The sequence below is a fragment of the Bacillus sp. B25(2016b) genome, from assembly GCF_001679765.1.
Taxonomy (GTDB): domain Bacteria; phylum Bacillota; class Bacilli; order Bacillales; family Bacillaceae_G; genus Bacillus_A; species Bacillus_A thuringiensis_K.
Map to the genome: position 1 here is coordinate 4110250 of NZ_CP016285.1, position 57671 is coordinate 4167920.

The window sequence follows — 57671 nt, forward strand, 5'->3', positions numbered from 1 at the left end:
AGACTTCTTCGTCTCGCACTGTATAAGAAATGGAATACCATTTATTGTTTTGGGTCGCAAGCCAATTCTGTAGTTCTTCTACACTCGTTAGCTTACCACGAAAATCAAAAAAGAAACGAGCATTATCCGCGTCACATTCAATTGTGATACAAACATAATTTTCAACATATACGTCTAAACTATGCTGAAGCATCGAGAAAAATTGGTTCGTCCATGTACATACAGTCTCATCTAAGTGAGATAAGTTATGTAATTTCCCTAATACTTCGTACTCCAATAAGCACGGCTGCTGTTTCCAATTATATGTTAAAATCCACTCTGAAAATAAAGGCATTGATAGCCCCATCAGATTGGATTCTTGTCTCGCTTCTTGGACAAAACGATCGATGAGACTATGAATTTCTTCCACTTTTCCAAGGGAAAGGTTTCCTTTCACCATCTGCATACGATTGAGCCAATCATGTCTTGAATGGCGCAATGCATCTATAATTGTCCATTTTTCATTCATTTAGATACCCCTTAATATAGAAAAACTCTAACCTGCACTCAGGTTAGAGTTTTCCGTGAGTTCTTATGCTTCTTGAGCAACAGGATATACGCTCACTTGTTTGCGGTCACGGCCAAGACGCTCAAAGCGTACTACGCCGTCAACTTTCGCGTATAAAGTGTCATCGCCACCACGACCAACGTTAACACCTGGATAAATTTTTGTACCGCGTTGACGGTAAAGAATTGAACCACCTGTAACCGTTTGACCATCTGCGCGTTTAGCACCAAGACGTTTTGACTGAGAGTCACGACCGTTCTTTGTACTACCTACACCTTTCTTAGATGCGAAAAACTGAAGATCTAATCTTAACATACGTTACACCTCCTGCACTTTTTCTATTAAACGGATATACTTTCCGTAATCAAGTTCGATCGTCTTAAGCGAAACAACTAATCCTTCTAAAAGCGTTTGTGCTTTTTCTGCTGCATGAACGTCTAAATCATTAGGCAATTCATACGTTAAGAATCCGCCATCACTTCCGAGTTCAATAGTTGCTTGCACATTACAAAGTTGTTCCACTGCATTTATAGAACCAAACACAACCGCTGTAGTTCCAGCACAGACAAGGTCTTGTCCATGTGGCGCATAATCGGCATGTCCAGTCATTTTAAATGATTGGATACTTCCTAATTTCGTGCGACTTATCGTAATTTTAATCATGTTAACCAGAATTAAGCGTTGATAGCTTCAACAACTAGCTTAGTGTAAGGTTGACGATGACCTTGTTTCTTACGATTGTTCTTTTTCGCTTTGTATTTGAAAACGATAATTTTCTTAGCGCGACCTTGTTTTTCAACTTTCGCAGTAACTGTTGCACCTTCTACAACTGGGCTACCAACTTTAACGTTTTCGCCACCAACGAAAAGAACTTTGTCAAAAGTAACAGTTTCACCAGCTTCAACATCTAATTTTTCAATGTAGATTGCTTGACCAGCTTCAACTTTAATTTGTTTTCCACCTGTTTCGATAATTGCGTACATACTTGCACCTCCTCTTAATTACTAAGACTCGCCAAAAACGAGGTAGACATAAATGCCTTTAGGGAACCTGTCTTGTGCGGTTGTAGCATATAGCCGTTTAGGTGCTATAAACTATAACATAAAGATGTTATCATGAATCATAGACAGTTGTCAATAAATGTTCTGCTAACTATTTTTTCCGTTCTACAATTTCTTTTTTACTTCCAAAACGAACGATAGCATACTTTTCGATATTATCATCTTTGAAATAAATTTCAAATGGAATATTTTTTTGTAATTCTTTTTGCAAAAACTGTTTTTGCAGTTCTTTAGGCGCAGCGATTAATACTGCTTCATCTTCTATATTGCCATATGTGATTAGTTCTCTCTCTAACTCATATGCAATTGTTTCATACGACATCACATAACCCGTCGCTTTGCAAGGTACACACTCTTTTAATAATACGTCCCGTAAAGAATGCTTTTTACGTTTACGTGTCATTTCCAAAATCCCTAGCTCCGTAAAGCCGAGCACCCTTGTATATGTGCGGTCATCTTGCATAGCAGCTATGAGACATTCTCTTACCTTTTCTTTATCTTCTCTTTTTTTCATATTAATAAAATCAATTAATATCATACCACCAATATCACGAAGTCTTAATTGGCGTGCAATTTCTTCAGCTGCCATCTCATTTGTGCGAAGTACTGTATCTTGTAAATTTTGTTTTCCCGTAAACTTGCCCGTATTCACATCAATTACAGTCATCGTCTCCATTTGTTCTACAATTAAATAAGCACCATTTGGAAGCCAAACAATTTTTTGGAGTGCTTTCTCAATTTCACGCTCTATTCCAAAATGGTTAAACATCGAAGACTTTTCATTATAAAAAGATACTTTCTCTTTACCGACCTTTTCTTCTAATTCTTTTACTATACTCCTTGTATCTACAACTACTTTTTCAATCGTCTCAATCGGATTTTCTTGAAATACACGATCTAAAAAAGTTGCCGGTCGATGAAGTAGTAACGGTGCCTTTCCTTGGCTCTCTTTTCTTTTTAACTCTTCATATAACTGCTGTAACCTTTGCATTTCAGCTTGTATTTCTTCAATTTCTCCTTTTTCAGAAGCAGAGCGGAAAATGTATCCCCCCGTTCCCTCTATTTCAATTTGGAGTAACTGTTGTCTTCTTTTATTATTTTTTATTTTTCGAGAAACAGCGCGCATCTCATCAAACGGCATATAAACGACATATTTCCCGGTAAATTCTATATTCGCTGTCAATTTAGGCCCTTTCGTATCAATTGCCTCTTTCACAACTTGTACGAGTATCACTTGCCCTTCATGTATACGATAAGAAGATGGTACATCATCGTACGAAAGGTAAGCATGCTTTTCTAAACCGATGTTTACAAAAGCTGCATTCATTCCAGCAATTGTTCTTACGACACGCCCAACATAAATATGCCCAACAATCTCTTGCTCTTCATTACGTTTCCATAAAAATTCAGCAATCTTTTTCTTCTCTTCAATTGCAACGCGCTTTTCCGAACCAGCGTAATTTACATATAACGTTTTCAAAATTATTTCCTCACTTTATAATCTTCTTTGCTTTTACAATAATAAAAGGTTAGTGCTATCGTCAACACTAACCGATTAATTCTTCAACTGATGAAGTTGTTCGTTTTTCAGTAAAATATGCATAGAGCAATTCATTTTCATCCAATGTGTAATGCTCTTTATATTTTCCACGGACGATAATAGAATGCTTATATCCTCTACGAAATTTTGTGAATATCGTATATAAACGATCTTCCGTTTGCACTTCAATAGGTGCAATCTTTTCGATTCCTCTTTTGTTTCCATAATAACGTTCTAATAAAAAACGCATAAATGCATACCGTCTTTGTTTCCACTCTCGATATAATGACACTGCTAAAAATACGAGTAGTACCCACATCATAATATTGTTACTATTCCAGAGTAACTGCCATCCTAATATTACACCAAAAAAAACACATGACAATTTCATCATCTTTTCATGTGCTTGTAAATAAGGGAAACGATATGATAATACATTAAACAATACTTTCCCGCCATCTAACGGCCAAATAGGGAGTAAATTAAATGCTAAAATAATTATATTATTCCACATAAAGAAATAATATAAATCTGCATTCAGCCAACCAGCTTCGAACAACATATAACCTACCAGCATCATCCAAACATGTTGAATCGGTCCTGCAATTACGACAACAAGTTCCTCTTTCAATGACTTATTACCATGTTCCTCAAGCTCGGCAACGCCACCAAACGGCAAAAGCTGAATTCTTTTTATACGCCAATTATAGTGTGCTGCTGCAAAAGCATGCCCAAGTTCATGAATAAGAACAATACAAAATAACAGTAGTAACTCTTTAAAACGCGCAGTAAAAATACCAATGACAATAATAACCCAAAATAATGGATGCACGGAAATTTTCGTTAAAACGTCCCTATATTTAATCAAATGAGATCACCTGGATCGGATCAATAAATTTTTCATTCTTTTTTATCGCGAAATAAAACTTTCCATTTTTATCATTTGTATCATTACTCACCGTTCCAATTTTTTGTTTCTTTGAAACGTAATCATATAATTTCACTGACATATCATTTAAGTTTGCATACCATGACTCCGTACCATCTGCATGTTGAATTTGAACTGTATTTCCAAGTTCCTCTTTCTTGCCTGCAAAAACAACTAACCCTTCATTCACTGATTCCACTTTTGCATTTGTAGCTGTTTGGACAAATACACCTTGGCCATTTTTTTGAAACCCTTGCATTACCTTTCCAGAAGCAGGAATTGCATAATCTTTTTGCTGAATACTTCCTTCTTTTTTCTCGTTCGGCGAATAGAATACAAGCGGTTTTCCAAATTGCTTTTCGTACCATTTCGCTACAGTAGCAAACTGAAATTCCTCTTTCATCACTTTTTCCGTAACAGCTTTAGCTCCATTAAATGAAGAAGGAGCATTCTTATATAAAATAGCAACCGAAAGAACTAATATTGCTGATAATAAAACTTTGAAGAAAAAGACTTCCTTTCGAAATAAAGGATGCATTTCCTTTTCTCCATCTTCAATAAATACCGCTTCACTATCAAAATTCCCTCCGTTAAAATACTGCTCTTCCTCCATCCTTTCTTGCTCGGCCTTCCTTTTTGCAATCCGCTTTTTAATTTCTTCTACGCGTCTATTCTTCATACTGTCTCCTTTCTTTCGTTAAGCTAATTTCAATAGAAACAGTTGTATACAGTTTGTACATATGTATGAGCTAAGAAAGAAAGATATTCGTGTGAAGAAAAAAGAAAGCACTTCGCATATGTGCGAAGTGCTCTTAACGGATTCCAAAGAAGTTTTTCACCTTTGCAAATACCGATACCTTTTCTTGTTCAAATGCTTGTAATGGTACATTCTCACCTAACAAGCGTCTTGCAATATTACGATAAGCCAACGCTGCTTTTCCGCTTGGTTGCAACGCCACAGGTTCACCTGTATTTGTAGCTCGAATAACTTCATCGTCATCTTCGACAACACCAAGAAGCTCGATTGACAATGTACGTACAATTTCATCAACATCTAACATATCCTGTTCATGAAGCATATGACTACGTACACGGTTAATAACAAGTTTCGGTGGTTCAATATCCTCTTTTTCTAAAAGCCCAATAATACGATCCGCATCGCGCATTGAGGATACTTCTGGAGTCGTAACAACGATTGCTTTATCCGCACCAGCTACCGCATTTTTAAATCCCTGCTCAATCCCCGCAGGACAATCGATTAATATGTAATCATAATCTTGACGTAATACTTGTATTAATTCATCCATTTGTTCAGGTGTTACCGCTGATTTATCACTCGTTTGTGCTGCAGGTAATAAATAAAGATCATCAAAACGTTTGTCTTTAATTAGAGCCTGAGGTAAACGGCAACGCCCTTCAACGACATCAACAAGATCAAATACAATACGATTTTCCAGCCCCATTACTACGTCTAAATTTCGAAGACCGATATCTGTGTCAATTAAGCACACTTTCTTTCCAGATAACGCTAGGGCCGTACCAATGTTCGCAGATGTAGTAGTTTTACCTACTCCGCCTTTTCCAGATGTAATTACTATTGCCTCTCCCACAGCTATACAATTCCCCTTTCTAACTTTGTTAAATTAGGTCTAAGATGAGTGAGAAGTTGCAGGCGATCGACAACAATGTGATTGTTCTCATTAATATACGCACATTCTGCCGCCTCCGCTCCGTCTTCTTTCTCTTCCGGAGCCCGCATTGCCACATCACTAATTCGAAGTTGCATCGGGTTCATAACAGATGCAGCGATTACAGCATCCGAATCCCCATAATACCCAGCATGTGCAATTCCTCTTAATGATCCTACGACAAAAATATTCCCCCCAGCGATAACCGTTCCGCCTGGATTAACATCACCAATTAACAACAAATTTCCTTTTACATGTAAAACTTGTCCAGAGCGAACAATTTTGGAAATAGGGACAATTTCTGTTTCTTCTTTCCAAGCTATTGCTTCTGCTTTAGTGATAACATCACTTTCAATTGAATCCACAACAAGATTCTTTTTATTACGAATTAACGTACGAATCTCTTCTTGTTGGACTTCTGTTAAATAACGATTTCCTACTTTCACATGCACTTCAATTAAAGAGCGCCCATCACCATCGTAGTAATGTGTAGAAAGTTTTTCTTCTAATTCCATCAATAATTCTGAGAATGAACAACAATCATCTAAATGAAGCGTTATCCCATCTTTTGTCCCTTTTATCGTTACATTTTGTTGCTTTTTTTCTTCCACTAAAGTTCACCCCACCGATTCAATTCGACATAAAATTAGAAAATCCTTTTTTCTTTTTCTTCCATCGCTTTTGAAAGACGCACTATATATCGTCTCAGTGGGAAACAAACTATCAATAAGAAAATAGCATTTAACAATAAAGTAGAAAGGAGACGATCTGTGAAAAAGACATACGCTGGCATATGAGTACGTCCTAACAAAGTTAAGAATCCATACACATAATACTCTAGTGCTACAACGCTAGCTAATATGATAGAAACAACAATAAATAAATTCAATTGTAGTACTTTCATCACACTATAAACTAAATAGGCTAAAATCGGATAAGCAAAAATATATATCCCGACAAGCTCTGTGTATACGGTATCAAATAAGAAGCCAAATAATAGTCCGTAATAAATCCCTTGAACCGGACTATAATACACTGTAATAAAACATAAGACGATTATAAAGAAATGCGGTGCTACTATGCTGTCTTTCCAAAACACATCCGTTGGAACAAAAGTAGCAAACATATTTTCAAATAGAAACACAAAAAGGAGCAAAAGAGGAAGAGCTGCTCTTTTTAATATCTTCATCATCTCTTCTTCTCCTCCTATTCTAATGGCGCTGAAGGTGTTGCACGTTTAGCAACCGTAATATGCTCTACGTCATTTAAATCAGCGGAAGGTTTTACATAAGCTGTTTTTGTTAAGCCATATGCATCCGGCTGAACTTCAACGATTTTTCCAATTACAAGACCTTTCGGGAAAATATCACCCAGTCCAGATGTTACAACTAGTTGATCTTTCTCTACCGGTGCATCAGAGCCAATCTTTGTGAAAAGAAGTAATTGCTTTTCTTTGTCATAACCTTCAATCAATCCAAAGATTTTCTCTTGCCCTTGTACAATAGCAGAAACGCGATTTGTTCGGCTCATAGAACTTAGTAATTCTACTGATGATGTAAACTGAGATACACTTTTCACTCTTCCAACTAACCCTTGTGAAGTTACTACCGCCATATCTTTCTTAATTCCTTGCTGTGCCCCTTTATCAATTCCAATTAAATCGTACCATTTATCTGGATTACGAGAAACAACAGTAGCTGGAATTTCAGTATACCCACTATTTAACTCTTTTTTACCAGTTAGCTCTTGTAGCTTCTTGTTATCATCTTCTAATTGTTTTACTTTCCCTGATAGACCTGCATAATTATCTAATTTTGCTTTTAATTCTTTATTCTCTTCATACGTGCGCTTTACATCCTCTACATTTTCGAAGAATCCAGCTACGTATTTCGCTGGCTTTTGGAATACACGTTCTACAACACCGACAGTATCTTTAACAAACTGCTCTGGCCATGTTAAACTGTTCCGTTCTTTCAATGAGATTCCAATCAATGCCACGAGAAGAATAATACTAACCAACAAAACAATTAATCTTTTGTTTAAGAAAAACTGTGGCACGTTCACACCCTCTTAATTTCACTGATTTTTATTTTGCAATATTATCGAGCAGCAGTTTTGAAAAGATCGATATTGTCTAATGCTTTACCTGTTCCAATTGCTACGCAATCTAATGGATCTTCTGCAACAAGAACTGGCATTTTCGTTTCTTCACTAATTACTTTATCTAAATTACGTAGTAATGCCCCGCCACCTGTTAATACGATACCGCGGTCCATAATATCAGCCGCTAATTCAGGTGGAGTTTTTTCTAACGTATTTTTAACTGATTCTACAATCGCATCTACTGTATCTTTTAATGCATCTGCAATTTCTTCTGGCTGAATTAGTACTGTTTTTGGTAAACCACTTACTAAATCACGACCGCGAATTTCCATAGGCTCGATACCTTCTGGCTCGCCTGCAGAACCAATTTCTAATTTTAATGCTTCAGCTGTTCTTTCACCGATCATTAAGTTATAGCTTTTCTTAATGTACTGAATGATTGAATCGTCCATATCATCACCAGCAACACGGACTGACTGGCTTGTTACAATACCACCTAGAGAAATAATTGCAACTTCTGTTGTACCACCACCGATATCAACAACCATACTACCAGTTGGTTCCCAAACAGGTAAGTTTGCACCAATTGCTGCTGCAAATGGCTCTTCGATAGGATAAGCATCACGAGCACCCGCTTGACGAGTCGCATCGATTACTGCACGTCTTTCTACAGCTGTAATACCAGATGGTACACATACCATTACATACGGCTTACGTGAGAAGAAACCGTTTGATTTTTGAGCTTGTTGAATGTAATATTTCATCATTGTTGCAGTTGTTTCATAATCAGCAATTACACCGTCTTTCATCGGGCGAAGTGCCACAACGTTCCCTGGTGTACGACCAATCATTTGTTTTGCATCGCTACCTACAGCAACGATTTGTTTCGTATCAGTTTGTAACGCAACTACTGAAGGTTCACGTAAAACTACACCTTTTCCTTTTACATATACAAGCGTGTTCGCAGTTCCTAAGTCTATTCCAAGATCGCGAGTAAATCCACCAAATCCAAACATATTATTTATCTTCCTTTCTTGTTTTCACGGACTCATTTTTTCTTACTTTATATTATAAAAACAGTACGTTTTTTATATCTTTATCCTTTTTGTAGATAAATTTCTACAAAAAACTCATAAATCACATTATAAAACAAAATAAGTAAAAAGCATAGTCTTAAATATGACCTTTTTCCTTTAAACTCACGAATTTATGGTCACCTATTATAATATGATCAAGCACTTCAATTCCGATAATCTGGCCGCATTCTACTAAGCGTTTTGTTACTGCAATATCTTCACGGCTCGGCGTGGGATCTCCTGAGGGATGGTTATGAAGACATATGATAGAGGCTGCTGCACGACGGAAGGCTTCTTTAAAAACTTCCCTCGGGTGTACAATTGACGTGTTTAAACTTCCAATAAAGATCGTTTGCCTATGTATAACTTGATTTTTTGTATTTAAATATAAACAAACAAAATGCTCTTGTTGTAAAAAACGCATTTCTTCCATCATGTATTTCGCACAATCTTCTGGACTTCGAATACTATATCTATTTTGATATTCTAAACGTACCATTCTTCTGCCTAGTTCAAAGGCTGCCATAAGTTGCGATGCCTTTGAAATCCCAATACCATGTATACTAATTAGCTCTTCTAATGTTGCATCTTTCAACATACGTAAGCCATCAAATTGATGTAAAATTTTATCTGACAACTTTAAAACTGTTTCTTCTTTAGAACCTGTTCTGAGTAACACTGCGAGAAGCTCTCGATTTGATAAACTTCCAGCACCTTCTAACAATAAACGCTCCCGTGGCTGTTCTTCTCTTACAACATCACGAATACCGTTCATCTCTCCACCCCTTTATTTGTTCTCTCAAAGAAAACCCCATGCAATTTTACGCATGGGTTACATCAATATCAAATTGTTTTAATTCCCGAACGAGACGTGCAATTGGTAAGCCAACTACACTATAGTAGTCCCCTTGAATATTTTGAACGAAAATAGATCCTTTACCTTGAATCCCATAACTACCGGCTTTATCAAGAGGTTCTTTCGACGCGACGTATGTATCAATTTCCTCTTCTGTTAACTCCCAAAATGTAACTTCTGTACGCTCATAAAAAGTAACCGTTTTTTCTTTTGCTATAATTGCAACACCTGTATACACTTCATGTGTTTTCCCTGATAGTAATTGCAACATCTCTTTCGCCTCATCCTCATTAGAAGGCTTACCAAGAATACGCGACTCATATGTAACAATTGTATCTGCACCTAACACAATGTGATCACTATTATTTTCTGCCACCGCTGATGCTTTTTGCAAGGCAAGCGACATTACAATATCAGAAGGCGATGAATATGCACCAATTGTTTCCTCTACTTCACTTACAACGATTTCAAATGGCACACTAGCTAACTCAAGCAATTCCTTCCTCCGAGGTGACCCTGAAGCTAAAATTATTTTTCTCATATTTTCTCCTTCCTTTCTCACATGAAGCAGAACAATTTATATTAATCGTATCAAAGGAATAGTTTGTCCACAAATGAAAGAAATATTAATTTCTCTAACTAAAATAACACTTCTTTATTGCATACGATTATATTCCTGTCATAGAGAAAGCACTTTGCTCTAAATTCAAAAGAAAAGAAAGAAGTACATGTACTTCTTTCTTACTCATTTTATTATCCTATCATTTCACTTTCTACGAAACAATTTTTTCATACGAGAGTAAACCATCAATAATAACTTGATTTAATTTCGCCAAAGATTCCTTATCCATCTTCCCATCTTTTACTGTTTGTACAGCTACCGACGTATACATATACAGTTTCTTTGCTTCTTCTTGTTTCATACTTTTTCCTTCTTTTTCAACCTTTTTCCATTCTTTTTCAATTACTTCTATATCTTTTGCGCTGCTTTTTCCACCAACTTGTACGCTAGAAGCATATTTTGCTAAATGATTGTATAATGGCTGCACTTTTGTTAAAAATGTTCCTACTTCTTTATCATCTTTCAGCAATGCTTTATCTGTTATATCCCAGTTCTTTTTTAAAACGGAGACACCATCATTTTTATACTTAGTCATTAATTGATTTATAGACTGTTCATCGCTAGCAATACCAAAAACTATTGCATACTTATCACCGCTCGGTCTCAAAGCACCAATACCCCCATTGCCTTTCCATTCTTCAAGAGCTGCCTGTCCCTTTTCTTCAGAAGAATAAAGCCCCCCTTGAACAAAAAATAATTTCATCGGATCCAATGACGTTCCTGCCTGCGCCTTTTGTTTTTCTTCTTTCGGTGCTGGTGTTTGTTCTGCCGTTCCACCCACCTTTGATTCTCCATTTCCAGTCGGCCTTGAAGCAGTTACTTCACTTCCTCCTGTCGTTCCTTGTCCAGTAAGTAAATGAAGCATCCCCATTCCAAACGCCGTACCGATAATAATTGCGGTTGCAACGATTACAATTAATGTATTACTCCACTTCTTTCTGTATTTTTCCACAGACATTGATTTCGCTTTTTGAAACGGAACAACATTTTTCGGTCGTTCACTTTCTACTACCATCCATTCAAATTCATCTTTCTTCTTTTCCTCATACTTCGCTTCTGTTCCATTCACTTTCACTGAGATCGTTCGTGATTGCTTGTCCATACACTCACACCTCACCTCTTATCGTTGTCCGCATCATATCATATTCATTTCACAAAAAAACGAGATATTTGTCAGAGGAATTCGCCAAATAACCCTATATATTTATCTTATATGTATGCATTTGACTTCATTTGTAGAACAAAAAACTAGATAGCAAAGACTATCTAGTTTTTCTCGCAAATATATTTTCGTACTTCAGAAATGAAATAAAGAGAACCTGTTATGATAAAAACATCATTTTCTGCTATCATTTCAACTTTTGTATCAATTGCCTCTTTCCAATTTTCAAAAACTAATTTTGATTCTTTCTGTGAATATGATCCAAGCTTATCAGCAGAAATAGCACGATCAAAGGCGAATGTTGTAAAAATAATTTCATCTGCAATGGTTTCTAATTGGCCTACCATGTTATGTAATTGTTTATCACCAAGGGCAGTAAATAACACTATTACATTTTTATCTTTGTAATGCGCTTCTACTGTTTTCACAAGGCTTTCGATACCTTCTGGATTATGAGCACCATCTATAATAATATCTGGATTACTTTGCAGTTTTTCAAAGCGCCCCACCCAATACGCTTCCTGTAATCCAGTTCTTATTTCTTCTTCCTCAATTAAAAATGATACATATGTTTTTACATACATGACTGCCATAAGCGCAAGTGCTGCGTTTCCTACTTGGTGGCTGCCTTTCATTGTGATTCGCACATCTTCAAAAGAGGCGAAAGGACAAGTGAAATCGAACTGTTCTCCATCTTCACTAGACTGTTTATGTAATGCTGTAAAATGGTTGCCCATCTCGTATAAGTTTGCATGATTTTCCTTTGCAACATTTTGAATGACTTGCAAAGCTTCTTCATCTTGTACACCAGTAATTACCGGCACGCCAGACTTAATAATCCCCGCCTTTTCATATGCAATTTCTCCTAGTGTATTTCCTAAAATATGCATATGATCGTGACCGATATTCGTAATAATCGTGAGAACAGGGTGTATAACATTGGTAGAATCAAAACGTCCACCAAGCCCTGTTTCAAATAAAACAACATCACAGAAATTGAATTTGCCGAAATAGCAAATCGCCATAACAGTAATAATTTCAAACTCTGTCGCTTCCCCTAAATCCGTTTCATCTAGTTTTTCCACGACTGGTTTTACCAGCTTTACAAGTTCAGTAATCTCTTCGTCTGCAATTGGTGTTCCATTCACACTAATGCGTTCATTAAATGATTCGATGTAAGGAGAGGTAAACGTTCCTACCTTATATTTCGCGCCTTCTAACATGTAACGCATATATGTTAACGTTGAACCTTTTCCATTTGTACCAGCAAGATGAACACATTTGATATGACGCTCTGGATTTCCAAGTTCTTCTAACATCCATCTCATTCTTTCTAATCCTGGCTTCATTCCAAATTTCAATCGGCTATGGATCCACCCTATCGCTTCTTCGTATGTATGTATCACGTATATTTTTCCCCTTTCAAAAGACAACTTTCATAGTTCTATTATACGCAAAGAAAAGAGACTCACCAATATAGTGAGTCTCTAAAAACATTTTTACTTTTCAAGATCTGCTAGACGTTGACGAACTGCTTCGCGTTTTTCTAGGTAATCTTGCTCTTTCGCACGCTCTCCTTCAATAACCGCTGCAGGAGCTTTCGCTACGAAACCTTGGTTAGAAAGTTTCTTCTGTACACGTTCTACTTCTTTATCGAACTTCTCAAGTTCTTTCTCAAGACGAGCTCTCTCTTCATCAAGATTGATAAGATCAGCTAACGGTAAGAATAACTCTGCACCTGATACGATTGCAGTCATTGCCTTTTCTGGCGCTTGTAAGTCTGTTTGAATTGTTAATTCGCTTGGGTTACAGAAACGCTCAATGTAAGAGCTGTTTTTCGTAAGTTGAGCAAGTACAGCCTCATCTTTTGCTTTAATTTGCATTTGAACTTTTTTGCTCATTGGCGTATTTACTTCTGCACGGATGTTACGAACAGAGCGAATGATATCAACTAGAAGGTGCATTTCTGCCGCAGCCTCCGTATCTTGTAAATCTTCGCGAACTGTTGGCCACGCAGCTACTGTAATAGACTCGCCTTCATGCGGTAAATGTTGCCAAATTTTCTCTGTTACGAATGGCATGAATGGGTGTAATAGACGCATTGTTTGATCTAATACGTAAGCTAAAATAGAACGAGTTGTTTTCTTAGCTGCTTCATCTTCACCGTATAGTGGAAGTTTCGCCATTTCAATATACCAATCACAGAAATCGTCCCAAATGAAGTTGTATAATGAACGACCAGCTTCACCGAACTCATATTTATCCATGTTACGTGTTACGCTTTCGATTGTTTCGTTTAAGCGAGTTAAGATCCACTTATCCGCAACTGATTTTTCACCAGTTAAATCGATTTCTTCATACTTCATATCATCCATGTTCATTAATACGAAACGTGATGCGTTCCAAATTTTATTAATGAAGTTCCAAGTAGATTCTACTTTTTCCATGCTGAAACGTAAATCTTGACCTGGTGCACTTCCTGTTGATAAGAAGAAACGCATTGCATCTGCACCGTACTTCTCGATAACATCCATTGGATCAATACCGTTACCAAGAGATTTACTCATTTTACGACCTTGCTCGTCACGAACTAAACCGTGAATTAATACATCTTTAAATGGACGCTCGCCTGTAAACTCTAAACCTTGGAAAATCATACGAGATACCCAGAAGAAGATGATATCATAACCCGTTACTAGTGCATCTGTTGAATAGTAACGTTTGAAGTCTGCTGAATCTTCATTTGGCCAACCAAGTGTGGAGAATGGCCATAATGCTGAACTGAACCATGTATCAAGTACATCGTTATCTTGATTCCAGTTTTCAATATCTGCTGGTGCTTCTGTACCTACGTATACTTCACCAGTTTCTTTATGGTACCAAGCTGGAATACGGTGTCCCCACCATAATTGACGAGAAATACACCAGTCATGAATATTTTCCATCCAACGTAAATATGTGTTTTCAAAACGCTCTGGTACGAACGTTACTTTTTCTTCTTCTTTTTGTTGAAGCGCTACTGCTTTTTCAGCAAGTGGAGCCATTTTTACGAACCACTGTGTTGATAAATAAGGCTCAACAACTGCACCGCTACGCTCACTATGACCTACTGAATGCATATGTGGCTCGATTTCTACTAATACGCCAGCTTCTTGTAAGTCTTTTACTAATTCTTTACGGCATTCGAAACGATCCATACCGTCATACTTACCAGCTTTTTCGTTCATTGTTCCATCTTCGTTCATTACTAAAATGCGTGGTAAGTCATGACGGTTACCTACTTCAAAGTCATTCGGGTCATGAGCTGGTGTAATTTTTACAACGCCCGTTCCGAAATCTTTTTCTACGTACTCATCAGCAATAATCGGAATCTCACGGCCTACGATTGGAAGTGTAACTGTTTTTCCGATTAAATGTTTGTAACGATCGTCTTCTGGATGAACTGCTACTGCTGTATCACCAAGCATCGTTTCTGGACGAGTTGTCGCAAGACGAATGTGACTAGAACCATCTGTTAACGGATAGTTCATATGGTAGAATGCACCTTGAACTTCTTTATGAATTACTTCAATATCAGAAAGAGCTGTACGTGTTGCTGGATCCCAGTTGATGATATATTCACCACGATAAATTAAGCCTTTTTCGTATAATTGAACGAATACTTTATTAACCGCATCTGATAAACCTTTGTCTAATGTGAAACGTTCACGAGAATAGTCTAGTCCTAAACCAACTTTCCCCCATTGTTGACGAATGTGAGAAGCGTACTCTTCTTTCCACTCCCAAGCTTTTTCAAGGAATTTTTCACGGCCAAGATCGTAACGTGAAATACCTTCTTCACGAAGTTTTCCTTCTACTTTCGCTTGTGTTGCGATACCAGCATGGTCCATTCCTGGAAGCCATAGTACATCGTATCCTTGCATACGCTTCGTACGAGTTAAAATATCTTGAAGAGTTGTATCCCAAGCATGACCTAAGTGTAACTTACCAGTTACGTTCGGAGGTGGAATTACAATTGTATACGGTTGTTTCTTCTCGTCTCCTGTTGCTTCAAAATATTTGCCTTCAAGCCACCATTGATAAAGGCCTTCTTCAACGGACATATGATCATATTTAGTTGGTAAATTCTTTTCCGTGTTTGACATTATTTTCCCTCCTTAAAATAAAAAATGTCCCTCATCCAAAAAGGACGAGGGACATCGCGGTACCACCTTTATTTACAAACAAATTCATAATTTGCTTATACTCTTAATTTGATAACGGACAAATCCGTCTTTTCCTAATGAGAACTATTCCGTTCAGAAAAGATGCTCCAGGGCTACCTTCTAACATAACTATCTAGAGAATCTCCCAGCTAATGATTCTCCTCTCTGAAGACGTTTCTTGTTATACTCTTCCCCTTCAAGGCATTTATATGATTGTTAATTATTATATACAATAGTGTAAAAAACGAAACCTTATTCGTCAAGATAAATTTAAGACTATAGCTTTTGGAATGAAAAAAAGAAGATAAGTAGTACCCTCTACTTATCTTCTTTATCCGTTCCCTTGCTGGGCAGCTTGTAATTGCGAAAGGAAATATTCTATATTACTAACGAGCCAATGCGATTGTTGCAAACTCTTTACTCCGAGAAGTTCATTTTCCTCATTACGACGCTCTCTTCTTTTCTTATAAGACTGGATTTGCCGAATAAATTGCGATGGATACGTCATATACGCAAACATAAGTAGTTGCTCTTCTTTCGTAAAAGGGAAATTTTTTTGATACATTTGAAACCATTCAAACCGATCACTTCTTGCGATTGGATATGTGTTTAAAGACCGTGAATAAAAACCTACTATATCTTGCACAGGCGTTGCAAACTTCGATTTTTCTAAACTAATAAAATAGCCATTCCGCTCATAGTCAAATAAAAAATGATTAAGTGACACATTACCATGCACAAAAGTAATACGCGTTTTCTCTTTTTCTTTCATCGCATCGTTCCACTCATTTAATTGCTTCGTTGCAAATTCACGCGCTCTCATTACATGATGATAGTACGTACAATATTGCAATTCAAACGGGGACATATACCATTTTGATTCAGATTCTACGAGAAACTCTTCTAACATCTCACCATCATTTTCCCAACGATCGGATATAGTTGTATAATGTTTTTCTAAATCTTCTTCCGTATACGTTTCTTCCTTCACAGTTTTTTGATGCAACATTCCAAGTGTCTGAAACATTTTATGGTATTGATCATTGTCCTCACCGTTTCCTTCTGCACGTTCTAACCAAGGCATTAAATAATAATTATACGTCCCGTCACTTAAAATATAACTTCCATCCGTCGCATGATATATAGGTACATAATTTGAAAAACCTTTCTCCTTCAAATATTGAATATGATGCAGAAAGTTATTCCGCTCTAACTTTCTGCCTTCTATTTTCTTGAGTGCATATGGACCTTGATTCGTATAAATTTTCATTACATTTCCGTGCTCTTCCATATGCTGCGTATCCAATCTATATTGCCTCACGATAGGTTCATAGTGATTTCGCAACTCAATATCCATACGAATAACCCTTTCTATTCAAAACATAGCCTCTAAGAAAGGAAGTGAGTGAAAACACTCACTTCCTTATTTCGCCTTTACCCTTGAAACAGGAATATAAATAATTTGCCCCGTATTTAAAAATATATCTTCTGTTTGATTGACACGGTATAAATTTTGTACAGACGTTTCATAACGGTCTGCAATAGATTCAATTGTATCTCCTTCTTGCACGAAATAAATTCTTAACTTTGTAAATTCTTCTTCCGGTTCTTTCGTAAATAGTTTTGTTAAATAAAGCGCATTTTCATCTCGCTGTGAGTACTCTTCTTCTTGTTCTTCCTGCTTTTTCGCTTTTTCTTTCTTGAAATCTTTTCGTCCGAACAGTTCAAATTGCGGCGTTGTTTCTTGCTCCTCTTCACGTTCCACAAATTCATGTTCTTCTATTTTCTCTTCTTCTAATTCCTGCTCTTTTCTTTCCTCTAATTGGAACGGTTCAAATGCGTAATCTTCCCACTCATCTGATTCCTTATATGCTGTTTCTTCTACATGCGGCGCCGGTCTATTTTCATCCTCTTGCGCTGAATCTTCTTCTAACTCAGCATACACCGTTTCTTCCTCTTCAACTTCATCCTCGCTTCTCTCTTCATCACACAAACCGGTAATAGATATATCCGCTAATAATTGTAAGCAACCATTTTCCTTTAATTCATAATCAAATTCCTCGATTGATACATATAGCTCTTCAATTACTTTCACTCGATTTCTCGGAATTGATATTTCAAGTGGAAAGGAATGAACAAGTTCATTAACCCCATCTTCTCTTGTTTCTACATAATCAATTGACTTTGCTGGCGATAGTTCTCTTAATGAATACGCGGAATCATCTTTTCGTGCAACATACTCTCCCGTTAAATCTAATTGTCCTCTCACGATTACTTCATGATCAAGCTCTTCTATCTCAACGTCTGGATCTAACGAAATTGACAAAAGTTCTTCGACTTCCTGTCCTTTTTGGAACCACACAGATTCTTTTAATGAAAATCGTAATGAATGATCTGCAGCCACTTCTTTTCCCCCTCCCAAACTATATGTCATTACAGATTTATGTGTGGAAAGCTTACTTTATGAATAAAAAAAATCGCTCCCCTTATGGAGAGCGATTTTCTCTAATACATTACGCTTTTAATTTTGACATTGCAATTTCAGCTGCTGCAATCGTCGCTTCAATATCTGCATCACTATGTGCTGTCGATAAGAATAAACCTTCGAATTGAGATGGTGGTAAGAATACACCTTGTTCTACCATTTCACGATAGTAAGCCGCAAAGAATTCTAAATTTGAAGATTTTGCTGCATCGTAATTAATAACAGGTTCATCTGTAAAGAAAATACCAATCATAGAGCCTGCACGGTTAATATGATGCGGAATGCCATGTTTTTCAGCTGCTTTACGTAATCCATCTTCTAACATTTCAGCTTTACGCTCAAATTCTACATATGATTCTGGCGTTAACTGTATTAACGTTTCATAACCTGCCGCCATTGCAAGTGGGTTACCTGATAAAGTACCAGCTTGGTAAATCGGTCCGCTTGGCGCAACTTGGCGCATAATTTCTGCTTTACCACCGTATGCTCCTACCGGTAAACCACCACCGATTACTTTACCTAAGCATGTTAAATCAGGTGTTACGCCATAATAACCTTGACCACAATTATAAGCTACTCGGAATCCTGTCATTACTTCATCAAAAATAAGCAATGCACCGTTTTGTTCTGTTACTTCACGAAGCCCTTCTAAAAATCCAGGCTGCGGAGGAACAACCCCCATATTTCCTGCTACTGGTTCTACAATTACACAAGCAATATCATCACCGAATTGTTCAAACGCGTATTTTACGCTTTCTAAATCGTTATAAGCTACTGTAATCGTATTTTTCGCTACACCTTCTGGTACACCAGGACTATCTGGTAAACCTAAAGTCGCCACACCAGAACCAGCTTTAATTAATAACGAATCACCATGACCGTGGTAACAACCAATAAATTTCAAGATTTTATTACGACCTGTATAACCACGAGCTAAACGTAGTGCACTCATTGTTGCTTCCGTTCCAGAGTTAACCATACGCACAATCTCAATTGATGGCACGCGCTCAATAACAAGTTTTGCTAATTTATTTTCAATTTCTGTTGGTGCACCGAAGCTTGTACCTCTTTCAGCGACAGATTTTAACGCTTCTACAACACGATCATTTGCATGACCATGAATTAAAGGACCCCATGATAATACGTAATCGATGTATTCATTCCCATCGATATCATATACTTTAGAACCTTTTCCACGCTCCATAAACAACGGATTCATCCCAACAGACTTAAAGGCACGAACTGGGCTATTTACGCCACCAGGCATTAAGTCTTGCGCCTCTTCAAACGCTGCAATTGACTTATCAAACTTTTTCATTATTTAGTGCCTCCTTCTTGTAACCATCTTGCTGCATCTTTTGCATGATACGTAATAATTAAATCTGCCCCTGCACGTTTCATACTAATTAATTTTTCAAGAACAACTTCTTTTTCATTAATCCAACCATTTTGCGCTGCCGCTTTAATCATCGAATATTCACCACTTACATTATAAGCGACAACTGGTAAATTAAAGTTATTTTTCACATCACGAACGATATCTAAGTAAGAAAGAGCTGGTTTTACGATTAAGAAATCTGCACCTTCCATTACATCTGATTCTGCTTCACGGAATGCTTCCATACGGTTTGCCGGATCCATTTGATATGTTTTACGGTCACCAAATTGTGGTGCACCATGCGCAGCATCACGGAATGGTCCATAAAATGCTGATGAATATTTCACAGCGTACGACATAACTGGCACGTGTTCAAAACCATTTTCGTCTAATGCTTGGCGAATTGCTGTTACGAAGCCGTCCATCATGTTTGATGGCGCAATAATGTCCGCTCCTGCTTTCGCTTGACTTACAGCTGTTTTCGCAAGAACCGCAAGAGACTCGTCATTTAAAATAATACCATCTTCAATTACACCGCAATGACCATGGCTTGTAAATTGACATAAACATGTGTCTGCAACTACTACTAGCTCAGGGAAATCACCTTTAATTTGCTGAATAGCACGTTGTACAATTCCATGATCACAATATGCTGATGATCCAACTTCATCCTTTTCAGCAGGTAAACCAAATACAATAACAGAACGAATACCTAAATCAACAACTTCTTGCATTTCAGCTTGCAATAAATCTAAAGACATTTGATATACGCCTGGCATAGAAGGAACTTCATTACGAACATTTTCACCTTCTAATACAAAAATAGGGTAAATAAAATCTTCCGTATGTAAAAACGTTTCACGCACAAGCGCACGCATGCCCCCGCTTTGTCTTAAACGACGATGACGATTAAATTGTAAAGAGTTCATAGATTTCTATCCCCATTCTTTCATTTTATAGATTCACAAACATATTGTAGTAATGCTTCTACAGTATACTCTTTCGGCACAATAACAGACGGAAAATAAAGACTTGCCTCTTTTTCCGTAATAGGTCCTATACAAGCAATTGTACATTTTTTTGTCCATTCTCTCCAGTTTGTACCCTCAAGTAAACGAACAAAACTAGTAACAGTTGAAGGACTCGTAAATGTAATAATGTCTACTTTCCCTAACTTCAATGCCGCTATAAGCTCTTGCTTTTTTTCTATATTCACTTTCGTACCGTATACGATTAGCTCATCTAGAGAAACACCAATTTCCCGAAGTGCAACCGGAATTACCTCTCTTGCTAAATTCCCTTTCGGAAATAAAATACGTTCGTTTCCACTTAATTCTTTTAGAAACTCTTCTGCAAATGCTTCTGCAACAAATGAAGTCGGAACAAAATGAACTTGATAGCCCCTTTTTTCTAACTCTAATTTTGTTTTCACACCTACTGCAGCGATTTTAATGGTTAGTGGTAGTTTCTTTTTTAAACTATCTAGAAAAAAAGCTACACCATTTCTGCTCGTAAAAATAACCCAGTCGTATGAATGTAGCTGCTCTTTGATATGTTGAATTTGCCTATGAGACATACCTTCCATACGCAAAAGCGGAATTTCCAATGGAATTCCGCTCTTTTCTTTCACTGCTACACTCATTTGTTTCGCTTGATGCTGGGCACGTGTAATCAATACCGTTTTTCCAGCGAGAGCGTTCATATTTATTGTTGCTCCTTATTTGCAGCAAGAATGAGTTCTTTGGCGCCTCGCTTAATTAAACGGTCTGCAGCCTCTAATCCTACTTCCTCAGGATTAGTACCCACTACTGTCTCTTTTAATAAAACAGAGCCATCCATAGAGCCGACAAGAGCTGTTAATTCGATTGCATCATTTTTTGTAAGGGTTGCATATCCAGCGATTGGAACTTGGCATCCACCTTCAAGTTTATGAAGAAATACTCGCTCCGCTGCCACTGTTCTTTCTGTTATCGCATCATTAATATGCGCTAACAGCTGCAATAAATCCTTATCATCCTCACGACATTCAATCGCTAATGCACCTTGTCCTACAGCAGGTACACATAACGTTTCATCTAAATGTTCTGTAATAACTTCATCATCCCAGCCCATTCTTTGTAATCCAGCTGTCGCTAAAATAATCGCATCGTAATCCTCTTCTTTTAATTTACGTAAACGTGTATCGATATTTCCGCGAATCCACTTCACTTGTAAATCTGGTCTCGCAGCGAGTAGCTGTGCACTACGTCTTAAACTACTCGTACCTAAAATAGCACCTTCCGCTAACTCTTTAAACGATGCTCCATTTTTTGAGATAAAAGCATCACGAGGGTCAACACGCTTTGGTGTACAGCCTATCATCAATCCTTCTGGAAGTACGGCTGGCATATCTTTCATACTATGTACAGCCATATCGATTTCTTTCGTAAGTAACGCATGCTCAATTTCTTTAACGAACAAACCTTTTCCGCCTACTTTTGAAAGAGTAACATCTAAAATCACATCACCTTTAGTGACAATTTCTTTCACTTCAAATTCATATGGTAAACCAAGTGCTTTTAACTGATCAATAAACCAGTTTGTTTGTGTTAATGCTAGCTTACTCTTTCGTGACCCTACAATAATTTTGCGCATAATTCTCTCTCCTCATTATAAATACCAAAAGTGGAAATTAGATAAACTACTTAATAAAAAAATGTTAACTAGCATTACGAGAAAGGCTCCTACATTCCACAGTACAATTTTCTTCCCTTGCAACACATCTGCCGCTCTTAAATACAAGCCCGCACAGTATACAAATAGAACGACAAACGAACCAATTACTTTCGTATCATACCAATGAAAATTATCTAATTTTGTATATCCCCATATACATCCTAATAAAATTGCTAGTAAGAAAAATGGAACAGAAAATAAATTTAATCCGTAAGACGTAGATTCAAGCTTCGGTAAATTCCCTAACCTTCTTAATCTCGCATTCCACTTTTTCTTTTTTAATAGGCGATATTGCAGTAAATACATAATAGAAAAAATAAACGATACCGTAAACGTTGCATAAGAAATAATCGCCATTCCAACATGCACGTATACAAGTTCTGAAACTAATTGCTCTGCAAGTACTGGCGACATCTTTCCGAGCGGTGTAAAAATAGAAAAAGCGCTTACGCCAAATGCAACAACATTTGTAAAGAAGACTAAAAAGTCAACGCGCATAAATCGATTTATGACTAATGACATCGTAATCAATAACCAAACATAAAAATAAATCCCTGATAATAAAGTTAAAATGGGGTTCGTTTCTGAATCTGTCGCCCTAAGCAACATAAAAATAGACTGCAATACCCATACAATCGAAAGTAACCAAAAAGCAAATCGGTTCGCCTTTCGGTTACTTTGGAAATAATCTATAAAATATAAACTAATGCTACAAGCATATAAAATAATTGCAATATGATAAATAATACTGTTATTTAAAAAACTCATCCGATCATCCTTCCAAATTATAAAGATGGAACGGATGGTGTCCACACTCTTTTATGTTCTACTTCTTCCGCACGACTCTCTACTTCTTCCGTTTCTAAATCGAAAATCTTCGCAAATAACGCTAATTTTTCGCTCGCTCCCTCTTCAGCAGCTATTTCTTTCGCTACTAAAATTGGGTCTTTTAATAATTGATTAATAATACTTTTCGTATGCTTACTAATAACTTTTTTCTCACGATCACTAAGGTTTGGTATTTTTCGCTCTAGGCTTACCATCGTTTCACTTTGGATTGCAAGTGCCTTATCACGAAGAGCTGATATTAATGGAACAACACCAAGTGTACTTAACCACGTTTTAAATAGAATAATTTCCTCTTCAATCATAAATTGAATTTTCTCTGCTTCTTTCAAACGCTCAGCACGGTTTGCCTCCACTACTCCTTGCAGATCATCAATGTCATACAAGAAAGAACCTTCTAACTCATCAATCGCTGGATCAATATCACGTGGTACTGCAATATCAACCATAAATAAAGGGCGACCAGAGCGCATTTTCTCCACCTTTGTCATCATCTCTTTCGTAATGACATACTCAGATGCACCAGTTGAACTAATTAAAATATCTGCTTCTAATAATGCACATTGTAATTCGCTTAACGATTTTGCATGTCCCATATATTTCTCAGCCATTACTTCTGCTTTCGAAAGCGTCCTATTCATAACTGTTACTTTACGAGCACCACTTCCATATAAGTTTTGCAGTGCAAGTTCGCCCATTTTACCAGCACCAAGAATAAGCACATGACAATCTGTTAACTCGCCAAATATTTTCTTTCCAAGCTCAACAGCAGCATAACTAACAGACATCGCACTTTCCCCGATTGTTGTTTCTGAGTGGGCACGTTTTGCTAATGTAATGACTTGCTTAAACAATTCATTAAAAATTGTGCCTGTTGCTTTAACTTGTTGCGCTTCTAAGAAGCTATCTTTTATTTGACCTAAAATCTGCGTTTCTCCGACTACCATTGAATCTAAACCGCACGTTACGCGGAATAAATGATCTATTGCACCATCTTGTTCAAAAATAGTTAAATATGGCGCAACTTCTTCTATTTCAAGCTGAAACCAATCAGCTAAAAACTTCTTAATATAATACCGTCCCGTGTGTAATTGATCGACAACAGCATAAATCTCAGTGCGATTACAAGTTGATACAATGACATTCTCTAACACGCTCTTTTGATTTTGTAATGTAGTCATCGCTCGCTCTAGTTCTGCTGCCTGAAATGTGAGTTTCTCACGAAATTCTACAGGGGCTGTTCGATAATTTACACTAACAACAAGAATATGCACGCAGCATGTCCCCCTTCACCCGTTTTATCACTTTATCTACTATCATAATACAACTTTCCTCTTATGAATCTGACAATCGTGTGAACAACCGATTATTTTTTAATTATTCTCCGTATGTAATAAAGGAGATTCAGTAACACTAATAAAAAAACTTCTACTTTATAATGATTATAAATTAATAACTCTATTTGTACGTTACCAAAAAAAGCCCTCATAATCAAGTGATGGAAACTATTCCATATAAATTATAACATCATCTTCCCTATCTTCTTTCATCATGAAGGAAAATATGTATGATTGTTCCAAAATGTAACAAAGACTTTCTCAATACAATGTATTTGACATTGTATTTCTTTTCCGTTATATTAGTTTTACAAAATTAAATTGCGCACAACTTAATTAGAAGGGAGTTATTTATGACAGAAAACTCTTTGCATCTAGATAACCAACTTTGTTTTTCTATTTACGCCTGCTCTAGAGAGGTTACTCGTTTTTATCGACCTTATTTAGAAGAAATGGGTATTACGTATCCCCAGTACATTACTTTACTCGTACTATGGGAGCAAGATGGACTAACAGTAAAAGAAATTGGAAAACGTCTATTTTTAGATTCTGGTACGTTAACACCTATGTTAAAACGAATGGAATCATTAAAACTTGTAAAACGTGTTCGTTCCAAAGAAGACGAGCGAAAAGTTTGTATTGAATTAACAGAACAAGGCAAAGATTTAAAGGAAAAGGCTTGTTCATTACCGACAACGATGGCTACAAACTTAGGAATTACAGAGCAAGAATATCTCTCTTTATTAATTCAACTAAATAAACTAATTGACACAATGAAAACAATTAATGATGGAAAAGGGGAATAAATATGGATAAATTATATACTGCTTCAGTAACAGCAACAGGTGGAAGAAATGGGAAAGTAGTTTCAGATGATGGCATATTAAATCTTGATGTAAAAATGCCGAAAGCACTAGGTGGTGCAGGCGGAGAAGCAACAAATCCAGAACAACTATTTGCAGCTGGTTATGCAGCTTGTTTCGATAGTGCATTACAACTTGTCATTCGTACAAAACGTATGAAAGTAGAAAGTACAGAAGTAACTGCTCACGTTTCTATCGGAAAAGATACAGATGGTGGTTTCGGTCTATCTGCTGTACTTGATGTACATGTGGCTGGCGTTTCACATAGCGAAGCACAAGAACTTGTAGAAGCGGCTCACGGTGTATGTCCTTACTCGAAAGCAACACGAGGAAATATTGAAGTTACATTAAACGTACGCTAAAAAATTTAGCAAAACAAAAACGCGCGACATTCGTCACGCGTTTTTTGTTTTTGTAAATTTATGAATTGCTTTCCACGCTTCTTCTTTTCCAAGTCCTGTTTCAGAAGAGAATAGAACAATTTCATCGCCAATTTCAACAGCAAGCGTTTCTTTTACAACTTTTAAATGCTTTTGCCATTTCCCTTTCGGAATTTTATCGGCTTTCGTCGCAATAATAATTGTTGGGATTTCATAATGCTTTAAGAAATCATACATCATCACGTCATCACTTGTTGGTTGGTGACGTAAATCAACTACTAATACAGCTGCGTCTAATTGCTCACGAGTTGTAAAGTACGTTTCAATCATTTTCCCCCATGCAGCGCGCTCCGATTTAGATACTTTTGCATATCCGTAACCTGGAACATCAACAAAGTGCATCATCTCATTGATTAAGAAAAAGTTCAGCGTTTGCGTTTTTCCTGGTTTAGAAGAAATACGCACTAACTTTTTACGATTTAAAATTTTATTAATAAAGGAAGACTTCCCCACATTTGAACGACCTGCTAATGCAATTTCTGGTAAATCACTGTCTGGATATTGTTCTGGTTTAACAGCACTAATTACAATATCTGCTTTTGTTACTTTCATTGTTTCACTCCTACTAATGCGTGCTCCAATACTTCATCTAAATGAGATGCAAGCACAAACGTAAGGTTTTCTTTTACGCTCTCTGGAATATCATCTAAATCTTTCTCGTTTTCTGCTGGCAAAATAATTTTTGTTAAGCCTGCGCGGTGAGCACTTAATGTTTTTTCTTTTAAACCACCAATTGGTAATACACGACCACGAAGTGTAATTTCACCTGTCATACCCACTTCTTTACTTACAGGAATACCTGTTAGCGCAGAAATAAGTGCCGTTGCCATCGTAATACCTGCTGACGGTCCGTCTTTTGGAACTGCTCCTTCTGGAACGTGAATATGAATATCATTTTTCTCATGGAAATTCGGATCAATCTGAAGCTCTTCTGCACGAGAACGTATATAACTAAATGCAGCTTGTGCTGATTCTTTCATAACATCCCCAAGTTTCCCTGTTAAAATTAGTTTCCCTTTTCCTGGCGCTACAGAAACTTCAATGGCAAGTGTATCGCCGCCTGCTGCTGTGTAAGCTAGACCTGTTGCCATACCAACTTGGTCTGTTTTTTCAGCTTGCCCATAACGGAATATGTGTTTACCAAGTAAATCAACAATCTTTTTCTCTGTCACAACGATACGTTTACGTTCTGCTGTAACGATAATCTTCGCTACTTTACGGCAAACTTTTGCAATTTGGCGCTCTAGCGTACGAACACCAGCCTCACGTGTATAATAACGAATAATCTCAAGCAGCGCTTCATCACGCACTTGTAAATTACCTTTTCGTAAGCCATGTTCTTTTAATTGTTTCGGCAATAAATGCTCACGAGCAATGTGTACTTTTTCAAGTTCTGTATAGCCAGCAATCGAAATGATTTCCATACGGTCAAGTAATGGACCTGGAATACTTGAAAGTGTATTAGCAGTTGCTACAAACATAACTTTTGATAGATCATATGGTTCTTCAATGTAATGATCACTGAAGTTATGGTTTTGTTCTGGATCTAATACTTCAAGTAATGCCGCTGATGGATCTCCACGGAAATCGTTAGACATTTTATCAATCTCATCTAATAAGAAGACTGGATTAACTGTTTTCGCCTTTTTCATACCTTGAATAATGCGTCCTGGCATTGCTCCAACATATGTACGGCGGTGACCACGAATTTCAGATTCATCACGCACACCACCAAGAGATACACGGACGAAGTTACGATTCAATGATGTTGCAATTGAACGCGCTAACGAAGTTTTGCCGACCCCAGGAGGGCCTACTAAACAAAGGATAGGTCCTTTTAATGAATTCGTTAACTTCTGTACAGCTAAATATTCAAGTACACGCTCTTTCACTTTTTCAAGACCGTAATGATCGTTATTTAAAATCTCTTCCGAATGAGCAAGGTCAATTATATCTTCTGTTGCCTCTGTCCACGGAAGCGCTAATAACCAATCAATATAATTGCGAATAACACCACTCTCCGCAGAACTTGCTGGTAACTTTTCATAACGATCTAATTCTTTCAGCGCAGCCTTCATTGTTTCTTCCGGCATTCCTGACTGTTCAATTTTCTCACGAAGTTCTTCTACTTCTCCGCCCTTGCCTTCTTTGTCGCCAAGTTCAGTTTGAATCGCCTTCATTTGCTCACGTAAGAAATATTCTTTTTGCGTGCGCTCCATGGAACGTTTCACTTTTTGCCCAATTTTCTTTTCTAGGCTAAGTAACTCTTGTTCATCTTGAATAATTGAAATAAGTGTTTGTAATCGTTCTTTTACAGATACAATCTCTAGAATCTCTTGTTTCTGCTTCGTTTTAATTGGCAAGTGAGAAGCAATTAGATCAGCTAATCTCCCTGGTTCTTCCACATCAGCTACCGTTGCAAATGTTTCATTTGAAACTTTTTTCGAAACTTTAATATATTGTTCGAAATGCTCCAGTAACGTACGCATAAAAGCTTTCTCTTCTAAATCATCTTCTACTTCTTCAGTTACCGTTTTAATAGACACTTGTACTACATTTTCTTCTTCGATAAACTCTATTACTTCTGCTCTATGTAAACCTTCCACAAGGACACGAAGCGTACCGTTCGGCAATTTTAACATTTGCTTCACTTTCGCCACCGTACCTACACTATATATGTCATCTTCTTTCGGATCATCGATATTCATTTCTTTTTGCATTGCTAAAAAGATGATATTTTCATCCATTGCCGCCTGCTCTAGTGCTTGTATCGATTTATCACGTCCTACATCAAGATGCAAAACCATCGTTGGATATACGAGAACGCCTCTTAATGGTAGGAGGGGCACGATTCTTTCGTTCGTATTCATACTAGACATAGCACCTCCATAATAAATTAAACTCCTGTTCAACTATTTTATATTACAATACACCTAGATGCAATTGCTGAGATTCCGCGCAATTGTAAATAGCTTGTTTTTCTACCTCACGAAAAGAAAAAAGACTCCGATTAAGCATACAAACTTAAACGAAGTCTGGCAAATTTTATTATTGTTTATTTTTACATAGATTGTGCATCTGTTTCGTCTACGTGAGTATGTACATCTAGCTCTCTATGCATATTTTCTTGCATAAACGTTAACTCAAATACTTCTTTTAACTTACGAACAGGAATAATTTCAATTCCCTTGATCGTATACAAAAATGGTTGCATATTTTCAGCAGGAATAATGACTTTCTTAGCTCCCGCTTTTTTCGCAGCTTTTATTTTTGCGTACACGCCACCAATAGGCTTTACCTCTCCGTGTATACTTATTTCCCCTGTCATCGCTACTTCATTATTTACATACGTGCGGTGCACCGCAGAATATACACCTGTTGCCATAGCGATTCCTGCAGAAGGTCCATCAATTGGGATACCACCTGGAAAATTAATATGTATATCATATCCTTCTGGCAACACATCTAAAGAACGAAGTACTGTTAATACATTATCAACAGAGCCTTTCGCCATACTTTTACGACGAATCGATTTCGTTTGACTACCAATACTTTCTTCTTCCACAATTCCGGTAACATTTACCGATCCTTTATCTTTCGCCGGAATTGCTGTTACTTCAATTTCTAATAACGCACCTGTATTTGGTCCGTATACAGCAAGACCATTTACAAGACCAATCCTTGGAATCGGATAAATGCGCTTTTCATATTTCGGTGTAAGCTGACTCGAGTGAACAACCCACTCTATATCTTCATCCTTAATGAAAGAACGTTCTTCATTTATCGCCATACCAGCAGAGATTTGCACGAGATTAATCGCTTCTCGTCCATTCCTTGCATACATCCCAATCATTTCAATACCATTTTCACCTATTTGCATTTCCACTTTTTCCGCGGCATTTTTCGCTACTTTTTGAATTTCTTCCGTATCTAATTCACGGAAAAATACTTCTAAGCAACGTGACCGAATAGCAGGAGGAATTTCCTCTGGCGAACGTGTCGTTGCTCCAACTAAACGAAAATCTGCCGGTAAGCCTTTTTGGAAAATATCATGTATATATGTTGGGATCATCGTATTTTCTTCACTATAGTACGCACTTTCTAAAAATACTTTTCGATCTTCTAACACCTTTAACATTTTGTTCATTTGAATCGGATGGAGCTCGCCAATCTCATCAATAAACAAAATACCACCATGTGCATCTGTTACAGCACCTTTTTTCGGTTGCGGAATACCTGCTTGCCCCATCGCCCCAGCACCTTGATAAATCGGATCATGCACCGAACCAATTAAAGGGTCTGCGATACCACGTTCATCAAACCGAGCTGTTGTCGCATCAAGTTCAATAAATGTTGCATTCGTACGAAATGGAGATTTAGGATTTCGTTTCGCTTCTTCTAATACAAGACGTGCTGCCGCTGTTTTCCCAACACCTGGCGGGCCATATATGATTACATGTTGCGGATTCGGACCACAAAGAGCCGCTTTTAACGACTTAATCCCGTCCTCTTGCCCTACAATATCTAAAAAGGTTGTAGGACGCACCTTTTCTGCTAGCGGCTCTGTTAAAGAAATCTCACGCATTTTACGAAGCTGTTCTAATTCTTTTTTCGATTCTCGATCAATTGAAACTTTTTGTGTTCGTTGATTTCGAAGTAAATGCCAGAAATACAATCCGACAATTACACCAAAAACAAGTTGAACAACTAAAAATATATTTGTCCAGCTCATTATTTATTTCCTCCCGCAATATTTTATCTCTTAGTATTTCCGCGGAGGAACGTAGCTAAACATAAAGAAAAACAGCAATTATAAAAATTGCTGTTTCCCTTTCGCATTATGCAGATGTTTTTGTATCAAGTACAGTACCGTCTTGTAACACCAATTTTGGCGGCTCATTATCAGCTACTGTTTCTTTTGTAAGAATACACTTCTCGATATCTTTACGAGATGGAAGTTCGAACATTACATCAAGCATTAAGCCTTCAATAATAGAACGAAGTCCACGAGCACCCGTTTTACGTTCAATTGCTTTTTTCGCAATTTCGATTAGTGCACCTTCTTCAAACTCTAACTCAACATCGTCAAGCTCCAATAGTTTTTGGAATTGCTTAACAAGTGCATTTTTCGGTTTCGTTAAAATATCAACAAGAGCATCTTCATCAAGTGGCTCTAGGTTCGCAATAACTGGAAGACGACCGATAAACTCTGGAATTAAACCAAATCTTAAAAGATCCTCTGGTAATACGTGAGATAAAACATGCTTCTCATTTACATCAGCATTTTTCTTCTCAGAACCAAATCCAATTACTTTTTCACCAAGGCGACGTTTAATAATCGGCTCAATGCCATCAAACGCTCCACCACAAATGAATAAGATGTTCGTTGTATCAATTTGAATAAACTCTTGGTGCGGATGCTTACGACCACCTTGAGGTGGAACGCTTGCTACAGTACCTTCTAAAATTTTCAGAAGTGCCTGCTGCACACCTTCACCAGATACATCACGTGTAATTGATGGATTTTCGGACTTACGTGCCACTTTATCAATCTCATCAATATAAATGATTCCTTTTTCCGCTTTCTCTACATCATAATCAGCTGCTTGAATTAATTTTAGTAAGATATTTTCTACATCTTCCCCAACATATCCAGCTTCTGTTAAAGATGTTGCGTCCGCGATTGCAAATGGAACATTTAGAATACGCGCTAACGTTTGTGCAAGTAATGTTTTACCACTACCTGTTGGCCCGATAAGTGCGATATTACTCTTCGCTAATTCTACATCATCAATTTTGCTGTTAGAATTAATGCGTTTGTAATGGTTATATACCGCTACTGCTAGTGCTTTTTTCGCGCTATCTTGCCCGATGACATACTCATCTAAGATTTCACGAATTTCTACCGGTTTCGGTACATCTTTGAATTCTACTTCTTCGTCCTTCGCAAGCTCCTCTTGTACAATTTCAGTACAAAGTTCGATACACTCGTCACAAATGTAAACACCTGGACCTGCCACTAATTTTCGAACTTGCGTTTGTGTTTTACCACAGAAAGAACATTTTAATTGCCCTTTTTCATCATTAAATTTAAACATATTTTCACACCCCTTACAAAGTGCTAACCTCTTGCCTTCGTATGTACACGATAAATGTATCGTATGTAAATACATATTATGTCACTACGTGGCGAGAAATACAAATAATATGACTAGTTATGTACAAATAAAAAATTTTTAAAACTTTTGAAATATGTATATTCGACTTGTAAAGGAACTTTTCCTTCTCCATCGAAAAGTTTTATAAATATATTTCTATATTTATAAAACAAGGCACGATTTTAATCGTGCCTTGTTATTTTATTATGCAGCGTTTTCTACTAAGAAGTCTACAGCTTTACGCACTTTAAGATCTTCAGCTAAAGCGTCTACGCTTCCAAGAGCTTGCTTGATAGCGTCTACTGGCATACCGTACATTTCAGCCATTTTTTCAACTTCTGCAGTTACTTCTTCTTCAGTAACTTCGATGTTTTCAGCTTCAATGATAGCTTCAAGAACAAGATTGATTCTTACACGTTTTTGTGCATCTTCTTTCATTTGCTCTTTTAATTTGTCAGCATCAGTACCTGTGAATTGGTAGTAAAGCTCAAGGTTCATACCTTGTTGGCTTAAACGTTGCTCGAATTCACGAACCATACGATCTAATTCAGTGTTGATCATAGCTTCTGGAATTTCGATTTCAGCGTTAGCAGCAGCTAATTCTACTACTTCGTCACGTACTTTGTGCTCAGCTTCGTGCTTTTTGCCTTCTTCTAAGTTTGTGCGAAGTTTTGCTTTTAATTCATCAAGAGTTGCAACCGCTTCGTCTGCTTCTTTAGCGAACTCGTCGTTTAACTCAGGAAGTTCTTTTGTTTTGATTTCGTGAATTGTTACTTTGAATGTTGCTGGTTTGCCAGCTAATTCAGCAGCATGGTACTCTTCTGGGAATGATACTTCAACGTCTTTAGACTCACCAGATTTAAGACCGATTACTTGCTCTTCGAAACCTGGGATGAATGTACCAGAACCGATTGCTAGAGAGTAGTTTTCGCCTTTTCCGCCTTCAAATGCTTCGCCATCAACGAAACCTTCGAAGTCGATTACAGCTGTATCACCGTTTTCAACAGTTCCTTCTTCTTTAACAACTAGCTCAGCTTGACGCTCTTGTAAAGATTTTAATTCGTTCTCTACATCTTCGTCAGTTACAGTTGTTTCAACTTTTTCTACTGCTAAACCTTTGTACTCACCTAATTTAACTTCAGGTTTCACTGTAACTTTTGCAGTGAAGATAAGGTTAGCATTTTTTTCGAACTTCTCGATGTCGATTTCAGGATGATCAACTGGGAAGATACCAGCTTCTTCAATCGCTTCACCGTATGCTTTTGGTAAAATGATATCTAAAGCATCTTGGTATAAAGATTCAATACCAAAGCGTTGTTCGAATAATGGACGAGGCATTTTTCCTTTACGGAAACCTGGTACGTTAATTGTTTTTACTACTTTTTTGAACGCAGCGTCGATAGAGTTGTTTACTTCTTTAGCATCAACTTCGATTGTTAAAACGCCAACGTTACCTTCTAATTTTTCCCATTTTGTAGACATTTATTCTTTCCCTCCAACTATAATAATGTATGCACATACCTCTATAGATTAAGATCTTCATTATCTCTTTTTTGAAATAACAAATACACAAATAATCCTCTAGCAAAAGCTTTCAGATATAATGTTCCAATCTACTAATTGCCCAGAAGACAACTACGGTATATTTTGTTCGAGAATAATATGAAACATATTAAGTAAGAGAATTACACTTCTCTTCTCTTACAAACAGGCAGTTTTCTGCCTTTTGCAACCCTTACATTATAACATAGAATATGCTCGTTTCAAGAACTGAACGATTCTTTTTCATAATTATACGGGCAAATATCCTTCTCTTTCAACACGTAATAACCATTGATAGGCAATATGAAACTCTTCCAATTCGATATTGTATGCTGCCATAAGCTCTTCTTCATCAATAGCCAATCCGAAACGCTTTCTTCCAATTCTCTCTAAAACAGCTGACCAAATCTCCTCTTTATCCATTAATAGAGCGAATGGGAAAACGCTAATTTGCAATTCTTTCCAATATGTAACCATCGCTTCAAATATATCGGGATAATTTTGCTCTAATCGACTTGATAATTTATGTATAATGTTATTGGATTGCTCCTCATTATGACCTGTAAATGCTGGAATTACCTTAATCGTATTCCCAAACTTTTCTACCTCTATTTCCTCTTCTACCTGACTTTCTATCATTTTATACAAAATAGAAGTTTTCAAATAGGGGTGTTGCTCTTCGTCTATTAAAAATTTCTTTAAAACAGGTAATGCAAGATCTAAGTCTTTTAAAGAAAGTCGCTGAATCGCTCTTAGCTTCTGTCCAAAGTTTTCTCCAAAAATTTCATTAGTAAACTCATCCAATTCAAAATTCGAATCCACTAGCGATGCGTCTCCTTCATTTAGCATACCTTCTGCAAATAAAGCAAGCTGCGCTAATTTTTCCTTTTGATCAGGCATTATATCTTTCGTTTGTAAAACCTTTTCAACAGTTTCAACAACACCTTCATAATCATTTGTTTGAACTAAAATAGTCACGTACGTTTCAAGAATATCACCAAATAAGACAACTCCTGTTTTAAGCAACTGTTCACATTTGTCTTTCGCTTCTTCCATACGTTTTAATTCGAGTAAACAAATAACTGAAGCTAATTCCGTTTGTTCCGTTTCCGCATTATACTGACGTAATATTTCAAAGCAGCGCAATGCATCTTCGAATTTCCGCTCTTTCAGCGCTAAAAAACCTTCATCAATATAGCGCTCTGATAGTTGTGGAAACAATACGACCGTATTTTCTTTTTTATCCATACGTCCGCCTCTTTTTCTTGATTTTAATTATGTTCAAAGTAAATATATCAAATGCGTAATGAGAACACAACATCCCAAAACTATTTGTTTGAAATATAAAAATATTTAATTTTTACATTCCAATACAAATAAATCTCTACTAAAAATTAAAATTGTACAAATAAAAATCCCCAGCAACAAACGCAGAGGATTTATCATTAATGGAAAGCTTTTATAATTGTGGGGTATATTACAAGGGTAATAATTTGGAGAACAATAATTGCCATAACAATCATGCTAAAATAGAAGATTGGTTTACTTCGCTTCATTAAAAACATAATAATAAGCATCGTACAAGCAAACAAACTTAAGAAGAACAAACTTGTTGTCGAACTAAGTATACCACTTGGGACAAAGAACAATAACACTACACTACAAGTACCTATAATTCCAAATAACCATTCCATTCATTCACTCATTCCCTTTCCCTCTCATGGCTGTTTTCTCTAAGCAATCAAATGTTTCACAACATCAACTACATACGTTAATTTCTCATACGCTACAAATCCAAAAGCAACCGTCAAGCCCGTTACAACTAATCCTTTCATCATTTCTTCCTCCTCGTTTTATCGTTGTTATCTTCATTATAGAGGATTAGCAATTTGTTACCATCGAACTACCTTACAGTTACCTTACAGAATTGTAAGATTTCAAAAGAGGATTGAAAAACACCTCATATCGCTTGAGGTGCTTTCACGGAGTTTCTCTATAATCACTTGCAAAATTAACTTTTTTCTCTTGGTTATTTTTCGGAGAATCCACTCTTAAACTAATAGATTTACTAAATAATTTTGGATTGAAATAATAACAAAGATCTGTTTGAGGACAGTATACACAATACACATCTATCTCTTCTTTATTCACTTCTTTTGTAGTGACTCCGCTTGTCGTAGAATAACTAGATCGGAATCTAACTTCTAGTATCCCTCTTGCATTCAATTCTCTATATTTCACTTGTACCCTTTTAAATCTCACGTCTTTATACACTACAAGATCAAACGGCGAATGCTCTGTTTGCGGCATTAAAATCATGTATCCTTTTTCATACAAATCAACTTGTGCCTTTAAAACAGCTAAATCTCCTTTTGTTCTTGTATGATGGTACACTTTTTCTCAGCACCTTTTTACATATTTTATAATAATATTCGTTCCTTTTCTTAACTTACCTCCCAATATTTTCTCATTAAAAGAAAACTCTTTGTTAAAATCATGTTAATATATTTTTGTACAATTAAGAATTTAATTTACAAGGGGGATTATATATGTTCAAAAAAGTAGCTGCTGATGTTTTAGGGTTAAGCGATGTAGGTTCTGTCATTACACCGAAAGATTACGATAAAGTTGATGCTGATGATTACGTGATGCACGAAGATGGAGAGAAAATTTATTTTCTAATTAAATCCAAATCAGATGAATATTGCTTCACAAACAAAGGATTACTTCACCTAGATGGTACAAGCGCAACAAGTAAAAAACGCACACTGCGCCGCTATAGCTATAGTAAATATCAAATTAAAAACGTAGCACTTGAAACTGCAGGAACGATTGATTTAGATATAGAAATTAAGTTTCAAATGGGAGATGAGCATTACTCAATTGATGTTCATAAAAAACATATTGAAGAATTAAAAGATTTATATAAGGCTTTACTTAAAATTGAAGAAATTTCATACGACAACGACATTACATTAAAATATGCACATAAAAGTTTAGATATGGCATCTAACGCTTTCAGCCGTATTTCAAACGCACAAGTAAACTTAGCAGAGCAATTTAAAGAGATGAACGAGATCGCCTTTAACTGGCTTGTTGATACGAAGAAACAATATAATGTGAAAGATTATGGTTTTGTCTTTGACAAGTTTATTAACAACTAATTTAAAACAAACAAAAAAACCTTGTTATCAAAAAGATAACAAGGTTTTCTTAGCGTCCCAGGAGAGATTCGAACTCCCGCTCCGCCCATTTCCGTACTATTTTATATATTTTGATCGCAGTCTTAATATATCTTCTCCTTCGCGAATGCCTGCCGATCCCTTCCTCACATTTTTTACGACAGTCCAATTCGGGTTAGTTTCATCACCGATGTTCTGTACTGTAAAATTGCCATCACCATATTTCCGGTGACCTTCCGCCAATTTCTCCGTTAAATCATTCTCATTTGATCTCGCCATCTTTGCGCCATCTCCCTTTTTTATACGACCTTCTTAAACCATCTAACCAATCACAGGTCCAGTCAATTGGAGATTCTCGTTTTCCGCTTCTATTAATTGTAACACACTACCGGGAATAAGTTCCGATAACTGCTGCTCAATCATACTAGAATGGTAAAGAGTTTTATAATATTGTAAGTAAACAATTAAGAGAATCTGGATATGGATTTGAGTTCCATCATAAACCTATTGATTCTTTAAATTAAATAAGAGGAATAGGGCGCATAAATGGCGCTCTTTTTATTTAAGAAAAAGAAGTACATATGCAACTGCTTAATATCAAAGGAAAGGTCGCAAATATCAAGAATAAACTACACCTATAACCCAAACATCAAATTTTAGACAAACAAAAAACCTTGTTATCTTTTGATAACAAGGTTTTTTTAGCGTCCCAGGAGAGATTCGAACTCCCGACCGTACGCTTAGAAGGCGTATGCTCTATCCGGCTGAGCTACTGGGACATGGAGCGGGTGAAGAGAATCGAACTCTCGACCAGAGCTTGGAAGGCTCTTGTTTTACCACTAAACTACACCCGCATATGTTATTTTCTTTTCTTCGTTAGCGCCGTTGCCCTATCGACAATATTTATTATATGTATAACCATACATAAAGTCAACACCTTTTTTAAAAGAGGATAAATTTTCTTATCCTCTTTTAAAAACTGCTTGTTCAACTAGTTGTCCGTCTAATGTTTCAAAACGAACTTCCATTTGATTTTCATCCATTTCTAATAAAGCAAATGTCTTTTCTACACGCTGACGTGGTAATAAAATACTGCCTGGATTAATAAATAAAACGCCGTCGATTAATTCCGCACCTAATACGTGAGAATGTCCGAAGCATGCAACTTGCGCTCCTACTTCTTCAGCATGGTACGCTAGCGTTTGTAATGTCATTTTCACATTATGGCGATGTCCATGCACAACTAAGAAGCGAATTCCATTTACATCAGTTACAATTTCATCTTGAAAGTTAGCATAATCACAGTTTCCTTTTACAACATGGAAACCTTGCAGTTCTTCATGAGCAGGTGTTAGCTCTGAATCACCGCAATGAATCATGATATCTACTTTCCCTTCATATTTCTCTTTCAACTGCTGTAATTCCTTCACAGAGCTATGACTATCGCTTACGATTAAAGCTTTCATCGCTCTCTCTCCCTTATTCTTCTAAAAACCATTCTGGGATTTTTTCTTCTAACTTACGAAGAGCACGACCACGGTGGCTAATAGCATTTTTCTCATCTGAACTTAATTCCGCCATTGCCTTTTTGTATTCTTCCACATAAAAGATCGGATCGTATCCAAAACCATTTTCTCCGCGGCGTTGTTCTAAAATAAATCCTTCACATGTCCCATTTACAATGACAGGCTTTTTATCACCTTCAGGGAAAGCAACTGCTAATGCACAATAGAAACGAGCTTTACGCTTTTCAAAGTCAATGCCATTTAATTCTTGTAACACTTTATCGATATTTGCTTGATCATTTTTTGGTTCACCAGCAAAACGAGCTGAATACACGCCTGGTTTTCCGTTTAAAGCATCTACAATAAGACCTGAATCATCCGCAATTACGATTGCATTCAGCTGTTTGCTCAAACTATCCGCTTTTAAAATTGCATTTTCTTCAAATGTTTCACCAGTTTCTTCAACTTCATCAATATGAGGAAAATCGTGTAATGATTTTACTTCTAAATCAAATCGCTCAAATAACTCAGCAAATTCACGTACTTTACCCATATTTTTTGTCGCTACAACAACTTGTTTCATACTTTCCACCTCTACTCTATATGAGATACGATGTCGCCTAACGCTTCTTTTTGCATATCAATCAGTTGGAAAATGCCCTGTTCTGCAGCATCAAGTAATTCATTTAACTGTGCTCTGCTAAACGTCGCTTCTTCTCCAGTTCCTTGCACTTCAACAAACTGACCTTTTCCAGTCATAATCACGTTCATATCAACGTCTGCTTTAGAATCTTCTGCATAGTTTAAATCTAAAACAACACCTTGTTCTTCAACAATTCCTACTGACGTTGCTGCTAAATAATCTTTTACTGGAATTTTAGATACTTTTTCTGCTTGTAATAGCTTTTCAAACGCTAATACCATTGCTACATATGCACCTGTAATAGAAGCAGTTCTCGTTCCACCATCCGCTTGAATAACATCACAATCAATCCAAACCGTTCTTTCACCAAGTGCTTCTAAGTCAACTACCGCACGTAATGCTCGTCCAATTAAACGCTGGATTTCCATTGTACGTCCTGTTACTTTCCCTTTACTTGACTCCCTAATCGTACGTTGTTCTGTTGCACGCGGAATCATCGCGTATTCAGCTGTTACCCATCCTTTTCCTTCTCCACGCATAAACGGCGGGACACGCTCTTCAATTGTTGCTGAGCAAATCACCTTTGTATCCCCAACTTCAATTAATACAGATCCCTCTGGATGTTTTAAATAATTCGTATGAATATGTATATGGCGTAATTCTGTTTTCTCTCTACCATCTACTCGCATAAAAATAACCTCCTCTTAATTACTACTCGTTAGTATAGCCAAATTTAAATGTATGATATGTATACAATAAAAGAAGGAGAACCCAAAAAGCAATTCTCCTTTCTTACAAGTATATCAAATTATTCAAGATTAAAAACTACCTGTATTCACGTTTTCTGGACGATCTACAGGTTTTATTAACTTTCCACCCTTTTCATCTATAAGATTTGCTTTTCCATTCACTTCAATAGAAATATTTTTCACACCTTTCTTTTCTGTTAAAGATAAAACTAACGACTTCAGTACGTAATTTGAAATCATATTTTTATCTGGGTTTACAAATATATTTTCATTAAAGTTTAATGTAAGATTTCCGTCTTGTAATTTCGGATTCGTAATAAGCTTAACGCCTGGATTAAAATCATTCAGGAGCGATTGATGAATCGGACCTTTTACAAGCTCATCTATAATTGCTGCATAGTCATTTTCTTTACCTTCCGCAACGCGACGTGTGACTGGTACGTAGTATTGCTGTTTATTATTATTTTGCGCCATGAAATACAATGTGACTGGTTTTGTATTCGTTACATCTGCTACTTGTTCATCATCGAAGTTAATACCATTTGCACGGCTCACTCCTTCACCAAGCGGTGTACCCCCAACAGGCATCTTCGCCAATTTCTCACCATTTATTTGGAACTGCACTTGTTTTATCTCTGTAAATTGCGTCAACGTCCACGCTATAGATTCAACGATTTGACGCTCTTCTTCTTTCGCATAATTTTTCATTTCTTTAGAGAAATCAATAACTGCCGTCCCGTCCTTTTTCAAATCTAAGGTCATCGTTGTATTCGCCGGAATGACTGCACGAAATCCATTCGGTAATAAATCTGTTACCGGTCCATCTTTCACAAGGTATTCTAACGTTTGCTTCACAGTCTCATTTGCTTTCGGAGTAGGTATAGCTAACGTTTGTGGTACAACATAACCATTTTTATCAACAAGGTATAGTTCTCTATTTACCATTTGCCCTTGCTTATCTTTTTTAGCTACTTCTTTCTTCCCACCCTCTGTATACGTAACTTGTTTTGGCGGATCAATTTGTTCAGTTGCTTTCTCCTGATTTATAAAGCCACACCCTGTTAGTAAAACAGCGCTCACAGTAGCACCAACAACCCATTTAAAAGTGGATTTAGGCATGCCATTCCCCCCTAAAATCTAAGTTTGTACTATTATGTATACGAGCTGTTTCACATTTTAGAACAAACCGTGCCTCTTATATAGTGAAACTTTAATCAATGGGGGTTTTGTTCATCCCCACATAACTTCTTTTCTTCCACTGAATTTTGAGGTGGAGGTCTTACTGCGCGGAAAATAGCGGGATAAACAAAAAACTCCTGATTTCTCAGGAGCTCACTTATATGAATTCTACTATTATTCTTTTTCTAAATGAATATGCTTCACATTTTCAATCGGTTGACCGAACCATTTTGATGCAATTTCTTTAAACAAGTCTATTTTTCCTGTTGTTAAGAAGAGATGATCGCTTTGTTCTTCTCCTTCATTCAACATTTTACTATGATATAAGATTGTACTTACTTCACGTGCTGTTTCATCACCAGAACTAATTAGTTGCACTTTATCTCCCATTACTTTTTTAATAACAGGTCCTAAAATCGGATAATGTGTACACCCTAATATAAGTGTATCAATATCGGTACTTTTCAGTGGTTGCAGCGTTTCTCTTACAACTTCATACGCCATTTCACTTTCGAAATTCCCACTCTCTACAAGTTCAACGAAAGGTGGACAAGCTAAACTTTCTACCATAACACGGTTATTAATAGACTTTAACGCCTCTTCGTATGCACCACTTTTCACCGTTCCAATCGTTCCAATAACCCCAACGTGATACGTGTTTGTCACTTTTAAAGCTGTACGTGATCCTGGGTGAATAACTCCTACTACTGGAATTGGTAATTGTTTTTGCATCTCTTCTAATACAACTGCAGTTGCTGTATTACACGCAATAACTAACATTTTAATATTTAAATCTAGTAAATGCTCCGTCATTTCCCACGTAAATTGACGTACTTCTTCTCGAGAACGTGGACCATAAGGACAACGTGCTGTATCTCCTAAATATATGATACGCTCTTTCGGCAACTGACGAATTAATTCCTTCGCTACTGTTAAACCGCCAACTCCTGAATCGATAACACCGATTGCTCTATTCAACTTCATCACCCGTTTTCTCATTCATCATCTTTTATGTTTATCATTATATTTTACACACTTTAAGTTCGCTCACTTCAAATGCTTCTGTATGAAAATTTTCATTTGCCCATGTATAGACTAGGACCTTTTTTATTTTGCTCCTTTTTTTCGTAATTTGCAAGATAGAAAAATAACCGACCTTCTATAAGAAAGTCGGTTTCTTCTATATAAAGTGCATATTCATTGCTCCATCTTTTTTTGAAAAGAAGACATTCCCATTAATAAGAAGAAATGAGCAGCAATTAAAATGACGATTAACATAAAATTAAAACGATAACTATTTGTGGATTCCATAATTTTGCTCGCTACAGCTGGTCCAAATGCCATACCGAAGAAGTTAATTAAATTGTATAAACCAAGACCGACCCCAACTTTAGCTACATGTAATGTTTTCGGTATAAATGTGTTCAATGATACTTGAATGGCAGAATAACTCATAAACGTTAAAATAATCGCTACTAAAATAACTATTAAGTTCCCATTCGGAATAAGCCCTAAAATTAAAAAGCCAACAATCATAAGGACAGACGCTACATAAATCATGTTCACATTTCCAAACGAAGGGACAATCTTCCCGGTAATAAAACTAGATACAATACCAAAGAGTGATGCAACAAACAATGCAATTCCGATAACGAATGGAGACACTCCATGCTCTCTTCCTAACAGCAATGGCAATAATAATAAACTAGCACATAACGCCACATTCATTATAAATCCGACCGCTATTAAACGAAGAAATGGTTTATTTGTAAACAACTCAATATCAATAAATGGATGCTCCGCGTTCTTCATACGAACAGTGAATAAAAATAAGAAAATAACAGATAACACAAATAGCCAACTATTCATATTAACACCTAACAAAACAGTCGTAATAAATACAAATAGTAACGCCGCTCCGATGTAATCAAAATGAAACGCTTCATCCGTATGACGCGCTTCTTCTGGCATAAATTTTATAAGCAAGAAAATCCCCAATACTGAAATAACCATAAATAAAAATAAATATGGCCACCCTAGTGTATTTGTAATAGCCCCACCAACTAAAGGACCAATACCAACCGCTAATGCAATAGAAGAACTAATCATCGCTAAAGCACCAGGCTTCTTAGCAGGAGCGACTAATTTTGCTACCGCAATCATACTAAGCGCAATAAACGCCGCGCCCCCACTCGCCTGCACTAATCTTGCAAAAATGACAATCGTATAAGATTGATTTACAAATCCAATAATGGACCCAGCTACAAATATGATAATTGAAATAATCAATAGTTTTTTTACACCATAACGATCAGCAAGCTTCCCATATATTATCGAACCAATACCGACAAATAAGGAATAACCTACTACAACCCAACTTACTTTCGATTGACTAATGGATAAATCATAAGCCATATCCTCTAACGCAACATTAAATAAAACCGCATTCATCGGTCCTAATAAAACGATAAAACATAATGTGAAAACAAACCATTTTGAATGGTTACTTATATCTTTTCCCATGTGTAACACCTCTCCTGATTATAGTAACTGTAAATAAAAATGAAAAATAAAGTTATTCAGCGCCTCTATCGCTACTAAACAACTTCATCAAATGTATATATTTATCGCGCGACAAACTGGATCCGAAACGAAACATGTATGTTGTTCGATATTCATGGAACTATCATAGTTTCAGCATTACAGTTTGTCAATGAAAAATATACAAAGTAAACTAATTTAGTGTTTTTAGTTTACTTTGTTCAAAAATTGTTATACACTAATTTCGAATCCGATATAAAGAGGGCTGACATGGTTATTCAAATTTGCAATTTCTAACTTAATAAAATAATAAATTTTTATATAGAAGAAACATTACAGGAGGATTATGATGAAGAAAAAAATGTTAGTTGTATTAACGAGCGTAGAAAAATATCCAAATTTAAATCGAGCTACTGGTCTTTGGCTTGGTGAAGCTGTCCATTTCGTTAAAAAAGTTGAAGAAGCTGGTTACGAAGTAGATTATGTTAGCCCACAAGGTGGTTATACACCGATTGACCCGCATAGTTTAGCAATGGCGGAGGGCATCGATTGGGAATGGTATCAAAAGAAAGAATTTATGAATCGTCTCGGTTCTACAATGAAACCGAGTGAGATGAATCCAGAAGACTATGCTGTTATTTATTACGCAGGTGGTCACGGTGTGATTTGGGACTTCCCAGAAAATAAAGAACTTCAAATGATTAGCCGTAACATTTATGAAAATGGAGGAATCGTTTCCTCTGTTTGTCACGGAGCTGCTGGTTTATTTCACATTACATTAAGTAATGGGGAACGTTTAATTAGCGGTAAAAAAGTAACAGGATTTTCAAATGAAGAAGAAAAACTAGCTGAATTAGATCAATTTGTTCCATTTTTAACAGAAGATGAACTCATTAAAAATGGAGGACTTTACGAAAAAGCTGCAGAGCCTTGGGAAGCTTTCGCTGTAGAAGATAATCGTGTTATCACTGGTCAAAACCCAGCTTCAGGTAGTGCAGTAGCTGAATTAGTATTGCAATACGTAAAAAATAACATGTAATAAAAAAGCAGGTTTTCCATTACTATAGGAAAACCTGCTTTTTTACGAAATCATTTGCAAAATAGCAATAACTTCTTTTTCAATTTCCGAATCATCAATTGCTTCTATATACTCTGGTTTAAAAAGTTGATACTTCTTTAGTTGATAAAAATCAAGTATCGCTTTCTTTAACGTAATATCGTACTGAATACAAAAAGAATGATCTATAATACGTCTTAACATCACGTCATCTTGCACCATAAATAATTGTGCGTTCATTTTATTAAAGTAACCTTGTTCCATACCAGCTTCAAAAAACATTTGCAAATTATGATTACGATTTTGTTGCGCAGCGACTAACTGATCAGATAAGTGCGGATATGCCTCTTTCAAATCTTGTAAAAAGACATCTGAAATATACGTCACACATTTTAAAGAGTGAATAAACGTCTTTTGGAAACGTTCTGTAAAAGACATACTTTCATCTTGATTATCCGCATCTCCTTCAAGAAGGTAGTTCATAAAATCTTCTACCACAGCTTCAATAATCTCATCTTTTGAAGAAAAACGTTTATATAAAGTAGCTTTACTAATATCCATATACTTCGCAATTTCATCTATTTTCAATTGACTAAAACTCGTTTTTCTAATAACGGGCTTTATTTTATTAATATAAGTGTTTGCACATGCAACTTTTCTCATTAAAAGAGCCTCCCCTTTTGTCCATACAAGATAGTATAGCAAATTCACAATTAATTATAAATGAAGTCACTATACTCAATATATCTTTTTAGTTTAAGGGGTCATTTATACTATAGAAAAATGCCCGCTACCTTTATAAGTAACGAGCATTTTTTCTATACTTTATTTACAGCTCTCCTTATAGCTTCCCCTATTTCCATACTAGACTGCGGGTTTTGCCCTGTAATTAAACGCCCATCTACTACAACATGCGGCGTGAAATTTGGAGCCACATAAAACAAAGCCCCTTCTTCTTTCAATTTACTTTCTAATAAAAACGGCACTCGCTTTTCTAAATGCACAGCTTTTTCCTCATCATTTGTATAACCTGTTATACGCTTACCGGCAACAAAAAACGAACCATCTTTATTTTTCACACCGACTAAAGAACTTACTCCGTGACAAACAGCCGCCACAATCCGGTTATTGTTGTACATATTTTCAATCAAATTTGCAACATACGGATTACCCGCAAAATCTACAATCGCCCCGTGCCCACCACCAAATAAAACCGCATCATAATCCGAAAAATGAACCGTTGAGATCGGATTCGTATTTTGCAACAAAGATGCAACATGCTTAAACTCACGAGGTATTCCGTTCGGAATAGACACTCTATCAATCGGTACTCTACCACCCTGTATCGACACAATATCAACATCGAACTTAGCTTTTTTAAACAAATTATAAGGAGCTGCGAGCTCTTCCAACCACAAACCAGTCGGGTGTCCATTCATATCATGAGCGCTTGTTGAAACTAACAATATCCTTTTCAACATATCCCCTCCTTACTACCTATTTATGTATGGAGTGTTCTTATCATTCATATAGCAAGCGAAAAAAACGATAACAATAAGCTGACCTTTTGTATAAAATTCAGCTTATTGTTATCGTTTGAATTCTTTCGTACGAAGATGTTCACAACTGTATAGCTTTTATCTCCAACGCCACGCAATTGTTGTATCCTCCATATGAATAGCAGGTATATCAATCCTTAAATACCGCTGATCATCCTCATCAAAAATAGACCAATTTTCTTCATGTAAAAATTCAGGGTCTATGCTTTCAAAATCAAATGCACTATCTTCGTCTACCATCTCACGAAAATATTTTTGGAACGTTTTACTATTCTCGTATAGACGAATTGTTCCATACATCCATGGCATATCTCCAAAAACATCTTTAATTTCACCTATCTCCATATCCTTAAAATACAACTTCATATTTGCACCTTCTTATCCATGAATGACAAGGATACCTCATCATATTTTAAAATAGTTATTTTTAACATTTCTTTCTTAAACATATCTTCCCCCTCACAGTCTGAGATACCTTTTTTAAGTTCAAAATATAAACAAAAAAAATAGCCGACTTTTATATAAAAGTCGGCTGCTTTCTTATAGTTCGAGCTCTCCCATGCGAAGAAGCTCAACAACTGCTTGTGAACGTCCTTTAACCCCTAGCTTTTGCATTGCGTTTGAGATGTGGTTGCGAACTGTCTTTTCACTTATAAAAAGTTCACCTGCAATTTCCTTCGTTGTTTTATCTTGAACCAGCAATTCAAATACTTCTCTCTCTCTCTTTGTGAGTAAAGGTTTAGATTGATACGCTTTTTCCTTCAACTGGTATAACCCTCCTTGCTTAAGCCAGAGCTGTGTATGTGTAAGTTGGGTGTTTATTTAGTCAAGATATTGTATGAACGAAATGTGCAGGTGGTGAATGAAAATGGGCTTTATTTCACATGTTATTTTAGACTTTTATACAGTGCGTACACTCTTTTTATCCACTTACTTTCCAACGCGCCATATTTGTTCTAGCAATATACTTACAACCGTACCTACAAATAAACCATTACCGAATATATATTGCATAACAGACGGCAAGGATTGGAGTGCTCCAGACGGTAAAAACATAACGCCGCTGCCAAATAATACTGCAACGCCTAAAATCGTTACATTCCTTTCACTCATCGGCACTTGTTTTATATTATTAAATCCAATTCCAATTAACTGTACGAACGAAGCCATTAAAACAGCCGATGCGACAGCTGATGGTAAAGATGCTAAGTAACGAATAATACTTGGAAAAAGAGACATTACGACTAGTAACGCACATGCCATTAAGAACGATCGTATATACTTTTGTTTTGTTAAACGTATAAATCCTGCCGTTGCTGGTAACGGAACGACACCTACAGTTGAAAATACAGAAGAGATGATATGTGAAATCCCCCCAACCCATGTTCCATCTTTCAACTGTTTTTGTTCAATAGCCGCTTTATGAATAGTTGCTTGATTAATTGCTATAATAGCTGCCACCGTATTCGAAACTAAAATACATACCATAACGAAACTTGATACAGCCATACCTGTATTCCATTTTGGAAGTCCCCAAGCAAATATATGTGGAAGTTGCACAAAATGAGTTACTTGAGATGGGATTGTCACTTTTCCTGCAATGAGAAAAATAACCCACCCACTAATTAATCCTATTAAAACTGCATAACTTTTGACAAAGCCTTTTCCAAAATTAGATAGTATAATAACGAACAGAAATATACTAAACGCGATCATTGCTGTAAATCCGTCGATTTGAGAAATAGTAGCTGTAATTCCTAACATTCCTTTTAAAAATACACCACTTAATTGTAAACATAATAAAAGTAAAAACGTCCCTGTCACAAGCGGCGTAAATAAAAATAAAATACGTCCTATAAAACCAGTTACTCCTAATCCTATTAAAATAACACCGGAGATTATCATTCCTAATTCTAAAATTTGCAGTGTACTATGTAATTGATCCTGTCCGGCCGTTGCATAAGCAAGTACGGTAAATACACCAACCCAAGATCCAGCCGGCCCATCCGCAATTGGCAGTCTATGCCCAAGCCACCCTTGTAAAAAAGAAGATATACCAACTACAAAAAACGTACGCTGCATTAAATAAAATATTTCTTCCGTCGTAAGATGAAATAATCCGCCAACGACAATTGGTAGTGCGATTGAATTTGCTAATAAAAATATAAACCATTGCAAAGTTCCCATAATATGATTTTGGTTATGTTGATTGTCCAATTTTTTCATCCCTTCTAGCTTTCCTATAAAAATATATTGTAAGAATAAAAAAGAAGAGTTCTATACTCACCATTAGAACCCTCCTCAAAATATTTAAACGATTCTTCTACACAAGATTATTTAATTCCACCTCATTTAAACTTCCAACAACAATATTTCCTTTATACACGACTAAACGTTTTTCTGTTTGACGCGCTACTGCTTCAGCAGCGCATGTCGCATTCGTCAAAACAAAGCTCGCTTCATCCCCTACATTCGGCCATACTCGCTTTCCTTCATTATTTAACGTTTCTTTTCCTCCTGTAATAAAGCGGAGTGCTTTTCCTAAAGACCCTTCGTCACTCCACCCAAAACGCTCTGCTAATCGATTCGCCTTTTGAAGCATATCACCTGTTCCAAACGGTGACCAGTGATCTGTAATGCTATCATTTCCTAATGAAACCTTAACACCTTTTTTATCTAATAACGGAATTGGGATTACTTGTTTACCAATTGGCACTGTTGAAGTAATATCAATATTTACATTTGCGAGTCTTTCTGCCACTTCCTCAGCCTCTTTATCAGTAACACCACCAAGTCCAATTGCATGACTAATCGTTACACGGCCTTGCCATCCTGCTTCTTCTGTTAAACTTGCCAATCTCTTCATCGTAAACGTTCCAAGATTATTCGCATCGTGCAAATGAATATCAACATCCGCATTAAATTCTACTGCGATATCCATAATTGTATGTAATGACTTTTCAATGTCATTATCCACTGTAGCTGGATCTACCCCTCCAACTAGATGAGCACCCATACGCATCGCATCTTTCACGAGTTGCACAGAATCACTGCGCAATAATCCATGTTGCGGAAACGCAACAATTCTACTAGACACTCGATTTTTATATGTTTCTAATGCCGCTAACGTCGCCTCCAAATTACCAAGCCCAATAATCGGATCGACATTACAATGCGTTCTAATATTCGTTGCACCATTTTGCAGTAGTAACTCTAGCATATTTTTCGCTCTATTTTGGGCAGTCGCTAATTGCTTTGGTAAAATTTTTTCTTCTTCATTAAAACGTGTAAAAATACTTTCTGCTGGCATACAAGCTTTCCATGGGCCACTATAATATGTTTTATCAATGTGAATATGCATCTCTTTGAAAGCTGGCAACATTAATAAGTGCTTAGCATCAAAAGTTACTATATCTTCCTCTTGAATAATCCCTTTTATAATTTTTTTAATTCGACCATCTTCAATAAGTAAACTGCATAATTCTGTTTCTGTTTGTGAAATTCTCTCTTCTTCATATGTATATCCTGATTCAAGCATTACGTTATTCAACCAATATACTGTCATCTCTATTTCCCCACCCTTTATTAAAAATCAACTCATAACTACAAGTTTAATATCCACTGAAAATTAAGACAATTAATACGATCGCTTCTCACAAAAAAATGTAATACACCCCCATAGTCTTCTCATAAATTTCCATATAGAATAAAAGTATGCAGTTTGATATAAAAAGGAGTTGATTGGAATATGTCAAAAAAGTTATGTAAATCCGAAACTGATAAAATGCTATTTGGTATATGTGGTGGTTTAGGAGAATATTTTGATATTAGCTCTACTCTTATTCGTATCATTTGGATTATTGCTGTTTTATGTTTTGGGACAGGATTTTTAGTTTATTTCATTTGTTTATTACTTATGCCACGTTCGTACTAACGGCATCATTTCACATACTTAAGAAGAGCAAATCACCTATAGAATCCTATAGGTGATTTTTTCATGAAGAATATTTCATCGTTAAATGTAATACTGCCACTTCTTCTTCTTCATTTTTATAAATATGCTTCTTATTCGCTTCAAATTGAATGGAATCAAACTCATTTAATTCGTATACATCATTCTCCACTTGAATAGACACTTTCCCTTTCATTACCGTTACAAGCTCAATCGCACCTTCATGATGAGCTTCTGGTTCATATATACTATTTGATCGTAAACAAGCACGGTGCATTTCCATCCCTGTTTCTTTCGTATAACGGAACATCGTTTCTAAATGCCACGCTTGTCCTTCATCTACTGCAAATCCTTCTCCACAGCGCGCAACAGCTACAGGTTCTCCAACAACCATTAATCTGGATAAAGGAATTGATAACCCTTTCGTTATTTTCCAAATGACAGCTAGCGTCGGATTTGTTTCCCCTCTTTCGATCTTTCCTAATGTTAATTTACTAACTCCTGTTTTATGAGCTAATTCTTCTAAACTTAATTTCTGTTCATTTCGAATTTGTCTCAATAACTGTCCAACTTGTTGAATGACTTCTTTCGTTTGCATATCTTCATTTTCTTTCATATATAAAACCACCTTAAAGTATAAAATAGTTTACTTTTATTCACAAAAAGTATATCATACTATACATAATTATTTATTTTCGAAAGGAGTGCTATACTTCATGCGCGCAATTTTATTAGGCCTTTTATCATCGGCCTTTTTTTCTGCAACCTTTATTATCAATAGAGCAATGAATGTATCTGGAACGAGCTGGGCTTGGACAGCTTCCTTCCGTTTTTTATTTGCTCTTCCTATTTTATTCCTTATCGTTTTATTTCGCAAAAACTTTAGGGGATTATGGGAAGAGTTAAGAAAACATCCATTGGCATGGATCGGATGGGGTTCTGTTGCCGGTATTGGTTTTTATTCTTTATTAAGTTTTGCAGCTGTCTTTTCTCCAGCTTGGCTCGTTGCTGGAACTTGGCAAGTTACGATTTTAGCTGGTTTACTACTATCACCACTATTTTTCGTGAAAATAGAAACAAAATCAGGTACGAAACTTGTACGTGGAAAAATTCCACTTCGTAGCTTATATGTTGCATTATTTATTTTACTTGGTGTAATTTGTATGCAAGCAACTGCCGCAGGCCATATTACAATGACTCAGTTCATTTCAGGTTTTTTACCTGTCGTATTAGCCGCTTTCTTATATCCGTTCGGTAACCGAAAAATGATGGAGCTTGTTGGTGGACGCCTTGATACGTTCCAACGTGTATTAGGAATGGCAATTGGAAGTCTTCCTATAACAATCTTGCTTGGTATATACGGATTTTCTACTACTGGCATTCCAACATCCAACCAAATGCTTCAAGGATTTTTGTTAGCATTATGTTCCGGCGTTATTGCAACGATGACATTTTTCTTTGCTACTGACTTAGCAAAAGATAACCTCGCTCTACTTGGAGCTGTTGAAGCAACACAAGCTGGAACGATGGTCTTTACCGTACTTGGAGAAATCATTTTCTTAAATGGTTCACTCCCTGGAGGACTTTCTCTCATCGGAATGATTATTATCATGTTAGGAATGGTTGCAAATAGTATTTTAAACCGTTCTGTTCCAGTCGTTAAACAGAAAAAATCGGCATAAAAAAAGGGTATGGTTCTATAGAGATGAACCATACTCTTTTTTATTGTCCCCCTATTTCGCCTTATCAGAATAGTATTTCATTGGCTGCTTATACTAAAACTTATGTTATAATACGTTTCATGCGCATTAATAGGAGGTAAATTATGTTAAAAAAAGCAATCGCTGAATTTATTGGTACATTTGTACTTGTATTATTCGGAACTGGAGTAGCTGTCACTGGCGGCGGAATTGAAGGAATTGGAACATTAGGAATCGCTATGGCTTTCGGTCTATCTATTGTAGCTATGGCATATAGCATCGGAACAATTTCTGGATGTCACATTAACCCAGCAGTATCAGTAGCTATGTTCATCAACAAACGAATGAACGCTATGGAACTTTGTTATTATGTATTAGCTCAAATTTTAGGTGGTTTATTAGGAACTGCAACGTTAGTAACAATTTTAAAATCTGCTAAAACACCTTTAGATAATTTAGGACAAAATGGTTTCGGAACTCTTGGTTTATCTGGAGCATTTTTAGTTGAGTTCATTTTGACTTTCGTATTTATTTTAGTTATCGTTGCTGTAACAGGTAAAAAAGGAAGTTCTTCTTTAGCTGGACTAGTAATTGGTTTCACATTAGTTTTAATTCACTTATTAGGAATTCCGTTAACTGGAACATCTGTTAACCCAGCTCGTAGTATCGCACCAGCTTTATTTGTTGGTGGAGAAGCACTTTCTCAACTATGGGTATTCATCGTAGCACCAATTCTTGGTGGTATCTTCGCAGCTATCGTAGGTAAATTCATTTTAAATACTGAAAAATAGAATTTTCAATATTTCTGAATAAAAAAAGGCGAGCCCTCATTATGAGGAAGCTCGCTTTTTTTATTCTTTCATTTTAGACTTTAAATTTGTAACTAATTGATCTACCGTTACATTTGCAAGTACGTTTTCCATCGCTTCTTGCGCTTGCATTAAAATAATTTCTAATACTGATTGAATATTAGCTCCTACTGGACATTCAATGTTGGGATTTTCATGGAAGGAAAATAGCTGTCCTTCTTCTACAACTTCCACTGCTTTATATACATCAAGTAATGTAATTTCTTCTAAATCTCGAGCAAGTGTCGTACCACCTTTACCAGCTTGTACATCAACAAGTCCTGCTCTCTTCAACATTCCTGTAATGCGACGAATCACAACTGGATTTGTATTCACACTACCGGCAATCCATTCAGAGGTACAGCGAGAGTTTCGATCTATCGCAAGTAATGTCAGCATATGAACACCTACTGTAAAACGACTACTAATCCCCATCTGCACACCCTCCTTTTTATTCATTCTATTAAAAGACGACTCTTATTATTATATACTATTTTTAATTTATACATAAAGAAAAAGCATGATTTCAATAGGAAATCATGCTTTTCTCTCATTATTGACGCTTTATAAATTTCGCTAAATCTTTAAATTTCACTTTATCTGAGTAATTCATTACCCCGTTTACGTAAATGCGGCTTGTAACAGCATTTAATACCGCAATTGTCGCCAATAAGACTGCTAATGTTATCGTAATTTCTAGCATACCTGCTTCACCAGCTACAATACGTGAGAAGGTAACCATCGGTGTAAAAAATGGAACGTAAGAACTTACAACAACGATAGTACTATTCGGATCACTTAATGATTTAATACTAATAAAGAATGCAGCCATAATTAAAATCATTACCGGGAAAGATACAGCTTGTAAATCCTCCGTCTTAGACACAACAGCTCCAGCAGCAGCATACATCATCGCATAAAGTAAATATCCCGTAATGAAATAAACAAGAAACATGCTGATAACCTTTGCATCTAATTTCGTAAAGTCAATTGGAATACCAAATAGTGAGGCACTTTCTAAATCGACCCAACCTAACAAATATGGAATAAGATAACCACACGCCAATATGACAAGTTGCAATAACGCCGTTGAAACAACCGCTAAAATTTTCGCATACATCATCGTAAGAGGCTTCACTTTCGGAAGCATTACTTCCATTACACGTGACGCCTTTTCAGATGCAATATTCATTGCGATTGTATTTCCGAACGCTACAATAAACATATATAAAGCAAATGTAAAGAAATAGGCAATTCCGAAAGAAGATGTACGATCTTTTATCGCTTCTTGCTTTACTTGAATTTCTGTTTGTAATTGCTGTGCAATTTCTGGTGAAACATTATTTTTGGCAATCGTCACCATCGTATATTGTTGCTTTAAATATCCTGCCATAATTGCAGAAGTTGCTTGGCTTGGAAATCCATTATACATATATGTAATCGATGGAGCCCCACCCTTTTCCGTCACATGGAATAGACCATCTAAATCACCTTCTTCTACTTGCTTATGCAGTTTATCAAAATCATCCTTTGAACCAATTGTTATTTTTGCTGATGGCAATAGCTTATTTAGCTCATCCTTTTGAACTTTATATGTGGAACTCTCTACTACAACTGCAATTTTATCTTTATCCTTATTTTTATCATCGCCTGAAGTAAAATGATTAAATGCAAAAATCCCAAACACAACTAAAAATAAAATCGCACTCGTAATTAATGATTTTTTAGATAAAAATGCTTCCCTAAAATAAAATGAAAATACGTGAGAAAATTTACGCATCGTTATTTCGCCCTCTCTACAAAGATTTCGTTTAACGTCGGCTCTAACATTTTGAATTGTCGTAAGCTAACACCTTGCTCTTGCAACTGTTGCAAAATCTTGAGAGCTTCCGCATCGTCTTGTACTTTCACATAAAGAAGGCCTTGTTGTTTTTCATACGATACATGTATAGCTTCTAATCCCTTTTCATTCTCTACTGTATCTTCAATCGTTAAATTACGGAAACCGTATTCTTTCTTAATATCACTTAGCTGTCCTTTTACGACTGCTTCACCTTTTTTCAAAATACATACATGTTGGCAAAAAGCCTCTACTTGTTCCATACGATGACTTGATAAAATAATCGTCTTTCCGCTCTGTACTTGTTCTTCAATAATACTAGATAACATCCCAGCATTAACTGGATCAAGGCCGCTGAATGGTTCATCTAAAATGAGAAGTTCCGGATTATGAAGAAGAGCAGCAATTAATTGGATTTTTTGCTGATTCCCTTTTGAAAGCTCTCCAGCCGTTTTAAATTTATATTCTGGTATCGCTAAACGCTCTAACCAGTGATCAATAGCGTGATCCACTTCTTTCTTCGACATTCCTTCTAATCTACCAAAATATCGCAGCTGATCTATTACTCTACTTTTTGTATATAAACCTCTTTCTTCTGGTAAATACCCAATTGTTACACCACTATTTCCAAATGCTTTTCCATCCCATGTAATCGAACCTTCATTAGGCGTTAATAATCCGAGAAGCATTTTGATTGTTGTTGTTTTCCCTGCACCATTTCGTCCAAGTAACCCTAGTACTTCACCTTTTGGTAACGAAATTTGCAAACCGTTAACTGCTTTTGATTCCCCAAATTGTTTCGTTAAGTTTTGAATTTGTAAACTCAAGTATAAAGCCTCCCCTTTAGTATCATTCGTACTCTCTTTCAAAGACTATGTTTATTCAAGACAAAATATAGCACCACGCTTCATCCTCTTATATGTAAACATCGTCATTAATCCATCATTTGTTCTATTTAGTTAAAATTGTAAATAACAAATTTCTTTTTGTCAATTATAATTGTCATTACGACAATAAAACTTGTCAAAATAACTATTATTATTTTGCTCATCTTTCTAATATAGGACATACTACTATATATACAAAAGACAATATGCAAATGTTCATATAAAAATATTATATTTTAATATATAATATAAAATGATTTTCTAACATCAAGGAGGATACATATGAAGATGAAGAGGGGCATTACCACTTTATTATCTGTAGCGGTTCTATCTACATCACTTGTAGCATGTTCAGGAACACCAGAGAAAACAGTGGCAAAAGAAGAGAAAGTAAAATTAACAGAACAACAATTAATGGCTGATTTATGGTATCAAACAGCCGGTGAAGCGAAAGCACTTTACTACCAAGGGTACAACATTGGTCAATTAAAGCTTGATGCAATTCTTGCAAAAGGGACAGAGAAAAAACCTGCTATCGTGCTTGATTTAGACGAAACTGTTTTAGATAACAGTCCTCATCAAGCAATGAGCGTAAAAACAGGCAAAGGCTATCCTTACAAATGGGATGATTGGATTAGCAAAGCTGAGGCTGAAGCCCTTCCAGGCGCAATTGATTTCTTAAAATATACAGAGTCTAAAGGTGTAGATATTTACTACATCTCAAATCGTAAAACGAATCAACTAGATGCAACAATTAAAAATCTTGAGCGTGTAGGTGCTCCTCAAGCAACGAAAGAACATATATTACTACAAGATCCGAAAGAAAAAGGAAAAGAAAAACGCCGTGAACTCGTTTCTCAAACTCATGATATTGTCTTATTCTTCGGTGATAACTTATCTGATTTCACAGGTTTTGATGGAAAATCTGTAAAAGATCGTAACCAAACAGTAGCAGATTCAAAAGCACAATTTGGTGAGAAATTCATTATTTTCCCGAATCCAATGTATGGCGATTGGGAAGGCGCTTTATATGATTATGATTTCAAAAAATCAGATGCAGAAAAAGATAAAATCCGTCGCGACAACTTAAAATCATTTGAAGTAAAATAAAAGAGGATGGCATTCGCCATCCTCTTTTATTTTACTTTCTCTGTTAAAGGCAAGATAAATACTTCCACACGTCTATTCTTTGCCTTTCCTTCTTGTGTATCGTTTGGAGCAATTGAACGGTATTCTCCGTATCCAATCGCACTAAATTTTTCTGGTTGTAATTCTTTATTTTGCAGTAATACTTGCATAAAATTAACTGCCCGCTGCGTACTTAATTCCCAATTCGACGCAAACTGCGCATTGGCAATAGGGACATTATCTGTATGACCCGATACTGTAATTTCACGAGGTGACGCTGAAACAAGTAAGCTAGACATCTCTTTTGCAATCCCTAAAGATTCTAATTTCACATCTGCTTTCCCCGAATCAAACAGTATATTTTCTAATATTGTCACCATTAATCCCTTTTCAGTTAATTTAGTTTGAAAAGAAGAGGATAATTGTTTTTCATTAATATATTGATCAATCTTTTTTTGTAATGCTTTCAATTCATCCATCTCTTTTTTTTCTTTAGCTCTAGCTTCTTCTTGTTTTTTTGCTTGTTCTGCCTCAAGGCTACTTGCTGATAATTCTTTTTCATCATTTGGCTTTTGATCACTTAAAAATTCTTTGTTACCTGTTCCCCCAGCTAATTCACTTCGAAAAGCAACTGCCATCTGTTTAAACTTCGCAGCATCTATACTACTCATTGCGAATAAAACGATAAACAATGCAAATAACAACGTTAACATATCAGAATATGGGATTAACCACGTTTCATCGATATGCTCATCATGTTTTTTCTTTTTACCTCTTCTATTTTTCTTACTCCGCATTTTTTTCTGCTCCTTTTTCTAGCTTTTTACGCTCAGTTGCAGAAAGTGCACCTAAAATGCGGTTCTTCATAATAAACGGATATGTACCTTCTTGTAACATTAATAAACAATCAATGATTAAACGTTTTTTCTCAATTTCAGCTGAAGATTTTTGCTTTAACTTATTTGCAAATGGATGCCATAATACATAACCTGAAAAAATACCAAAAATCGTTGCAATAAACGCACCCGAAATAGCATGACCTAACTTTTCAATATCAGTTAAGTTACCAAGCGCAGCTACAAGACCGATAACAGCACCTAAAACTCCTAATGTCGGTGCATACGTACCAGCTTGTGAAAAAATAGCAGCTCCCTTTGCATGTCTTTCTTCAATTGCCTCTAATTCAGATTCCAAAATCTGCTCTAAATCTTCTGCGGATACGCCATCAATCACAAATTTCATACCGCGCAAAAGAAATTCATCTTGAATTTTGTCTAATTGTTGCTCTAAAGACAAAATACCGTATTTTCTACTTTCAGATGTCCAATGAACAAATAATTCTAGCAACT

The 57671-nt window shown here is 36.3% G+C and carries 60 protein-coding genes, 2 tRNA genes, 1 pseudogene and 2 other annotated features (2 of these 65 only partly in view); of the genes and pseudogenes, 9 read left to right on the forward strand and 54 right to left on the reverse strand.

All coding sequences use genetic code 11. From position 1 onward, the window contains the following. The 25 genes from BAQ53_RS21000 to hemA form a co-directional block, all read right to left on the reverse strand. A protein-coding gene (locus BAQ53_RS21000; protein ID WP_208906211.1) for a sporulation initiation phosphotransferase B crosses the window boundary here: on the reverse strand, window positions 1–508 show its 5' portion. Its footprint begins 41 nt before the window's first position; the window shows 508 of its 549 coding nt (coding positions 1–508); the start codon lies at window positions 506–508; the stop codon falls past the left edge of the window. Between the two features lie 63 nt (window positions 509–571). Continuing rightward, window positions 572–862 (reverse strand): 50S ribosomal protein L27, encoded by a 291-nt coding sequence (rpmA, locus tag BAQ53_RS21005; protein ID WP_000944958.1) that lies wholly within the window; start codon window positions 860–862, stop codon window positions 572–574. Between the two features lie 3 nt (window positions 863–865). After that, window positions 866–1210: a ribosomal-processing cysteine protease Prp gene (locus tag BAQ53_RS21010; RefSeq protein WP_002164192.1), complete on the reverse strand. Its 345-nt coding sequence runs from the start codon at window positions 1208–1210 to the stop codon at window positions 866–868. A gap of 11 nt (window positions 1211–1221) precedes the next feature. Beyond that, window positions 1222–1530: a 50S ribosomal protein L21 gene (rplU, locus tag BAQ53_RS21015; protein WP_000270907.1), complete on the reverse strand. Its 309-nt coding sequence runs from the start codon at window positions 1528–1530 to the stop codon at window positions 1222–1224. A 14-nt stretch (window positions 1531–1544) separates the two neighbouring features. After that, window positions 1545–1622 (reverse strand) — a sequence feature (ribosomal protein L21 leader region). A gap of 77 nt (window positions 1623–1699) precedes the next feature. After that, entirely contained in the window at window positions 1700–3088 is a 1389-nt protein-coding gene (locus tag BAQ53_RS21020; RefSeq protein WP_208906212.1) for an Rne/Rng family ribonuclease, read from the reverse strand. A 67-nt stretch (window positions 3089–3155) separates the two neighbouring features. Then, a complete protein-coding gene (spoIVFB, locus tag BAQ53_RS21025) occupies window positions 3156–4016 on the reverse strand; it encodes a stage IV sporulation intramembrane metalloprotease SpoIVFB (protein WP_000599053.1) in 861 nt (286 codons plus the stop codon). Beyond that, window positions 4009–4755: a stage IV sporulation protein SpoIVFA gene (gene spoIVFA / locus BAQ53_RS21030; RefSeq protein ID WP_000797471.1), complete on the reverse strand. Its 747-nt coding sequence runs from the start codon at window positions 4753–4755 to the stop codon at window positions 4009–4011. Before spoIVFA ends, spoIVFB begins: the two co-directional genes overlap by 8 nt. 133 nt (window positions 4756–4888) lie before the next feature. Continuing rightward, window positions 4889–5686: a septum site-determining protein MinD gene (gene minD, locus BAQ53_RS21035; protein WP_000503309.1), complete on the reverse strand. Its 798-nt coding sequence runs from the start codon at window positions 5684–5686 to the stop codon at window positions 4889–4891. A 2-nt stretch (window positions 5687–5688) separates the two neighbouring features. Next, window positions 5689–6375 carry a septum site-determining protein MinC gene (gene minC, locus BAQ53_RS21040; protein ID WP_000391523.1) on the reverse strand — a complete coding sequence of 229 codons (687 nt, stop codon included), beginning with the start codon at window positions 6373–6375 and terminating at the stop codon, window positions 5689–5691. Window positions 6376–6410: 35 nt separating this feature from the next. Then, window positions 6411–6956, reverse strand: a complete 546-nt coding sequence (gene mreD, locus BAQ53_RS21045; RefSeq protein WP_000975748.1) for a rod shape-determining protein MreD — start codon at window positions 6954–6956, stop codon at window positions 6411–6413. 14 nt (window positions 6957–6970) lie between these two features. After that, window positions 6971–7822, reverse strand: coding sequence for a rod shape-determining protein MreC (gene mreC / locus BAQ53_RS21050; protein ID WP_001135489.1), 852 nt, complete (start codon window positions 7820–7822; stop codon window positions 6971–6973). Between the two features lie 41 nt (window positions 7823–7863). After that, on the reverse strand, window positions 7864–8883 hold the full coding sequence (mreB, locus tag BAQ53_RS21055; RefSeq protein ID WP_000466736.1) for a cell shape-determining protein MreB: 1020 nt from the start codon (window positions 8881–8883) through the stop codon (window positions 7864–7866). Window positions 8884–9040: 157 nt separating this feature from the next. Then, entirely contained in the window at window positions 9041–9718 is a 678-nt protein-coding gene (radC, locus tag BAQ53_RS21060; RefSeq protein ID WP_001013390.1) for a RadC family protein, read from the reverse strand. Between the two features lie 46 nt (window positions 9719–9764). Continuing rightward, the gene (locus BAQ53_RS21065) at window positions 9765–10340 is read right to left on the reverse strand and encodes a Maf family protein (protein ID WP_001226291.1); all 576 of its coding nucleotides are present in this window, start codon (window positions 10338–10340) and stop codon (window positions 9765–9767) included. 232 nt (window positions 10341–10572) lie between these two features. Next, on the reverse strand, window positions 10573–11523 hold the full coding sequence (locus BAQ53_RS21070) for a hypothetical protein (protein ID WP_000361006.1): 951 nt from the start codon (window positions 11521–11523) through the stop codon (window positions 10573–10575). A 164-nt stretch (window positions 11524–11687) separates the two neighbouring features. Beyond that, window positions 11688–12989: a bifunctional folylpolyglutamate synthase/dihydrofolate synthase gene (locus tag BAQ53_RS21075; protein ID WP_208906213.1), complete on the reverse strand. Its 1302-nt coding sequence runs from the start codon at window positions 12987–12989 to the stop codon at window positions 11688–11690. A 93-nt stretch (window positions 12990–13082) separates the two neighbouring features. Further along, window positions 13083–15728: a valine--tRNA ligase gene (locus tag BAQ53_RS21080; protein WP_208906214.1), complete on the reverse strand. Its 2646-nt coding sequence runs from the start codon at window positions 15726–15728 to the stop codon at window positions 13083–13085. Between the two features lie 37 nt (window positions 15729–15765). Further along, window positions 15766–15997, reverse strand: a binding site (T-box leader). A 122-nt stretch (window positions 15998–16119) separates the two neighbouring features. Further along, window positions 16120–17145, reverse strand: a complete 1026-nt coding sequence (gene ysxE / locus BAQ53_RS21085) for a spore coat protein YsxE (protein ID WP_000350654.1) — start codon at window positions 17143–17145, stop codon at window positions 16120–16122. 66 nt (window positions 17146–17211) lie between these two features. Then, window positions 17212–18222, reverse strand: a complete 1011-nt coding sequence (spoVID, locus tag BAQ53_RS21090) for a stage VI sporulation protein D (protein WP_208906215.1) — start codon at window positions 18220–18222, stop codon at window positions 17212–17214. Between the two features lie 79 nt (window positions 18223–18301). After that, entirely contained in the window at window positions 18302–19591 is a 1290-nt protein-coding gene (hemL, locus tag BAQ53_RS21095) for a glutamate-1-semialdehyde 2,1-aminomutase (protein ID WP_000712940.1), read from the reverse strand. Continuing rightward, window positions 19591–20580, reverse strand: a complete 990-nt coding sequence (gene hemB, locus BAQ53_RS21100) for a porphobilinogen synthase (RefSeq protein WP_001087067.1) — start codon at window positions 20578–20580, stop codon at window positions 19591–19593. Before hemB ends, hemL begins: the two co-directional genes overlap by 1 nt. A 20-nt stretch (window positions 20581–20600) precedes the next feature. Beyond that, window positions 20601–21353, reverse strand: coding sequence for a uroporphyrinogen-III synthase (gene hemD, locus BAQ53_RS21105; RefSeq protein WP_000992355.1), 753 nt, complete (start codon window positions 21351–21353; stop codon window positions 20601–20603). Between the two features lie 2 nt (window positions 21354–21355). Next, window positions 21356–22285 carry a hydroxymethylbilane synthase gene (gene hemC / locus BAQ53_RS21110; RefSeq protein WP_001226400.1) on the reverse strand — a complete coding sequence of 310 codons (930 nt, stop codon included), beginning with the start codon at window positions 22283–22285 and terminating at the stop codon, window positions 21356–21358. 15 nt (window positions 22286–22300) lie between these two features. Further along, complete coding sequence (locus BAQ53_RS21115) at window positions 22301–23134, reverse strand: cytochrome c biogenesis protein (protein WP_000009002.1); 834 nt, start codon at window positions 23132–23134, stop codon at window positions 22301–22303. Window positions 23135–23151: 17 nt separating this feature from the next. Next, window positions 23152–24486 (reverse strand): glutamyl-tRNA reductase, encoded by a 1335-nt coding sequence (gene hemA, locus BAQ53_RS21120; protein ID WP_208906216.1) that lies wholly within the window; start codon window positions 24484–24486, stop codon window positions 23152–23154. Window positions 24487–24902: 416 nt separating this feature from the next. Between hemA and BAQ53_RS21125 the strand changes: the two genes are divergently transcribed. Both BAQ53_RS21125 and BAQ53_RS21130 read left to right on the forward strand, forming a co-directional pair. After that, window positions 24903–25355, forward strand: a complete 453-nt coding sequence (locus BAQ53_RS21125) for a MarR family winged helix-turn-helix transcriptional regulator (protein WP_151521755.1) — start codon at window positions 24903–24905, stop codon at window positions 25353–25355. Between the two features lie 2 nt (window positions 25356–25357). Beyond that, on the forward strand, window positions 25358–25774 hold the full coding sequence (locus BAQ53_RS21130; RefSeq protein ID WP_000359774.1) for an organic hydroperoxide resistance protein: 417 nt from the start codon (window positions 25358–25360) through the stop codon (window positions 25772–25774). Window positions 25775–25807: 33 nt separating this feature from the next. On the opposite strand, the gene ysxC is transcribed toward BAQ53_RS21130, so the two are convergent. From ysxC to BAQ53_RS21170, 8 genes are all read right to left on the reverse strand, one after another. After that, window positions 25808–26404, reverse strand: coding sequence for a ribosome biogenesis GTP-binding protein YsxC (ysxC, locus tag BAQ53_RS21135; protein WP_000869116.1), 597 nt, complete (start codon window positions 26402–26404; stop codon window positions 25808–25810). Then, window positions 26401–28731, reverse strand: coding sequence for an endopeptidase La (gene lon / locus BAQ53_RS21140; RefSeq protein ID WP_000097285.1), 2331 nt, complete (start codon window positions 28729–28731; stop codon window positions 26401–26403). Before lon ends, ysxC begins: the two co-directional genes overlap by 4 nt. 182 nt (window positions 28732–28913) lie before the next feature. Beyond that, window positions 28914–30584 (reverse strand): ATP-dependent protease LonB, encoded by a 1671-nt coding sequence (gene lonB, locus BAQ53_RS21145; RefSeq protein WP_000119179.1) that lies wholly within the window; start codon window positions 30582–30584, stop codon window positions 28914–28916. Between the two features lie 106 nt (window positions 30585–30690). Then, window positions 30691–31950: an ATP-dependent protease ATP-binding subunit ClpX gene (gene clpX / locus BAQ53_RS21150; RefSeq protein ID WP_000472289.1), complete on the reverse strand. Its 1260-nt coding sequence runs from the start codon at window positions 31948–31950 to the stop codon at window positions 30691–30693. Window positions 31951–32214: 264 nt separating this feature from the next. Continuing rightward, on the reverse strand, window positions 32215–33492 hold the full coding sequence (tig, locus tag BAQ53_RS21155; protein WP_000105215.1) for a trigger factor: 1278 nt from the start codon (window positions 33490–33492) through the stop codon (window positions 32215–32217). Between the two features lie 309 nt (window positions 33493–33801). Further along, the gene (locus BAQ53_RS21160) at window positions 33802–34800 is read right to left on the reverse strand and encodes a hypothetical protein (RefSeq protein ID WP_184121033.1); all 999 of its coding nucleotides are present in this window, start codon (window positions 34798–34800) and stop codon (window positions 33802–33804) included. Window positions 34801–34997: 197 nt separating this feature from the next. Beyond that, a complete protein-coding gene (locus BAQ53_RS21165; protein ID WP_001983650.1) occupies window positions 34998–35246 on the reverse strand; it encodes a hypothetical protein in 249 nt (82 codons plus the stop codon). 286 nt (window positions 35247–35532) lie between these two features. Next, on the reverse strand, window positions 35533–35946 hold the full coding sequence (locus BAQ53_RS21170; RefSeq protein ID WP_000274745.1) for a group I intron-associated PD-(D/E)XK endonuclease: 414 nt from the start codon (window positions 35944–35946) through the stop codon (window positions 35533–35535). 155 nt (window positions 35947–36101) lie between these two features. Between BAQ53_RS21170 and BAQ53_RS21175 the strand changes: the two genes are divergently transcribed. After that, on the forward strand, window positions 36102–36716 hold the full coding sequence (locus tag BAQ53_RS21175) for a PH domain-containing protein (RefSeq protein ID WP_000475212.1): 615 nt from the start codon (window positions 36102–36104) through the stop codon (window positions 36714–36716). A 96-nt stretch (window positions 36717–36812) separates the two neighbouring features. Here the strand turns inward: BAQ53_RS21175 and BAQ53_RS21180 are convergent, their stop codons facing one another. Then, entirely contained in the window at window positions 36813–37013 is a 201-nt protein-coding gene (locus BAQ53_RS21180; RefSeq protein WP_000124460.1) for a hypothetical protein, read from the reverse strand. Between the two features lie 152 nt (window positions 37014–37165). Between BAQ53_RS21180 and BAQ53_RS26675 the strand changes: the two are divergent. Next, a pseudogene (locus tag BAQ53_RS26675) lies at window positions 37166–37258 on the forward strand (DUF6572 domain-containing protein); the annotation flags it as partial. 181 nt (window positions 37259–37439) lie between these two features. On the opposite strand, the gene BAQ53_RS21185 reads toward BAQ53_RS26675, so the two are convergent. The 8 genes from BAQ53_RS21185 to BAQ53_RS21220 form a co-directional block, all read right to left on the reverse strand. After that, window positions 37440–37513 (reverse strand) — tRNA-Arg (locus BAQ53_RS21185). Window position 37514: 1 nt separating this feature from the next. After that, window positions 37515–37588: transfer RNA gene (locus BAQ53_RS21190), tRNA-Gly, on the reverse strand. A 108-nt stretch (window positions 37589–37696) separates the two neighbouring features. Then, entirely contained in the window at window positions 37697–38200 is a 504-nt protein-coding gene (locus tag BAQ53_RS21195) for a metallophosphoesterase (protein ID WP_000645501.1), read from the reverse strand. A 13-nt stretch (window positions 38201–38213) separates the two neighbouring features. Further along, window positions 38214–38822, reverse strand: coding sequence for an XTP/dITP diphosphatase (locus BAQ53_RS21200; protein WP_000815924.1), 609 nt, complete (start codon window positions 38820–38822; stop codon window positions 38214–38216). An 11-nt stretch (window positions 38823–38833) separates the two neighbouring features. Continuing rightward, on the reverse strand, window positions 38834–39571 hold the full coding sequence (rph, locus tag BAQ53_RS21205) for a ribonuclease PH (protein ID WP_001261765.1): 738 nt from the start codon (window positions 39569–39571) through the stop codon (window positions 38834–38836). Window positions 39572–39700: 129 nt separating this feature from the next. Continuing rightward, window positions 39701–40750 (reverse strand): spore germination protein GerM, encoded by a 1050-nt coding sequence (gene gerM / locus BAQ53_RS21210; protein WP_208906217.1) that lies wholly within the window; start codon window positions 40748–40750, stop codon window positions 39701–39703. A 234-nt stretch (window positions 40751–40984) separates the two neighbouring features. Continuing rightward, complete coding sequence (gene racE / locus BAQ53_RS21215) at window positions 40985–41794, reverse strand: glutamate racemase (protein ID WP_208906218.1); 810 nt, start codon at window positions 41792–41794, stop codon at window positions 40985–40987. Between the two features lie 213 nt (window positions 41795–42007). Continuing rightward, window positions 42008–43333: an MFS transporter gene (locus BAQ53_RS21220; RefSeq protein ID WP_208906219.1), complete on the reverse strand. Its 1326-nt coding sequence runs from the start codon at window positions 43331–43333 to the stop codon at window positions 42008–42010. 367 nt (window positions 43334–43700) lie between these two features. Between BAQ53_RS21220 and BAQ53_RS21225 the strand changes: the two genes are divergently transcribed. Beyond that, window positions 43701–44390, forward strand: a complete 690-nt coding sequence (locus BAQ53_RS21225; RefSeq protein ID WP_208906220.1) for a type 1 glutamine amidotransferase domain-containing protein — start codon at window positions 43701–43703, stop codon at window positions 44388–44390. 42 nt (window positions 44391–44432) lie between these two features. On the opposite strand, the gene BAQ53_RS21230 is transcribed toward BAQ53_RS21225, so the two are convergent. The 6 genes from BAQ53_RS21230 to BAQ53_RS21255 all read right to left on the reverse strand — a co-directional run bounded on the left by BAQ53_RS21230 (window position 44433) and on the right by BAQ53_RS21255 (window position 49532). Then, the gene (locus BAQ53_RS21230) at window positions 44433–45071 is read right to left on the reverse strand and encodes a TetR/AcrR family transcriptional regulator (RefSeq protein WP_001233028.1); all 639 of its coding nucleotides are present in this window, start codon (window positions 45069–45071) and stop codon (window positions 44433–44435) included. Window positions 45072–45226: 155 nt separating this feature from the next. Beyond that, window positions 45227–45889, reverse strand: coding sequence for a type 1 glutamine amidotransferase domain-containing protein (locus BAQ53_RS21235; protein WP_208906221.1), 663 nt, complete (start codon window positions 45887–45889; stop codon window positions 45227–45229). Between the two features lie 156 nt (window positions 45890–46045). After that, window positions 46046–46333, reverse strand: coding sequence for a hypothetical protein (locus BAQ53_RS21240; protein WP_000780763.1), 288 nt, complete (start codon window positions 46331–46333; stop codon window positions 46046–46048). A gap of 174 nt (window positions 46334–46507) precedes the next feature. Next, entirely contained in the window at window positions 46508–46732 is a 225-nt protein-coding gene (gene gerE, locus BAQ53_RS21245; RefSeq protein ID WP_000659484.1) for a spore germination transcription factor GerE, read from the reverse strand. Window positions 46733–46897: 165 nt separating this feature from the next. Continuing rightward, on the reverse strand, window positions 46898–48193 hold the full coding sequence (locus BAQ53_RS21250; RefSeq protein ID WP_208906222.1) for a purine/pyrimidine permease: 1296 nt from the start codon (window positions 48191–48193) through the stop codon (window positions 46898–46900). A gap of 97 nt (window positions 48194–48290) precedes the next feature. Further along, on the reverse strand, window positions 48291–49532 hold the full coding sequence (locus BAQ53_RS21255; protein WP_000219553.1) for an amidohydrolase family protein: 1242 nt from the start codon (window positions 49530–49532) through the stop codon (window positions 48291–48293). 183 nt (window positions 49533–49715) lie between these two features. On the opposite strand from BAQ53_RS21255, the gene BAQ53_RS21260 reads away from it, so the two are divergent. Continuing rightward, window positions 49716–49901, forward strand: a complete 186-nt coding sequence (locus tag BAQ53_RS21260; RefSeq protein WP_000038409.1) for a PspC domain-containing protein — start codon at window positions 49716–49718, stop codon at window positions 49899–49901. Window positions 49902–49962: 61 nt separating this feature from the next. On the opposite strand, the gene BAQ53_RS21265 is transcribed toward BAQ53_RS21260, so the two are convergent. Next, on the reverse strand, window positions 49963–50535 hold the full coding sequence (locus BAQ53_RS21265) for a helix-turn-helix domain-containing protein (RefSeq protein WP_000661924.1): 573 nt from the start codon (window positions 50533–50535) through the stop codon (window positions 49963–49965). 100 nt (window positions 50536–50635) lie between these two features. On the opposite strand from BAQ53_RS21265, the gene BAQ53_RS21270 reads away from it, so the two are divergent. Further along, complete coding sequence (locus BAQ53_RS21270) at window positions 50636–51601, forward strand: DMT family transporter (RefSeq protein WP_001201638.1); 966 nt, start codon at window positions 50636–50638, stop codon at window positions 51599–51601. A gap of 143 nt (window positions 51602–51744) precedes the next feature. Continuing rightward, window positions 51745–52410 (forward strand): aquaporin, encoded by a 666-nt coding sequence (locus BAQ53_RS21275; protein WP_000913213.1) that lies wholly within the window; start codon window positions 51745–51747, stop codon window positions 52408–52410. 60 nt (window positions 52411–52470) lie between these two features. On the opposite strand, the gene BAQ53_RS21280 is transcribed toward BAQ53_RS21275, so the two are convergent. The 3 genes from BAQ53_RS21280 to BAQ53_RS21290 all read right to left on the reverse strand — a co-directional run bounded on the left by BAQ53_RS21280 (window position 52471) and on the right by BAQ53_RS21290 (window position 55134). Further along, window positions 52471–52902, reverse strand: a complete 432-nt coding sequence (locus tag BAQ53_RS21280) for an Rrf2 family transcriptional regulator (protein WP_000512998.1) — start codon at window positions 52900–52902, stop codon at window positions 52471–52473. Window positions 52903–53020: 118 nt separating this feature from the next. After that, window positions 53021–54247: an ABC transporter permease gene (locus BAQ53_RS21285; protein ID WP_001224980.1), complete on the reverse strand. Its 1227-nt coding sequence runs from the start codon at window positions 54245–54247 to the stop codon at window positions 53021–53023. A gap of 2 nt (window positions 54248–54249) precedes the next feature. Continuing rightward, window positions 54250–55134 carry an ABC transporter ATP-binding protein gene (locus BAQ53_RS21290; RefSeq protein ID WP_000058121.1) on the reverse strand — a complete coding sequence of 295 codons (885 nt, stop codon included), beginning with the start codon at window positions 55132–55134 and terminating at the stop codon, window positions 54250–54252. A gap of 342 nt (window positions 55135–55476) precedes the next feature. Between BAQ53_RS21290 and BAQ53_RS21295 the strand changes: the two genes are divergently transcribed. Beyond that, a complete protein-coding gene (locus tag BAQ53_RS21295; protein WP_000782758.1) occupies window positions 55477–56304 on the forward strand; it encodes a 5'-nucleotidase, lipoprotein e(P4) family in 828 nt (275 codons plus the stop codon). Window positions 56305–56330: 26 nt separating this feature from the next. Here the strand turns inward: BAQ53_RS21295 and motB are convergent, their stop codons facing one another. Both motB and motA read right to left on the reverse strand, forming a co-directional pair. Further along, window positions 56331–57119 carry a flagellar motor protein MotB gene (gene motB, locus BAQ53_RS21300; RefSeq protein ID WP_001256734.1) on the reverse strand — a complete coding sequence of 263 codons (789 nt, stop codon included), beginning with the start codon at window positions 57117–57119 and terminating at the stop codon, window positions 56331–56333. Continuing rightward, on the reverse strand, window positions 57109–57671 hold the 3' portion of the coding sequence (gene motA / locus BAQ53_RS21305; RefSeq protein WP_000344853.1) for a flagellar motor stator protein MotA. Its footprint extends 232 nt past the window's final position; 563 of the gene's 795 nt are visible here — the last part of the coding sequence; its start codon lies beyond the right edge, outside the window; the stop codon is at window positions 57109–57111. Before motA ends, motB begins: the two co-directional genes overlap by 11 nt.

What these genes read in the sequence shown, in the direction of transcription:
- rpmA (WP_000944958.1), bottom strand. Translation starts at nt 862, where the DNA reads ATGTTAAGATTAGATCTTCAGTTTTTCGCATCTAAGAAAGGTGTAGGT.
- BAQ53_RS21010 (WP_002164192.1), bottom strand. Translation starts at nt 1,210, where the DNA reads ATGATTAAAATTACGATAAGTCGCACGAAATTAGGAAGTATCCAATCA.
- rplU (WP_000270907.1), bottom strand. Translation starts at nt 1,530, where the DNA reads ATGTACGCAATTATCGAAACAGGTGGAAAACAAATTAAAGTTGAAGCT.
- spoIVFA (WP_000797471.1), bottom strand. Translation starts at nt 4,755, where the DNA reads ATGAAGAATAGACGCGTAGAAGAAATTAAAAAGCGGATTGCAAAAAGG.
- mreD (WP_000975748.1), bottom strand. Translation starts at nt 6,956, where the DNA reads ATGATGAAGATATTAAAAAGAGCAGCTCTTCCTCTTTTGCTCCTTTTT.
- mreB (WP_000466736.1), bottom strand. Translation starts at nt 8,883, where the DNA reads ATGTTTGGATTTGGTGGATTTACTCGCGATCTTGGAATAGACTTAGGA.
- radC (WP_001013390.1), bottom strand. Translation starts at nt 9,718, where the DNA reads ATGAACGGTATTCGTGATGTTGTAAGAGAAGAACAGCCACGGGAGCGT.
- BAQ53_RS21065 (WP_001226291.1), bottom strand. Translation starts at nt 10,340, where the DNA reads ATGAGAAAAATAATTTTAGCTTCAGGGTCACCTCGGAGGAAGGAATTG.
- BAQ53_RS21070 (WP_000361006.1), bottom strand. Translation starts at nt 11,523, where the DNA reads ATGGACAAGCAATCACGAACGATCTCAGTGAAAGTGAATGGAACAGAA.
- BAQ53_RS21080 (WP_208906214.1), bottom strand. Translation starts at nt 15,728, where the DNA reads ATGTCAAACACGGAAAAGAATTTACCAACTAAATATGATCATATGTCC.
- ysxE (WP_000350654.1), bottom strand. Translation starts at nt 17,145, where the DNA reads ATGGATATTGAGTTGCGAAATCACTATGAACCTATCGTGAGGCAATAT.
- spoVID (WP_208906215.1), bottom strand. Translation starts at nt 18,222, where the DNA reads ATGACATATAGTTTGGGAGGGGGAAAAGAAGTGGCTGCAGATCATTCA.
- hemL (WP_000712940.1), bottom strand. Translation starts at nt 19,591, where the DNA reads ATGAAAAAGTTTGATAAGTCAATTGCAGCGTTTGAAGAGGCGCAAGAC.
- hemB (WP_001087067.1), bottom strand. Translation starts at nt 20,580, where the DNA reads ATGAACTCTTTACAATTTAATCGTCATCGTCGTTTAAGACAAAGCGGG.
- hemD (WP_000992355.1), bottom strand. Translation starts at nt 21,353, where the DNA reads ATGAACGCTCTCGCTGGAAAAACGGTATTGATTACACGTGCCCAGCAT.
- hemC (WP_001226400.1), bottom strand. Translation starts at nt 22,285, where the DNA reads ATGCGCAAAATTATTGTAGGGTCACGAAAGAGTAAGCTAGCATTAACA.
- BAQ53_RS21115 (WP_000009002.1), bottom strand. Translation starts at nt 23,134, where the DNA reads ATGAGTTTTTTAAATAACAGTATTATTTATCATATTGCAATTATTTTA.
- BAQ53_RS21125 (WP_151521755.1), top strand. Translation starts at nt 24,903, where the DNA reads ATGACAGAAAACTCTTTGCATCTAGATAACCAACTTTGTTTTTCTATT.
- BAQ53_RS21130 (WP_000359774.1), top strand. Translation starts at nt 25,358, where the DNA reads ATGGATAAATTATATACTGCTTCAGTAACAGCAACAGGTGGAAGAAAT.
- ysxC (WP_000869116.1), bottom strand. Translation starts at nt 26,404, where the DNA reads ATGAAAGTAACAAAAGCAGATATTGTAATTAGTGCTGTTAAACCAGAA.
- lon (WP_000097285.1), bottom strand. Translation starts at nt 28,731, where the DNA reads ATGTCTAGTATGAATACGAACGAAAGAATCGTGCCCCTCCTACCATTA.
- lonB (WP_000119179.1), bottom strand. Translation starts at nt 30,584, where the DNA reads ATGAGCTGGACAAATATATTTTTAGTTGTTCAACTTGTTTTTGGTGTA.
- clpX (WP_000472289.1), bottom strand. Translation starts at nt 31,950, where the DNA reads ATGTTTAAATTTAATGATGAAAAAGGGCAATTAAAATGTTCTTTCTGT.
- tig (WP_000105215.1), bottom strand. Translation starts at nt 33,492, where the DNA reads ATGTCTACAAAATGGGAAAAATTAGAAGGTAACGTTGGCGTTTTAACA.
- BAQ53_RS21160 (WP_184121033.1), bottom strand. Translation starts at nt 34,800, where the DNA reads ATGGATAAAAAAGAAAATACGGTCGTATTGTTTCCACAACTATCAGAG.
- BAQ53_RS21165 (WP_001983650.1), bottom strand. Translation starts at nt 35,246, where the DNA reads ATGGAATGGTTATTTGGAATTATAGGTACTTGTAGTGTAGTGTTATTG.
- BAQ53_RS21175 (WP_000475212.1), top strand. Translation starts at nt 36,102, where the DNA reads ATGTTCAAAAAAGTAGCTGCTGATGTTTTAGGGTTAAGCGATGTAGGT.
- BAQ53_RS21180 (WP_000124460.1), bottom strand. Translation starts at nt 37,013, where the DNA reads ATGGCGAGATCAAATGAGAATGATTTAACGGAGAAATTGGCGGAAGGT.
- BAQ53_RS21195 (WP_000645501.1), bottom strand. Translation starts at nt 38,200, where the DNA reads ATGAAAGCTTTAATCGTAAGCGATAGTCATAGCTCTGTGAAGGAATTA.
- BAQ53_RS21200 (WP_000815924.1), bottom strand. Translation starts at nt 38,822, where the DNA reads ATGAAACAAGTTGTTGTAGCGACAAAAAATATGGGTAAAGTACGTGAA.
- rph (WP_001261765.1), bottom strand. Translation starts at nt 39,571, where the DNA reads ATGCGAGTAGATGGTAGAGAGAAAACAGAATTACGCCATATACATATT.
- gerM (WP_208906217.1), bottom strand. Translation starts at nt 40,750, where the DNA reads ATGCCTAAATCCACTTTTAAATGGGTTGTTGGTGCTACTGTGAGCGCT.
- racE (WP_208906218.1), bottom strand. Translation starts at nt 41,794, where the DNA reads ATGAAGTTGAATAGAGCAATCGGTGTTATCGATTCAGGAGTTGGCGGT.
- BAQ53_RS21220 (WP_208906219.1), bottom strand. Translation starts at nt 43,333, where the DNA reads ATGGGAAAAGATATAAGTAACCATTCAAAATGGTTTGTTTTCACATTA.
- BAQ53_RS21225 (WP_208906220.1), top strand. Translation starts at nt 43,701, where the DNA reads ATGAAGAAAAAAATGTTAGTTGTATTAACGAGCGTAGAAAAATATCCA.
- BAQ53_RS21230 (WP_001233028.1), bottom strand. Translation starts at nt 45,071, where the DNA reads ATGAGAAAAGTTGCATGTGCAAACACTTATATTAATAAAATAAAGCCC.
- BAQ53_RS21235 (WP_208906221.1), bottom strand. Translation starts at nt 45,889, where the DNA reads ATGTTGAAAAGGATATTGTTAGTTTCAACAAGCGCTCATGATATGAAT.
- BAQ53_RS21240 (WP_000780763.1), bottom strand. Translation starts at nt 46,333, where the DNA reads ATGAAGTTGTATTTTAAGGATATGGAGATAGGTGAAATTAAAGATGTT.
- BAQ53_RS21250 (WP_208906222.1), bottom strand. Translation starts at nt 48,193, where the DNA reads ATGAAAAAATTGGACAATCAACATAACCAAAATCATATTATGGGAACT.
- BAQ53_RS21255 (WP_000219553.1), bottom strand. Translation starts at nt 49,532, where the DNA reads ATGACAGTATATTGGTTGAATAACGTAATGCTTGAATCAGGATATACA.
- BAQ53_RS21260 (WP_000038409.1), top strand. Translation starts at nt 49,716, where the DNA reads ATGTCAAAAAAGTTATGTAAATCCGAAACTGATAAAATGCTATTTGGT.
- BAQ53_RS21265 (WP_000661924.1), bottom strand. Translation starts at nt 50,535, where the DNA reads ATGAAAGAAAATGAAGATATGCAAACGAAAGAAGTCATTCAACAAGTT.
- BAQ53_RS21270 (WP_001201638.1), top strand. Translation starts at nt 50,636, where the DNA reads ATGCGCGCAATTTTATTAGGCCTTTTATCATCGGCCTTTTTTTCTGCA.
- BAQ53_RS21275 (WP_000913213.1), top strand. Translation starts at nt 51,745, where the DNA reads ATGTTAAAAAAAGCAATCGCTGAATTTATTGGTACATTTGTACTTGTA.
- BAQ53_RS21280 (WP_000512998.1), bottom strand. Translation starts at nt 52,902, where the DNA reads ATGGGGATTAGTAGTCGTTTTACAGTAGGTGTTCATATGCTGACATTA.
- BAQ53_RS21285 (WP_001224980.1), bottom strand. Translation starts at nt 54,247, where the DNA reads ATGCGTAAATTTTCTCACGTATTTTCATTTTATTTTAGGGAAGCATTT.
- BAQ53_RS21295 (WP_000782758.1), top strand. Translation starts at nt 55,477, where the DNA reads ATGAAGATGAAGAGGGGCATTACCACTTTATTATCTGTAGCGGTTCTA.
- motB (WP_001256734.1), bottom strand. Translation starts at nt 57,119, where the DNA reads ATGCGGAGTAAGAAAAATAGAAGAGGTAAAAAGAAAAAACATGATGAG.